This is a genomic window from Accumulibacter sp. (assembly GCF_036625275.1).
Taxonomy (GTDB): Bacteria; Pseudomonadota; Gammaproteobacteria; order Burkholderiales; family Rhodocyclaceae; genus Accumulibacter.
In genome coordinates this window covers 1-46,149 of record NZ_JAZKUD010000029.1, presented here as the reverse complement: position 1 = coordinate 46,149, position 46,149 = coordinate 1, and the positions used below count along the sequence as shown (strand labels likewise).

General features: G+C 62.6%; 35 protein-coding genes and 1 pseudogene. 20 read left to right on the top strand and 16 right to left on the bottom strand.

From position 1 onward, the window contains the following. Positions 1-351 (top strand): winged helix-turn-helix domain-containing protein (locus tag V5B39_RS11280; protein WP_332342990.1); only part of this gene is annotated, 351 nt, incomplete at its 5' end. A gap of 114 nt (positions 352-465) precedes the next feature. Here the strand turns inward: V5B39_RS11280 and V5B39_RS11275 are convergent. After that, positions 466-774 carry an OsmC family protein gene (locus V5B39_RS11275; protein ID WP_332342989.1) on the bottom strand — a complete coding sequence of 103 codons (309 nt, stop codon included), beginning with the start codon at positions 772-774 and terminating at the stop codon, positions 466-468. 288 nt (positions 775-1,062) lie between these two features. Between V5B39_RS11275 and V5B39_RS11270 the strand changes: the two genes are divergently transcribed. Further along, the gene (locus V5B39_RS11270) at positions 1,063-2,346 is read left to right on the top strand and encodes an SPFH domain-containing protein (protein ID WP_332342988.1); all 1,284 of its coding nucleotides are present in this window, start codon (positions 1,063-1,065) and stop codon (positions 2,344-2,346) included. After that, entirely contained in the window at positions 2,343-3,782 is a 1,440-nt protein-coding gene (locus V5B39_RS11265; RefSeq protein ID WP_332342987.1) for a hypothetical protein, read from the top strand. Before V5B39_RS11270 ends, V5B39_RS11265 begins: the two co-directional genes overlap by 4 nt. Before the next feature lie 46 nt (positions 3,783-3,828). Here the strand turns inward: V5B39_RS11265 and V5B39_RS11260 are convergent, their stop codons facing one another. Continuing rightward, a complete protein-coding gene (locus V5B39_RS11260) occupies positions 3,829-4,554 on the bottom strand; it encodes an SDR family NAD(P)-dependent oxidoreductase (RefSeq protein ID WP_332342986.1) in 726 nt (241 codons plus the stop codon). A 36-nt stretch (positions 4,555-4,590) separates the two neighbouring features. Here V5B39_RS11260 and V5B39_RS11255 point away from each other — a divergent pair, with 36 nt between their 5' ends. Continuing rightward, positions 4,591-5,391, top strand: a complete 801-nt coding sequence (locus V5B39_RS11255; protein WP_332342985.1) for a helical backbone metal receptor — start codon at positions 4,591-4,593, stop codon at positions 5,389-5,391. A gap of 35 nt (positions 5,392-5,426) precedes the next feature. Here V5B39_RS11255 and glpK read toward each other — a convergent pair whose 3' ends face one another. From glpK to scpA, 6 genes are all read right to left on the bottom strand, one after another. Further along, entirely contained in the window at positions 5,427-6,938 is a 1,512-nt protein-coding gene (gene glpK, locus V5B39_RS11250) for a glycerol kinase GlpK (RefSeq protein ID WP_332342984.1), read from the bottom strand. Positions 6,939-7,151: 213 nt separating this feature from the next. Continuing rightward, positions 7,152-7,793: a glutathione S-transferase family protein gene (locus tag V5B39_RS11245; protein WP_332342983.1), complete on the bottom strand. Its 642-nt coding sequence runs from the start codon at positions 7,791-7,793 to the stop codon at positions 7,152-7,154. Between the two features lie 134 nt (positions 7,794-7,927). Continuing rightward, positions 7,928-9,916: an acetyl-CoA carboxylase biotin carboxylase subunit gene (gene accC / locus V5B39_RS11240; protein ID WP_332342982.1), complete on the bottom strand. Its 1,989-nt coding sequence runs from the start codon at positions 9,914-9,916 to the stop codon at positions 7,928-7,930. Positions 9,917-9,935: 19 nt separating this feature from the next. Next, positions 9,936-11,468 (bottom strand): acyl-CoA carboxylase subunit beta, encoded by a 1,533-nt coding sequence (locus V5B39_RS11235; protein WP_332342981.1) that lies wholly within the window; start codon positions 11,466-11,468, stop codon positions 9,936-9,938. A gap of 72 nt (positions 11,469-11,540) precedes the next feature. Further along, positions 11,541-12,539: a methylmalonyl Co-A mutase-associated GTPase MeaB gene (meaB, locus tag V5B39_RS11230; RefSeq protein ID WP_332342980.1), complete on the bottom strand. Its 999-nt coding sequence runs from the start codon at positions 12,537-12,539 to the stop codon at positions 11,541-11,543. A 27-nt stretch (positions 12,540-12,566) separates the two neighbouring features. Beyond that, a complete protein-coding gene (scpA, locus tag V5B39_RS11225; RefSeq protein ID WP_332342979.1) occupies positions 12,567-14,741 on the bottom strand; it encodes a methylmalonyl-CoA mutase in 2,175 nt (724 codons plus the stop codon). A 194-nt stretch (positions 14,742-14,935) separates the two neighbouring features. Here scpA and V5B39_RS11220 point away from each other — a divergent pair, with 194 nt between their 5' ends. Together V5B39_RS11220 and V5B39_RS11215 are read left to right on the top strand one after the other, a co-directional pair. Then, positions 14,936-15,607, top strand: coding sequence for a GntR family transcriptional regulator (locus V5B39_RS11220; RefSeq protein ID WP_332342978.1), 672 nt, complete (start codon positions 14,936-14,938; stop codon positions 15,605-15,607). Next, positions 15,604-16,383: an enoyl-CoA hydratase/isomerase family protein gene (locus V5B39_RS11215; protein WP_332342977.1), complete on the top strand. Its 780-nt coding sequence runs from the start codon at positions 15,604-15,606 to the stop codon at positions 16,381-16,383. The genes V5B39_RS11220 and V5B39_RS11215 overlap by 4 nt, the downstream gene beginning before the upstream one ends. A 44-nt stretch (positions 16,384-16,427) precedes the next feature. Here the strand turns inward: V5B39_RS11215 and V5B39_RS11210 are convergent, their stop codons facing one another. The 3 genes from V5B39_RS11210 to mutM all read right to left on the bottom strand — a co-directional run bounded on the left by V5B39_RS11210 (position 16,428) and on the right by mutM (position 20,177). Beyond that, positions 16,428-17,237, bottom strand: a complete 810-nt coding sequence (locus tag V5B39_RS11210) for a sulfite exporter TauE/SafE family protein (protein ID WP_332342976.1) — start codon at positions 17,235-17,237, stop codon at positions 16,428-16,430. Between the two features lie 81 nt (positions 17,238-17,318). Continuing rightward, positions 17,319-19,274, bottom strand: a complete 1,956-nt coding sequence (locus tag V5B39_RS11205; protein WP_332342975.1) for a dynamin family protein — start codon at positions 19,272-19,274, stop codon at positions 17,319-17,321. A gap of 75 nt (positions 19,275-19,349) precedes the next feature. Continuing rightward, complete coding sequence (gene mutM / locus V5B39_RS11200; RefSeq protein ID WP_332342974.1) at positions 19,350-20,177, bottom strand: bifunctional DNA-formamidopyrimidine glycosylase/DNA-(apurinic or apyrimidinic site) lyase; 828 nt, start codon at positions 20,175-20,177, stop codon at positions 19,350-19,352. Positions 20,178-20,268: 91 nt separating this feature from the next. Between mutM and V5B39_RS11195 the strand changes: the two genes are divergently transcribed. The 3 genes from V5B39_RS11195 to ispE are packed head-to-tail and all read left to right on the top strand — an operon-like array spanning position 20,269 to position 23,545. Beyond that, a complete protein-coding gene (locus V5B39_RS11195; RefSeq protein ID WP_332342973.1) occupies positions 20,269-22,023 on the top strand; it encodes a tetratricopeptide repeat protein in 1,755 nt (584 codons plus the stop codon). Positions 22,024-22,082: 59 nt separating this feature from the next. Further along, entirely contained in the window at positions 22,083-22,673 is a 591-nt protein-coding gene (gene lolB / locus V5B39_RS11190; RefSeq protein ID WP_332342972.1) for a lipoprotein insertase outer membrane protein LolB, read from the top strand. Then, a complete protein-coding gene (gene ispE, locus V5B39_RS11185; protein WP_332342971.1) occupies positions 22,670-23,545 on the top strand; it encodes a 4-(cytidine 5'-diphospho)-2-C-methyl-D-erythritol kinase in 876 nt (291 codons plus the stop codon). The genes lolB and ispE overlap by 4 nt, the downstream gene beginning before the upstream one ends. Before the next feature lie 141 nt (positions 23,546-23,686). On the opposite strand, the gene V5B39_RS11180 is transcribed toward ispE, so the two are convergent. Continuing rightward, positions 23,687-24,247: a TetR/AcrR family transcriptional regulator gene (locus V5B39_RS11180; RefSeq protein ID WP_332342970.1), complete on the bottom strand. Its 561-nt coding sequence runs from the start codon at positions 24,245-24,247 to the stop codon at positions 23,687-23,689. 32 nt (positions 24,248-24,279) lie between these two features. After that, complete coding sequence (locus tag V5B39_RS11175; RefSeq protein ID WP_332342969.1) at positions 24,280-26,304, bottom strand: NADPH-dependent 2,4-dienoyl-CoA reductase; 2,025 nt, start codon at positions 26,302-26,304, stop codon at positions 24,280-24,282. 438 nt (positions 26,305-26,742) lie between these two features. Here V5B39_RS11175 and thpR point away from each other — a divergent pair, with 438 nt between their 5' ends. Beyond that, the gene (gene thpR / locus V5B39_RS11170; protein WP_332342968.1) at positions 26,743-27,354 is read left to right on the top strand and encodes an RNA 2',3'-cyclic phosphodiesterase; all 612 of its coding nucleotides are present in this window, start codon (positions 26,743-26,745) and stop codon (positions 27,352-27,354) included. 124 nt (positions 27,355-27,478) lie between these two features. Next, positions 27,479-28,393, top strand: a complete 915-nt coding sequence (locus tag V5B39_RS11165) for a DMT family transporter (RefSeq protein WP_332342967.1) — start codon at positions 27,479-27,481, stop codon at positions 28,391-28,393. A 20-nt stretch (positions 28,394-28,413) separates the two neighbouring features. On the opposite strand, the gene V5B39_RS11160 is transcribed toward V5B39_RS11165, so the two are convergent. Both V5B39_RS11160 and V5B39_RS11155 read right to left on the bottom strand, forming a co-directional pair. Then, a complete protein-coding gene (locus V5B39_RS11160) occupies positions 28,414-30,078 on the bottom strand; it encodes a GMC family oxidoreductase (RefSeq protein ID WP_332342966.1) in 1,665 nt (554 codons plus the stop codon). Continuing rightward, complete coding sequence (locus V5B39_RS11155; RefSeq protein ID WP_332342965.1) at positions 30,078-30,590, bottom strand: gluconate 2-dehydrogenase subunit 3 family protein; 513 nt, start codon at positions 30,588-30,590, stop codon at positions 30,078-30,080. The genes V5B39_RS11160 and V5B39_RS11155 overlap by 1 nt, the downstream gene beginning before the upstream one ends. Positions 30,591-30,761: 171 nt before the next feature. On the opposite strand from V5B39_RS11155, the gene V5B39_RS11150 reads away from it, so the two are divergent. Further along, positions 30,762-31,523, top strand: a complete 762-nt coding sequence (locus tag V5B39_RS11150; protein ID WP_332342964.1) for a PEP-CTERM sorting domain-containing protein — start codon at positions 30,762-30,764, stop codon at positions 31,521-31,523. A 98-nt stretch (positions 31,524-31,621) separates the two neighbouring features. Here V5B39_RS11150 and V5B39_RS11145 read toward each other — a convergent pair whose 3' ends face one another. Beyond that, entirely contained in the window at positions 31,622-32,449 is an 828-nt protein-coding gene (locus V5B39_RS11145; RefSeq protein ID WP_332342963.1) for a PEP-CTERM sorting domain-containing protein, read from the bottom strand. A 500-nt stretch (positions 32,450-32,949) separates the two neighbouring features. Here V5B39_RS11145 and V5B39_RS11140 point away from each other — a divergent pair, with 500 nt between their 5' ends. The 8 genes and pseudogenes from V5B39_RS11140 to V5B39_RS11105 all read left to right on the top strand — a co-directional run. Beyond that, complete coding sequence (locus tag V5B39_RS11140; RefSeq protein WP_332342991.1) at positions 32,950-35,655, top strand: MFS transporter; 2,706 nt, start codon at positions 32,950-32,952, stop codon at positions 35,653-35,655. Positions 35,656-35,863: 208 nt separating this feature from the next. Then, complete coding sequence (locus V5B39_RS11135; protein ID WP_332342962.1) at positions 35,864-37,510, top strand: MFS transporter; 1,647 nt, start codon at positions 35,864-35,866, stop codon at positions 37,508-37,510. 40 nt (positions 37,511-37,550) lie between these two features. Next, entirely contained in the window at positions 37,551-41,357 is a 3,807-nt protein-coding gene (locus V5B39_RS11130; RefSeq protein ID WP_332342961.1) for a nitrate reductase subunit alpha, read from the top strand. Then, positions 41,354-42,886 carry a nitrate reductase subunit beta gene (gene narH, locus V5B39_RS11125; RefSeq protein ID WP_332342960.1) on the top strand — a complete coding sequence of 511 codons (1,533 nt, stop codon included), beginning with the start codon at positions 41,354-41,356 and terminating at the stop codon, positions 42,884-42,886. The genes V5B39_RS11130 and narH overlap by 4 nt, the downstream gene beginning before the upstream one ends. A gap of 3 nt (positions 42,887-42,889) precedes the next feature. Next, positions 42,890-43,579, top strand: a complete 690-nt coding sequence (narJ, locus tag V5B39_RS11120; RefSeq protein WP_332342959.1) for a nitrate reductase molybdenum cofactor assembly chaperone — start codon at positions 42,890-42,892, stop codon at positions 43,577-43,579. Next, positions 43,576-44,310, top strand: a complete 735-nt coding sequence (narI, locus tag V5B39_RS11115; RefSeq protein ID WP_332342958.1) for a respiratory nitrate reductase subunit gamma — start codon at positions 43,576-43,578, stop codon at positions 44,308-44,310. The genes narJ and narI overlap by 4 nt, the downstream gene beginning before the upstream one ends. A 12-nt stretch (positions 44,311-44,322) precedes the next feature. Next, positions 44,323-45,123: a peptidylprolyl isomerase gene (locus V5B39_RS11110; RefSeq protein WP_332342957.1), complete on the top strand. Its 801-nt coding sequence runs from the start codon at positions 44,323-44,325 to the stop codon at positions 45,121-45,123. Positions 45,124-45,260: 137 nt separating this feature from the next. Further along, positions 45,261-46,025: pseudogene (locus V5B39_RS11105) on the top strand (cytochrome D1 domain-containing protein); the annotation flags it as partial. Between the last annotated feature and the right edge of the window lie 124 nt (positions 46,026-46,149).

Genomic DNA, 46,149 nt, shown 5'->3' with positions numbered 1-46,149 from the left:
GCGCGCGTTCGCGCGCAACTACGACGCCGACACGCTCCCGGTTCCAGCAAGAGCGTCATCGAGTTCGGCAAGGTCCGGATCGATTTCAGCCGCCGTGTGGTCGAGCGTGCAGGTGCGCCGCTGCACCTGACTCCGGTCGAGTACCGATTGCTGGCATACCTCACGAGCAACGCTGATTGTGTGCTGACACATCGGCAATTGCTGAAGAACGTCTGGGGGCCGGCACACGCTGAAGACAGTCACTATGTGCGGGTTTATATGGCGCACTTGCGCAAGAAGATAGAAGACGATCCCTCGCAGCCAAAACACCTTCTCACCGAGGCAGGCGTTGGATATCGCTTCGTGATCTAGCTTCTCGACTCCTTGCCGGGCGACGACCGGCAGGCGCCTCGGCTAACGGTCATGACTTTCATGATCAGGGGTGCCTGGAAAAGTCATGACCGTTGGCTTAATTGATGACATGCCCTAATCCGGGTCGTGTACAGCGGGCGCCAGTTCGAGTTCCGGCTGGCATTCGATGTTGGTTTTAACCCAATTAGCAATGAAGCAGAGGTCATGGACGCGCTGGTGCATGGCGCGATGTTCATCCGCTGTCGGCAGACGAGTGCCGGAGAAGGTGACTTTGGGGCGCAGCACCACCTTGGTCACGGAGATCCGGTTCTCGTCATGCCTTCTCATGACGCCGTATACGTGGTCCACGTAACCATCGACGCCGTACTTCCGTTCCGATGCGATGATGAAGAACCACCGCAATAGACCGCCGATCACGGCCAACGAACTGACCCTGTTTGCGGGGTAACCCCGTTTTCGTGTCGCGGCGAGCGGGAAGTCCGGCGTGGCCGGATCGGGAGGTTTTGTTCACACCGCTGAGCGAACCGGAACGAGCGCGAAAACAGGCCGCCGGTGCATGACCGAACTGCCCACGCGCCGCCTTTGCACCCTCCACGGCCTTTCGACGACGATGGACGCCATGCCGAAACCGGGCGCGGATCGATCTTCCCGCACCCATGGCGGGGCAGTGGCCCCTTTGATCGAAGATCGCCTGTGAGGAGAAATCACATCATGTCACCACGGATCAAGGAAATCGTCGAATCCATTCGCCACACCTTGGGTTGCGCGGCGGCCCGCGTGGCCCCCGGCGCCGCCCACTGCCGCAGCGCCCTCCAGCATCGTGGCGTCGGTCTGATGGTGCTGGCCATGCTCGCCGCCAGCGGCTACACGTTCTACGCCCATCCTCCGTTGCAGAGCATCGGGCGTGGCGAAATCGGCCTGCGCGTGAACCAGTTTACCGGCGGCTCGACCGAGGTGCGTGCAGGCGCGGTGCTGGTCATTCCGCATCTGCACGAGCTGCGCCGATTCTCGCTGCGAGACCAGGTCTACCGTCCGACCGGCGGCATCAGTGCCGGCGGCCCGGCGGCTTTTCAGTCGGTGGAAGGCCTCTCGCTCGGGGTGGACATTTCGATACGCTACTCGCTTGACCCGCAGCAGATTTCGGCGATGGCCAGAACCCTGCCCAGGGACATCAACGGAGAAATCGTCGAGCCGGTCGTCCAGGGCGTGCTCTACAAGACCCTTGCTCGTTACACGGTGCGCGAGATCTTCTCCAGCAAACGTCAGGAGATCCAGCAAGCCATCGAAGCCGAGTTGAAACCCCGCCTGGCCGCCGACGGGATCACGCTGGAATCGGTCACCATGGGCAAGGTAGACCTGCCCCCCGATTACAAGGCCGGCATGGAAAACCTGCTCGCCGAAGAACTGGCGACCGAGAAGATGCGCTACACCCTGGAACTCAAGGATAAACAGGTGAAACAGAGCGAACTCGAAGCGCAAGCCGAGAAGGTCCGCCGGGAGAAAGCCGCCGAGGCGGCGGGCGAAGAGCAAATCATCGCCGCCCGGGCGCAGGCGGAAGCGATGAAGCATGTGCTGCCGTTCAAGCAGAAGCAGATCGAGCAGCGCGGGCTCGAAGCCGAGGCCGAGAAACTGGCGCGCATCAAGGGGGCCGAAGCGAGCGCCCAGGCGCGTCGCATCGAGGCCGCCGGCGAGGCCGATTCGCGCCAGAAACTGGCCGATGCCGAAGCTTATCGGCAGGAGCGCATCGGCAGGATCGCCAGCGAGCAACTGGCACGTGATGGTGCGTTGATCTCGAAGAATCCCTTGCTGATCCAGAAGACACTGGCCGACAAGCTCTCCGACAAGATCTCGGTCATCATTGCGCCGCCTCCTACTGACGGCGGCTTCATCGGTGCCACCCTGCTCGGCAGCGGCAGGAACGGGCGTTCCCAGGCAGCGAGCCAGGCGGCGTCAGACGCCCAAAGCGCTGAAGAAAGCGGCGAGGGCGGACAATGAGCCTGCTCGCCACCGCACTCACCGTCGTTGCCATCGTCACCCAGGACCAGGCCGCCCTGCGCGCCGCGCCCAGGGAATCGGCCGTCCAGCAGGCCGTCCTGTGGCAGGGCGACTCCCTCGAAATCCGTGCCACCAGGGGCGATTACCTGCAGGTCTATGATCATCGTCGGGAGCGCACCGGTTACATCCGCGCGAGCCAGGTTCGCCAGCAGGCACTGCAACCGGAAAATGCTCCCGAACTACTGGCCGTGGTCCGCTTCCTGCACGACACGCCGGGGGCGGAAGCGCTGGGAATCGGCTATGCCGCCGCCTATCTCAAGGCGGCGCCAACCGAAGCGATCAACGGCGAGGTTTTCGACGCGCTCGGGACTTTCGCCGAACGCCTGGCCAAACGCGCCACCGTTCGCCAGGGAAAAACTCCCGATACCACCGTCGGCGCGCATCTCGAAGTCGCCGCGGCCTATGGTGTGCGGATGGTCAGCTTCGAGCGCGAAGAACAGGTTCAGATCTGCTACAACGGCGATGCTTTCCGACGCGTTCTCGCGTTGCCGGCGAGTGACCAGCAGAAGGCCCTGGCGGCACTGGCACTGACCCGTCACGATTGCGTTGCACCGGCGCTGACCCCAACGGAACGCTTGGCGGTCGACCAATGGCGTGCCGAAGTGCTCGATCGGGTCGAGACCACGCGCCTGCCGGAAGTCCTCAAGAACCGCCTGCACCTGCGCCGGGCCGGCGTATGGGCCAGTCTCGCCTGGCAGCGAGCGAGGCGCTCGGGAACGGGTGCCGGGCCGGTCACTGCGGCGGGCAAGCGTGCAGTCGACGAACTCGCGGCGATCAACCAGAGCGAGCTGACCGAGACGGATGCGGCCACTTACAGCGATGCCGCGATTCGCGTCGGCGCTTCGCGCTGGGCGGCCGAGCCGGCAGGCGCCGTGCTTGCGGCGACGGCCCCCGGCAGTCTCGGGATCGCCACCAGTCCCGGCCAGCCTGGGGAAACTTGCGTGCATCTCGTCGATTCCCGGCACGATGCCAAGCATTCCCTGCTCACGCGTTGTACCTACGGCATCGTCTGGACCGCGTCGGCCGCCGCGCACCCGCAGGGAACGGCTCTGGCGCTGGCCGTTCAGCCACTCGATGGCTGGCGAGAAATGTGGGTTTTTCGTCAGGAAGCGACCGCTTGGAAGGTCGATGTCGTTCCGCCAGCGACGGTGCAACCGACCCTCGGCTACGTCGAATTCGCCGGCTGGGTGCCCGGCAGCGGACAGATGCTCACCGCTCGCGAGGCGAAAGTGGATGGCCGCTACAAGCTCAGTTTCGAGCTGCTCAACCCGGCCACCCTCGAGGTCGATCGTTGGGCCGACAAACCGGCCTCGCTGTCTGCCTTCCAGCGCTGGCAGGCGCCGGCATGGAAAGCACGGACGGTGAGCATTCGCTGATGACTGGTGAAGCGCCGATGGCGCCGTCCAGTGGGTTTGCTCACGCTCACCACTCGATCGCTTGGCCATCGCGGAAGAAACCGCCGCTCGGGCCGTCGTCCGGCAGCAGTGCCGCCCAGACGATTCCTTGGGCGCCTTCCTCGGCACTACGGGTGGCGTTTTCGCCCCCCATGCCGGTACGGCACCAGCCCGGGCAGACCGAGTTGATCTTGATCGGAGTGCCTTCCAGCTCCTTGGCGGTGAGACGGGTCAGCGCGTTCAGCGCCGCTTTCGACATCCGGTAGCCCGGCCAGTAGCCACCCATCTGGGCCAGTTGTCCCATGCCGGACGAGACGTTGACGATCCGTCCCCAGCGATTCTCGCGCATCAGGGGAACGATGACCTGAATCAGGCGCAGCGGTGCGAGCGCGTTGCAGGCGTGCGTCGCCGCCACCAGATCCGGATCGACCACCATCACGCTGGCTGCCTGTGGAACCAGAAAATCCGGCGCTTCGAGAAAAACGCCGGCATTGTTCACCAGGATGTCGGCGCGGCCGAACTCGCGGCGCAGGCGGGCGCCCAGAGCAGCGACGGCGCTGGCATCGGTGACATCGGCCACATGCGGCATCACTTCGTGCCCGCTCACGCGCAGTTGTCGGGCGGCATCCTCGATCGCTTCGGCGCCGCGCCCGACCATCAGCACCATGCACCCGGCGGCGGCCAGATCGCGTGCCACGGCGAGGCCGATGCCTCGCGCGGCACCGGTCACGACGGCAAGTTTCTGAGCTAGCATGCTTGTCTCCTGTTGTTTGAACGTGGAGCCTTCATCATGCAATGGTCTGACGCGCTCGGCAAGCCGCACGCTCGCTTTCCCGGCATCCCGCGCATCGTTTCGCTGGTGCCCAGCCTGACCGAGTTGCTGGTCGACCTCGGCCTCTCCAAACGGCTGGTCGGCCGCACCGGTTTCTGCATCCATCCACGGCAGGTCGTCCGGCGGGTGCCGAAGCTCGGTGGCACCAAGGGTTTCGACATTGACAAACTGCGCGTGCTGCAGCCGACGCATGTACTGGTCAACATCGACGAAAACCGTCGCGAAGAAGTCGAAGCCCTGTCTGGCTTCGTTCCGCACCTGATCGTCACCCATCCGCTGGCCGCCCGCGACAACCTCGAACTGTATCGCATGCTGGGCGGGATTTTCGGGCGAGAGAAAGAGGCTGATGCCTTGTGTGCCGACTTCGAGCACGCATGGGCAGCGCTCGGCGCGCTGGCCAACGGGCTAACGCGGCAGCGGGTGCTCTACCTGATCTGGCGCGAACCCTGGCTCAGTGTCGCCCGCAACACCTACATCTCGCGGATGCTGGCTGCCGCCGGCTGGGATACGCTGCCTCTGGCAAGCCTGGTTCGCTATCCGGAAATCGATCTGCCGGAGTTGGCGCGGGAAGCCGAGATCGTTTTTCTTTCCAGCGAGCCCTACCCCTTTCGTGCTAAGCATCTGCACTCATTGACAGAATACCTGCCGGGCACTCGCGTGGCGTTGATCGACGGCGAAATGATCTCCTGGTACGGCAGCCGCGCGATCCGGGGACTCGCTTATCTGCGCGAGCTGCGCGCCAGCTTCGCTGAGCACTGATGAATCTTCAGTGCACACCAGTACGTCATGAGCGCTCATTCGTCATCCAGCGCCCAGCCCTTGCAGCGCTCGACTGCCTGACGCCATCGCCGGAACAGGCGTTGACGCTCGGCCTCGTCGATTTGCGGCGTATAACGGTTGTCGAGCTGCCACTTCTCGGCCAGTTCCAGGCGACTGCTCCAGAATCCGGTGGCCAGCCCGGCCAGATAGGCAGCACCCAGGGCGGTGGTCTCGACGATCCGCGGCACCTCCACCGGTACCCCGAGAATGTCGGCCTGGAATTGCATCAGCAGGCGGTTGACCGAGGCGCCGCCATCGCAGCGCAATTCCTTCAGGGTGATTCCGGAATCGCGCTGCATTGCCTCGATCACGTCGCGCGTCTGGTAGGCCATGCTCTCGAGCACGGCCCGCACGAGGTGGCCCTGGGTGGTGCCGCGGGTGATGCCGATCAGCAGGCCGCGGGCATAGGGGTCCCAGTGCGGCGCGCCCAGGCCGACCAGAGCCGGTACGAAATAGACGCCTTCGTTGTCCGGCACCGACCGCGCCAGCGCCTCGACTTCGGTCGCCGACCGGATGATCCCGAGACCGTCGCGCAGCCACTGCACGGCCGCACCGGTGATGAAGATGGCGCCTTCCAGGGCATATTCGACGGGCTCGTCGCCGATCCCCCAGGCGATGGTGGTCAGCAGTTTCTCCTTGCTGAAGACCCGCTGGGTACCGGTGTTCATCAGTATGAACGAGCCGGTGCCGTAGGTGTTCTTGGCGAGACCCGCACCGTGGCAGGCTTGCCCGAACAAGGCCGCCTGCTGGTCGCCGGCGACGCCGGCGACGGGGATGCCATGCGTTCCGAAGAACATCTCCGGGTCGGTCGACCCGAAGATGCACGCAGACGGCCTGACTGTGGGGAGGATCGCCTTGGGAATGTCGAGCAGTTCGAGAATCTCTTCGTCCCAGCACAATTCCTGAATGTTGTACAGCAGCGTGCGCGAAGCGTTCGAGTAGTCGGTGGCATGCGCCTTGCCGCCGGTCAACTGCCAGACCAGCCAGCAATCGATGGTACCAAACGCGATTTCGCCGCGCCCGGCGCGTTCGCGCAGACCGTCGACCTGGTCCAGCAGCCACTTCACCTTGGTTCCGGAAAAATACGGGTCGATCACCAAGCCGGTCCTGCTGCGGATCATTTCCTCCAGGCCCCGTGCTTTCAGCTCGTCGCAATGGCGAGCCGTTCGACGATCCTGCCAGACGATGGCCCGGGCCACCGGTTTGCCGGTGGCCCGATCCCAGAGCACGGTCGTTTCCCGCTGGTTGGTGATCCCGATGGCGTGCAAATCGCTGGCCCGGACACGTGCGCTGCGCAGGGCTTCGCCGATGATCCTGACCGTCACCTGCCAGATTTCCTCGGCGTCGTGCTCGACCCAGCCCGGTCTGGGATAGTACTGGGTGAACTCCGAATAGGCCCGACCCTTGATCTGACCGTCGTGGTCGAAAATCAGCACCGTCGAGCCGGTGGTGCCCTGGTCGATCGATAGAACGTAACCTGCACTCATGGTTCGAGAGTCTAGGCAAGAGTTGACAGCCAGGTCAAGCGCCAGGGTGTGAATGTTGAATCGCCCTGCGACCCCGGCGGGCGGATCAAGGTCCGCAGCAGAAGTTCCGGCACCTTGCGCCCGGCGCAGCATTCAGTGCCCGTGCCGGTGCTGGCAGGGAAATTTTGGGGCCGTGGGTGCTCGGTTTGCATGACGAAGGACGATGATCTTCACTCATTCGTCGATCGGTACGGCCTTGAAAGCCGGGCTGGCTTCGAGCCTGTCGACCAGCCTGGCGAGTGCGGGATAAGCCCCTGTTGGCCACTCGTGCGGCAGTACGTAACGAACGAAGCCGATCCCGGCAACCGTGGTGATGTCGGCCTGCGTCAGGCGTCCGCCGACCAGGAAATCAGAGTCAAGTCGTTCTTCGAGGATGTCAAAAGCCTGTCGCATCTGGCCGCGCAGGCGCGTTGTCCACTCGGACCATTGCAACTCGCCCGGGCGTTTGCGCTCGTATTCGATGGCCACTGCTTTCTCGGTGGCGACGATCGCCAGAGCCATCAGTTGCTGTATCTGTCGCCGCTCCGGCCCGCTGCGCGGAGTGAGCGCGGTGATACCACGCTCTGCCGCCAGCTCGTCAAGATAGTCGAGGATATACGCGCTCTCATAAAGTTTCTCCCCGCCTGGGAGCGTCAGCATCGGCACCTTGAACAGGGGATTGAGTGGCCGCATTGCATCCATGTGCCGGAACACGGACAGAGACAGATGCTCAAAGGGAATCCCGTAGTGGTGCATCGTGACTGCGACGCGACGCACAAAGGGCGAGTCGTAAAGACCGAGCAATTGGTGCCGGCCACCTTCCGTCAAATTTGTCATTTTGTAGATCCCTCATCAAAAAGGAGCATGGCCCAGCGCAGCCCATCGCGATCGGCAGCGCGATTTCGGATGCAGGAAGCCCGCCTGGCGGCGGGCTTTGATGGCTTGGAACGGCTTTTTCAGCGACCGCAGGCCTACTCGAACTCGATGATCACCTGATCGACCGACAGGCTCTCGCCGGGAGCAGCGACGACCTTCTTGACCTTGCAATCGAGTTCGGCCTTGAGGACGTTTTCCATCTTCATCGCCTCGATGACCGCGAGTTTTTCGCCGGCGCTGACCTGTTGTCCGGCGGTCACCGACACTTCACGCAGCAGGCCGGGCATCGGCGAGAGCAGGAACTTCGAGAGATCCGGCGGCAGCTTCTTGGGCATCAACGCCAGCATGCGGGCGGCGTTGGCGGTCATCACCGTGACCTTGACCTGCTTGCCGAAATGCACGACGCGATACAAGAGACCGATACGCTCGAGTTGCAGGCAAATCGGTGTGCCGTTGCAGGTGCCGCGAAAGACGAGTTCGCCGAACTTCCAGTCGGAAACGAGATCGTAGCGATCGGCTCCGTGCGTCACCGAGTAGCCACCGGGGATCGGTGTGACGACCACCGGGTAATCCTTGCCCTCCATCTGGACGACCCACTCACTGCCAACTTTGCGCTGGTGGCCCGGCATCTGGCCGCTGACCTGCACGGCACGATCGATGTAGCGTCGGCGGCCGAAGGCTGCCAGTGCGGCGAGCAAGCCCGGATCGTCGTGCACCACGTCGGCGGCAACGAAGCCTTCGGGATACTCTTCGGCGAGGAAAGCGGTGGTGAACACCCCCGACAGGAAGCGTGGATTCTGCATCAGCGCTGCCTGGAAGGGAATATTGGAATCGATGCCGCGAATCACGAAAGCATTCAGCGCATCGCGCATCCTGGCGATGGCCTGGTCTCGCGTAGCACCGTGGCAGATCAGCTTGGCGATCATCGAGTCGTAGTACATCGAGATCTCGCCGCCTTCGAAGACGCCGGTGTCGACGCGGACCTGTCCATCGATCGTCTCCGGCGGACGATACTTGACCAAGCGGCCGACCGAGGGCAGGAAGCCGCGGAACGGATCTTCGGCGTTGATCCGGCACTCGATCGCCCAGCCGTCGGGTTTGATGTCGTCCTGCGTGAAGGGCAGCTTCTCGCCGGCAGCCACCCGGATCATCAGTTCGACGAGATCGACGCCGGTGATCATTTCGGTCACCGGATGTTCGACCTGCAAACGCGTGTTCATTTCGAGGAAGTAGAACGACTTGTCCGAGCCGACGACGAACTCGACGGTGCCCGCACTCTGATAGTTGACGGCCTTGGCGAGCGCCACCGCCTGTTCGCCCATCGCCTTGCGGATGCGGTCGTCGATGAATGGCGAGGGAGCTTCCTCGAGAACCTTCTGGTGCCGCCGCTGAATCGAACATTCGCGCTCGAGCAGGTATACGGTGTTGCCGAAGGAGTCGGCGATTACCTGAATCTCGATGTGGTGCGGGCCTTCGACGAATTTCTCGATGAACACGCGATCGTCGCCGAAGCTGTTGCGGGCCTCGTTGCGACAGGCCTCGAAGCCCTCGAAAGCCTCCTGGTCGTTGAAGGCGACGCGCAGTCCCTTGCCGCCACCACCGGCAGAAGCCTTGATCATCACCGGGTAGCCGATTCCCTTGGCGATTTCGACAGCCTGCGCCGCGTCGACGATCTCGGCGTTGTAGCCGGGGATGGTGTTGACTCTGGCTTCCATCGCCAGCTTCTTGGAAGCGATCTTGTCGCCCATCGCCGCCACCGAATAGTGCTTCGGGCCGATGAAAATGATGCCGTTATCCTCGAGGCGGCGTGAGAACTCTTCGTTCTCGGAAAGAAAGCCGTAACCGGGGTGGACCGCCTCGGCACCGGTCGCCTGGCAGGCGGCGATGATCTTGTCGATCACCAGATACGATTCCTTCGAGGCGGCGGGGCCGATACATACCGCTTCATCGGCCATCAGGACATGCATCGAGTCCTTATCGGCCTCGGAATGGACCGCGACCGTCTTGATGCCCATTTTCTTGGCGGTCTTCATCACCCGGCAGGCGATCTCGCCGCGGTTGGCGATCAGTATTTTCTTGAACATCTCTATTTCTCCCCGTCGATCAAAGCGGAATGTTGCCGTGCTTGCGCCACGGGTTTTCCAACTGTTTGTTGCGCAACATGGCCAGAGAGCGGCAGATGCGCTTGCGGGTCTCGTTGGGCATGATCACATCGTCGATGAAGCCGCGTGCGCCGGCGACAAAGGGGTTGGCGAACTTGGCCTTGTACTCGGCTTCGCGCGCCGCCAGCTTGGCCGGGTCGCCCTTCTCTTCGCGAAAAATGATCTCGACCGCACCTTTCGGTCCCATGACCGCGATTTCGGCCGAGGGCCAGGCGAAGTTGACGTCACCGCGCAGATGCTTCGACGCCATCACGTCATAGGCCCCGCCGTAGGCCTTGCGGGTGATCACGGTGATCTTCGGCACCGTACATTCGGCGTAGGCGTAGAGCAGCTTGGCGCCATGCTTGATGATCCCGCCGTATTCCTGGGCGGTGCCAGGCATGAAACCGGGGACGTCAACGAAAGTCACTACCGGGATGTTGAAGGCATCGCAGTAACGGACGAAGCGTGCCGCCTTGATCGAACTCTTGATGTCGAGGCAGCCGGCGAGAACCAGCGGCTGGTTGGCGACGATACCGACGGTAGAGCCATCCATACGCGCGAAACCAATGACGATGTTCTTGGCGTATTCGCGCTGCAGCTCAAAGAAATCGCCATCGTCGGCGATCTTGATGATCAGTTCCTTGATGTTATACGGCTTGTTGGGGTTGTCGGGAACCAGTGTGTCGAGCGAGAAGTCGAGGCGGTCGGCCGGGTCCTGCGACGGCAGACGGGGTGGCTTCTCGCGGTTGTTCGACGGCAGGAAACTGATGAACCGGCGAAGCATCATCAAGGCTTCGACATCGTTTTCGAAAGCGAGGTCGGCGACGCCGGATTTGGTCGTATGCGTGATTGCGCCGCCAAGTTCCTCGGAAGTGACATCCTCGTGCGTGACCGTCTTGACCACTTCAGGGCCCGTGACGAACATGTACGACGAATCCTTGACCATGAAGATGAAATCGGTCATCGACGGGCTATACACCGCGCCCCCCGCGCACGGTCCCATGATCAGCGAGATTTGCGGCACGACGCCCGAGGCGAGGACGTTGCGCTGGAAAACGTCGGCGTAACCGGCGAGCGAAGCGACTCCTTCCTGGATGCGCGCACCTCCCGAGTCGTTGAGGCCGATCACCGGCGCTCCGACCTTGATCGCGTGGTCCATGACCTTGCAGATCTTTTCGGCATGCGCTTCCGAGAGAGAACCGCCGAAAACGGTGAAATCCTGCGAGAAGACGAACATCAGGCGGCCGTTGATCGTGCCGCAGCCGATCACCACCCCGTCGCCGGGGACCGACTGCGCGGCCATGCCGAAGTCGTTGCAGCGGTGCTCCTTGAACATGTCCCACTCTTCGAACGAGCCACTATCGAGCAGAAGCTCGATGCGTTCGCGGGCAGCCAGTTTGCCCTTGCTGTGCTGGCTGTCGATACGCTTCTGGCCACCACCCAGACAGGCCGCCGCGCGCTTTTCTGCAAGCTGGCGAATGATGTCGTGCATATGCTCTACTCCCTAACGGTCGCGTCAATCAGAACTACTCAAACAAATCGGAGGATCTCGGTATTTTTGCAATCAGTGCTTTAGATACGCCAGCAGACGTGACGCTGCTGCGCCGGGCGTCGTGCGCCCTTCGGCGACGTCGCCCAACAATTCCGGCAGCGCCGAGCGCACTGCCGGATGGGAACGGAAATGGCGGCGCAGGCCGGAATCGATCAGGCTCCACATCCAGTCGACGGCCTGCCGGCGGCGTTTTTCTTCGAATTCACCGGTCGCGGTCAGGGTGCTCTGGTAGCGCTCGACCTCGGCCCAGAATTCGGCGATACCGCGTTTTGCGAGCGCGCTGACGGTCAGCACCGGTGGCCGCCAGTTGGGGCTGGTGCTGCGCAGCATGGTCAGCGCTGCTCGCATCTGCCCACGCGCGAAGGCGGCAGCACGTTCATCGATGTCGGCCTTGTTGAAGACGATCAGGTCGGCGATCTCGACGATTCCTTTCTTGATCGCCTGCAGGTCGTCGCCGGCATTGGGCAATTGCAACAGCACGAAAACATCGACCATGCCGGCGACCGTCGTCTCGGATTGTCCGACGCCGACGGTTTCGACGATGATGACATCAAAACCGGCGGCTTCACAAACCAGTATGGCTTCACGCGTCTTGTCGGCGACTCCCCCCAGCGACCCCGAGGAAGGGCTGGGCCGGATGAACGCTTCGTCACGCTGGCAGAGCAACTCCATGCGCGTCTTGTCACCGAGGATCGAGCCGCCTGAGACCGACGACGAAGGGTCCACGGCGAGAACGGCAACACGCTTGCCGGCTTCGATCAGGTGGACGCCCAGCGATTCGATGAACGTGGATTTGCCGGCACCCGGTGAACCCGAGATGCCGACCCGAATCGTTCGTCCGGTGTGTGGCAGCAGCGCCGCCAACACCTGCCGCGCACGCCGATGATGATCGTGATGGGTTGACTCGACGAGAGTGATGGTTTTGGCCAGCGCCCGTCGGCGACCGGCAAGGACGCCATCGACGAGGTGCTGGTCGGCAGCCGTGAGATTGCCGGCGGACGTGCTGGTCATATCCATCCCCTTTGCTGGACGCGCCGTTCAGGCAGCCACTTGCGCACGGGCCTTCCGGATTTCCGCGAGAACGGTCATCGCCGAGTCCTCGATGCGGGTGCCGGGACCGAAGATGGCCTTGGCTCCCGCGGCAAACAGGAAGTCATAATCCTGCGGCGGGATCACGCCGCCGGCGAAGACAATGATGTCGTCGGCGCCCTGATCCTTGAGGGCCTGCACCAGCGCCGGCAACAGCGTTTTGTGCCCGGCGGCGAGCGAGGAGACGCCGACGGCGTGCACGTCGTTCTCGATCGCCAGACGGGCGGCTTCTTCCGGGGTCTGGAAGAGCGGGCCGACGTCGATGTCGAAGCCGAGGTCGGCAAAAGCGGTGGCGACCACCTTGGCCCCCCGGTCGTGGCCGTCCTGGCCGAGTTTGGCGATCATGATCCGCGGCCGCCGGCCTTCTTCTTCGTTGAAGCTGGCGATCTCGGCCTTGAGCGTTTCCCAACTGGCCATTCCCTCGACGACTGCGCCATAGACCCCCGAAACGGTCTGTTGCGTGGCGCGGAAACGGCCAAAAACTTTTTCCATGGCGTCCGAAACTTCGCCAACCGTGGCCCGCAAACGCATCGCCTTGACTGCGAAGTCGAGCAGGTTGCCTTCGCCGGTTTCGGCGCAACGCGTCAGATCGGCGAGCGCGGCGTTGACCTGGTCGGAATCACGGCTGGCACGAACCGACTTCAGGCGCGCGATCTGCGCGTCGCGGACGGCGTTGTTGTCAATGTCGCGAATGTCGATCATGTCTTCCTTGGCGAGCTTGTACTTGTTCACGCCGACGATCACGTCCTTGCCGGAATCGATGCGTGCCTGCTTGTCGGCCGCGCAGCCCTCGATCTTCATCTTCGCCCAGCCGGATTCGACGGCATGCGTCATGCCGCCCATGCTTTCGACCTCTTCGATGATCTTCCAGGCTTCGTCGACCAGATCCTGCGTCAGCTTTTCCATCATGTACGAACCGGCCCAGGGATCGATGACGTTGGTGATATGCGTTTCTTCCTGGATGACCAGTTGCGTATTGCGTGCAATGCGCGACGAGAATTCGGTCGGCAGTGCGATCGCCTCATCGAGGGCATTGGTGTGCAGCGACTGGGTGCCGCCGAAGACGGCGGCCATCGCCTCGATGGTGGTGCGCACGACGTTGTTGTAGGGGTCCTGTTCGGTCAGCGACCAGCCCGAAGTCTGGCAGTGGGTACGCAACATCATCGATTTCGGACTCTTCGGCGAAAACTCCTGCATGATCTTCCACCACAGCAGGCGGGCGGCGCGCAGCTTGGCCACTTCGAGATAGAAGTTCATCCCGATGGCGAAAAAGAACGACAGGCGGCCGGCAAAGAAGTCGACGTCGAGGCCGGAGGCGATTGCCGTCTTGACGTACTCGCGGCCGTCAGCCAGCGTGAATGCGAGTTCGAGCGCCTGCGTGGCGCCGGCTTCCTGCATGTGATAACCAGAAATCGAGATCGAGTTGAATTTCGGCATGTGGTTTGCGGTGTAGCCGATGATGTCGGCGATGATCTTCATCGACGGCTTCGGCGGGTAGATGTAGGTGTTGCGAACCATGAACTCCTTGAGGATGTCGTTCTGGATCGTCCCCGAGAGTTTGTCCTGCGGTACGCCCTGTTCTTCGGCGGCAACGATGTAACCGGCGAGGATCGGCAACACGGCGCCGTTCATGGTCATTGATACCGAGATCTTTTCGAGCGGGATGCCGTCGAACAGGATCTTCATGTCTTCGACCGAATCGATCGCCACGCCGGCCTTGCCGACATCGCCGGTGACGCGTGGATGATCGGAGTCGTAACCGCGGTGTGTGGCCAGGTCGAAAGCCACCGAGACTCCCTGACCACCGGCAGCCAGTGCCTTGCGGTAGAAAGCGTTCGACGCTTCGGCGGTGGAGAAGCCGGCGTACTGGCGAATCGTCCACGGACGAACGGCATACATCGTTGCCTGCGGGCCGCGCACGAAGGGAGCCAGACCGGGCAGCGTGTCGGTGTACTCCAGACCTTCGACATCAGCCTTGGTATACAGCGGCTTGACGACGATTCCTTCGGGCGTCACCCAGTTCAGTGCGTCAACATTCCCACCGGGCGCCGACTTGGTGGCAGCCTTCTTCCAGGCATCGAGATTTGCAGAATCGCTTTTTGCAGCATTGTTCGCGTTGGACATGACGGAACCTTTCGAGAAATCTGTGGATTGAGGGGGGCACTTCCGCTGAGGAGGCACGAGCCATGAGGCTCAGGGGAGTCGCACTGCGCAGGTCATTTTAATGCTTGACACCCCGTTCCACGAATAATACTGTATCCATAATTATGAAAGCAAGGTCCCTTGGGGGACCTGAACAAGGCCGCGAAAAAAGATCGATGGTTGCGAGTCGTATAGCCCAGACCGCCCTCTACCAGGAAGTTGCCGAAAGGCTGAGGCAGCGCATTTTTGCGCACGAACTGCCGCCGGGAACGCGCATCGACGAGCAGTTGTTGACCGTCGATTACGGCATCAGTCGCACCCCTTTGCGCGAAGCGCTGAAGGTCCTCGCTGCCGAAGGATTGGTGACACTGAAGCCGCGCCGCGGCTGTTACGTGACCGAGATCTCCGAGCAGGATCTGGACGAGATTTTTCCCTTGATGGCGATGCTCGAAGGACGTTGCGCACTCGAAGCGACGAAGCGCGTACAGCCCGAGCAGATCGCCAGACTCGAAACGATCCACCGACAACTCGAACGCTTTGCGGCCAGCACTCAGATCGAACGTTTTTTCTTGGTGAATCAGGAGTTTCACGCCCGTATCCAGGAATTGTCCGGCAACCGCTGGCTACAGCAGGTGATCCAGGATCTGCGCAAGGTGCTCAAGCTGACACGCCTTTTTTCGCTGAGCATCGAAGGTCGTCTGCAGCAGTCACTGGCGGAACACACCGCCATTCTTGAAGCGATCAAGGCCGGTGACGCAACACGTGCGCAGACCCTGATGCACGACCACATCCTGTCCGGACGGCAGGCTCTGGTCAGAAGTTCCGCTCATCAGGAACTGGTGGCGTGACTGGCCGCATTCTCTGCACGCGCGAGGCTGCCGTCGCAACCGTCACGCTGGCCAATCCGGGCAAGCGGAATGCGCTCGACCTGGCGATGTGGCGAACCCTGGCCGCCGTGGTCAGCGAGCTGTCTGACGACGAGCAGGTGCGCTGTGTCGTTCTGCGTGGCGACGGAGAACAGGCTTTCGCAGCAGGTGGCGACATCGATGAGTTCCGGAGCCAGCGCGATACCCTGGAACGTGCAATGGCCTATCATGAACAGGCAGGTGCCGCCCTGCAGGCGGTTTTCGACTGCCGCCAGCCAACGATCGCGCTGGTGCAGGGGGCGTGCATCGGGGGCGGACTGGAGATCGCCGCGCAGTGTGACCTGCGCATTTGTGGCGAGTCGGCGCGCTTCGGCGCACCGATCAACCAGCTCGGATTCTCGATGTATCCCGTCGAGATGGCGAGTCTGCTGCGTCTCGCCGGGTCGGCGACGGTGCTCGAAATTCTGCTCGAAGGGCGCCTTCTCGGATCAGGAGAAGCCCTGTCCAAGGGCCTCGTCACGCGTGTCGTCAGCGATTCCGAGGTCGTTCCGGAAGCCTACGCGAGTGCCCGGCGGATCTGCGAAGGCGCGCCACGGGTCGCCCGCTGGCACAAACAGTGGGTGCGCCGGCTGCAGCACGACCGGCCGCTTAGCGAGCAGGAGCTGCGCGCTTCGTTCGCTTTCCTCGACAGCGAAGATTACCGCGAGGGTTTGTCAGCTTTTCGCGAAAAACGCAAACCGCAGTTCATGGGTCGCTGATCACTTACTCCGTCGACCACCCCGCTGCACCCCCTTTGGGTTGCTCACCCCTTTCCGACGAGAAGTCCCCACAGCATCTTGGCCGCCAGCAGGATCAGGACACCGGCGAAAACACGTTTCAAGGTGGCTACCGGCAGGCGGTGTGCCAGTCTCGCCCCGAGCGGGGCGGTCAGCATGCTCGCCGGCACCAGCCAGATCAGAGCCGGCAGATAGACGTAGCCGAGACTCCATGGTGGCAGCTCGGCGTGCCCCCAGCCGTTGAAAATGTAGCCCAGCGAACCGCCCAGCGCGATCGGAAAACCGACCGCTGCGGAAGTGCCGATGGCATGCTGCACGCGCACGTTGCACCAGGTCAGGAAGGGCACGGTCAGCGCGCCGCCACCGATGGCGACCAGCGCCGAGACCGCACCGATGCCGCTGCCGACGGCAAAGACGCCGCCGGCACCCGGCAACTCGCGTGCCGCTTTCGGCTTCAGGTTGAGGATCATCTGAACGGCCACGCAGCAGACGAATGCCGTAAAAAAAACGGCCAGTGGTTTGGCCGGGACACTCGCGGCGAAGAGCGTGCCCAGCAGCGTCCCGACGAGAATTCCCGGCGTGATCTGGGCGACGATCTTCCACAACACCGCACCATGCTGGTGATGCGCACGCAGACTGGCGAGCGAGGTGAACAGAATCGCTGCCATCGCCGTTCCGAGGGCCAGATGGAGAACTTCCGCAGACGGAAAGCCCGCCTGCGCGGCAAACATCATGGTCAGCGCCGGGACCATCACCAGTCCGCCACCAATGCCGAGCATGCCGGCAAAGAAACCGGTAAACAGACCCAGCGCCACATATGACAGCCACCAGAGCAATTTTGCTCTCCTCATCTGCATCGGCCAGGACTCACCGCCCCGGCCCACGGTCATCGCGATTCGAAACTTCCGGCCACGGTTTCAGGCGGCGCTCAGCATCTCCTCGCGGTTCACCGTCTGCTGCAGGATTTCACGAAAGTTCTCGCTGATCTTGCCAAGGACGGTCAACTGCAGCAGCAGTTTGCTCTCGACATGTTCCAGTTCATCGATCCGCTCTTCGAGCGTATCGGTCGCCTGGTGAATCCGCTTGATGCTCTCCAGCCGGCGCTTGAGCTGAATCTGATGTTCGCGAATTTGAACCTCCAACGGCAACATGATCGCCTTCAGCCAGGTTTCGGCATCGCGGTTGGCATGCTCGAAAGCCTTGCGTACCTGCACCGCCACTTCCTCGAAGAAACGTTGTGTGAGCTGGCTCTTTTCGTGCGTCAGCAACTGGAAAACGGAGTTGATGTGGGTCTGGCACCATTGATCGAGACGGTCGATTTCCTTCTCGTACTTCTGCAGCGAGAAACCGGTCGGCGTACCCAGTTTGAGACCATGTTCAACGGCGAATTTCTTGTAGATGGCCTCCATCATCGTCATGATTTCTGCGACCTCTGCTCTCGAACTGGCGAGATTGCCGCGCGCGACCGTAAAGAAGCGATCAATCGCGTTGGTTAGCGTGCTGGAAAAGGTGGCTGTCACCATCGCATCACGCGTCGAGGTGCTCAACAGACGCAGCGCATCGAGCCCAAGATGCGCAAAAAGCCTGTTGGTCAGTTGTGAAAAGACGCTGCGTACGGCGTAGTAGCGCTGCAGGCCGGATTCAAATTCATCCTTCTCGCCTCGCACCTTGCCCATCATGTACTCGACGACCCCCTTGTTCTTGCCGCGAAGATCCGCCAGCTCGCCAAGCTGTTCGCGCAGGCCGGCGAGACGCGACTCAAGCAGGCTGCGGGTTCGCTGATGGCAATCGGCAAACTCGACCTGGATGCTGTCGCGAACGATCTCCTGCTTGGCCGGGATCAACTCCTCGGACAGGGCGCGCTCAAGCCTCGTCAATTGGCTGCGCTGAAGCAATTCGGGATCCTCATTGATCTTGGCCACCAACGCTTTTTGTGCCGAAACCGGAAAAATCTGATTCTCCGGCAACTCAAGCGCCCACGCGCAGGTGTCGACCTGTCGGGTAATTTCCGCGTCGATTTCTTCCGCTGACTTGAGTTCGTCCCACAAGCTGTCGATCTTGTTGAGTACGACGATGCGGCCCTTCTTGCGGCCGACGGGGGCGCCGATGTATTCGCGCCAGACCATCAGATCGGACTGCGTCACGCCGGTGTCAGCGGCCAGAATGAACAGCACGGCATGCGCGTTGGGCAGCAGGGACAGCGTCAGTTCGGGTTCCGTACCAATCGCGTTGAGACCAGGAGTATCGAGGATGACCAGCCCCTGCTTCAACAGCGGATGCGGAAAATTGATGATCGCATGCCGCCAGCGCGGGATTTCGACATCACCCTGTTCGTCGATGCGCAACGCGGCAAGCTCGCCATCGGCCATGACAAAGCCGAGTTTTTTGGCCGTTGCCAGGTCGACGCGGATGACGTCGCTGACATGGCGAAGTGCCTCCTGCATGGCTTCAGCCGAGCTGGTGTCGATCGGGATCCGTTCCCATTGACCAGGCAAGTGCTTGTATTCGCTGATGCTGCTGTTGGATTCACGGCTCTCGATAGGCAATAGCTCGATCGACGGCGGCTTCGCTCGGTCGTACATCAACTCGGTCGGACACATCGTCGTACGGCCGGCTGTCGAGGGCAGAATGCGGTTGCCGTAGCCAGCAAAAAAAATGGCGTTGATCAACTCCGATTTGCCGCGCGAGAACTCGGCGACAAATGCGACATGCAGGCGATCTTCGCGTAACTTGTCACGCAGTTGGGCAATGCGCCGATCGATCTGCGCGTCGGTCAATTCGTTCTCGACGAGCCAGCCTGCGAATTTCTCAAGAACTCCGGAGATGCGCGCACGCCATTCGCTGTAGGCGGCAAAATGTTGGGCAAGCGTCATGACAGGTTCCAGCACAAGGCACAGGTTTTCACTCTACCACAAGGTCGTGTTCAATCAGCGACATAGACCGACAACTCAACGCTGGCAGCGCGGGCAGTAGAAAGTCGAGCGCCCCGCCTGGCGAATGACTCGTACCGGTCTGGCGCAAGTCGGGCAGGGCTCGCCTGCACGACCATAGACCCCGCAGGAAAGCTGGAAGCAGCCGGCCCCCCCATCGCTATGCACATAGTCGCGCACACTGCTGCCGCCGGCGGCAATGGCGGCCTCCAGCGTCGCACGGATGGCATCGGCCAGTACGCAGTAGCGCTGGCGGCTGATCCGATCACTGCTGCGCAGGGGTGACACGCCGGCATGATGGAGGCTTTCGGCAGCATAGATATTGCCGATGCCAACGACCAGGCGTCCATCCATCAGCAACGGTTTGATCGGCATGCGGCGGTGGCGCGTCGCCGCGTGCAGCCAGTCGCCGTTGAAATCCTCGGAGAGCGGTTCGATGCCTAGACCGGCGAGAGCCGGATGCTTTTCGACACCGCCGCCCTCATGCCAGAGCAGCGCTCCGAAGCGGCGCGGATCGCGCAGACGCAGAACGGTGTGCGCGAAGACCAGATCAAAGTGGTCATGCTGCAGTGCCGGCGTAGCCGGCGGTACCAGGCGCAGACTGCCCGACATGCCGAGGTGAAGGAGCAACCAGCCGCCACCGCGGGTACTCTGACAGTCCAGCAAAAGATATTTGCCACGCCGCAAAATGGCCTCCACACGCAGACCGGCCAGGCGCGCATCGAGCCCGGCCGGAATCTCGTGCCGCAGCCGCGGCGTGCGCACCACCGCGCCAACGATCGATTGTTGGGACAGGCAAGGGAGCAATCCTTGCCTGCTGACTTCAACTTCCGGGAGTTCTGGCATTGCTGCTACCGCGAAAAGTCCATAACATGCGCAGATTATGACGCAAAGTCGCCGTCAGTTCCTGCAACGGTCCAAGGCAGGCAAGGAAACCATGAAATCGATCAAGAATACCCTCCTCTGCACGGCACTGGCGCTTGCCCTCGGTGTGCCTGCCCTGGCCGCCGCCGACCTCCCTTCCGGGAAGAGCAAATCGACGGCGCGCGAGTTAAAGCGCAGTGCGCCGGAGACCCTCGCGCCACGCCCTGACGATCAGGAGTACAAGGAACTCAGCGTGCAGGTGGTCTATCAGGTCCTGCTCGCCGAAGTGGCCCTGAAGCGGGGCAAAGCCGAGTTTGCCAGCCAGGCCTATGCCGACCTGGCCGTGCGCACCCGCGACCCGGCCATCCTGGCAAGAGCGACTGAAGTGGCCGGATACGCCCGTCGTTACGATCTGATCCTCGACCTTGCACGCTTGTGGTTGCAGGTCGAGCCTGCCTCGAAGCGTGCCCAACAGGTGCTGGTCGGCGTCATGATCATGTCCAACCAGTTCGATGGCCTGGCCGCGCAATTGATCCAGATGCTGGAGGCCGACCAGGAAGCGCTGCCGGGCAACCTGTTGGCGCTGAACCGGATGTTTGCCCGCAGCCAGGATCGCCAGGCAGTCCTGCAGTTGATCATCAAGGTCTGCGCGCCCTTCCTGGACCGGCCCGAGGCGCATTACGCCATCGCCGTGGCTGCCAGCGCAGCCGGTGAGCATACCCGCGCACTCGCCGAAACGCGACGTGCGCTCGAGTTGCGCCCGGACTGGGAAGCGGTGGCCCTGCTGGAAGCACAGCTGATCGCCCAGAAATCATCCACCGAGGCCATCACCTCGCTGCAACACTTTGTCGAACGTCATCCGCAAGCACGCGAGGTACAGCTGCACCTGGCGCGCGCGCTGGTCGGTGAGAAGCGTTATGGCGAAGCCAAAGTGCAGTTTGAGCGCTTGTTGATCGCCAACCCGAACAACCCGGATGTGGTTTTCCCGGTAGCCATCCTGGCTCTGCAGGAAAACGACAAAACCCTTGCCGAGACGCAACTCAAGCACTTGGTGACACTCGACATCCCGGACAAAAGCGCAGCCTATTTTTACCTGGGTCAGCTTGCCGAAGAGGGCAAGCGTGCTGACGAAGCGTTGGCCAATTATCGCCAGGTTGGTTCGGGTGAGCACTATCTTCCGGCACAGATTCGCAGCGCCGGCATCCTCAACAATCAGGGCAGGCTCGATGAGGCGAGCCGCCAGCTTCGCGATGCAGCAGCCCGGAACCCGTCGTTACGCGTCCAGTTATCGATTGCCGAGGCCGCCTTGCTGCGCGATGCGAAGCAGACCGAGACGGCACTTGCCCTGCTCGACCAGGAGCTGGGTACACAACCGGAGCAGCCTGAGTTGCTCTATGAGTCGGCGCTGCTGGCCGAGAAACTCGGACGTCTGGAAATCATGGAAAGCCGCCTGCGCAAACTGATTGAACTGCAGCCGGAGAATGCACAGGCCTACAACGCACTCGGGTACTCCTACGCCGATCGCAACATACGGCTGCCTGAAGCCCGGTGGCTGATCGAAAAAGCGCTGCAACTGGCGCCCAATGACCCTTTCATCCTCGACAGCATGGCCTGGGTCCTTTATCGGCAGGGCGATCTCGAAGGCGCACTGGCTCTCCTGCAACGCGCCCTGGATCTGCGCCCCGATCCCGAGATCGCGGCACATGCCGGGGAGGTGCTGTGGATGCTCGGCCGCCAGGATGAGGCCCAGCGAACCCTGCGCGAGGCGCACAAAAAGGACCCGGCAAACGAGGTGCTGAAGGAAGCGATCAGGAGGTTCCTGCCCTGACCGGAAAACGCCCGCAGCTTGGCCTGATCCGAGGCAGCCGTACAGTCCTGATCGTACCCTTGATCGTCGTTGGCGTGCTCGGACTGAGTGCCTGCTCCGCACTGGGGCCAGCGGCCAGCGCACACCCACCGGTCGCCATCGCACGAGACCACCTGCAGGGCTTCGTGCTGACCGGCCGCTTTGCGCTGCGCCAGGAAGGAAAGAACTACCCTGGTCGCCTGCACTGGCGTCATGACGGCGACCGCGACGAGTGGCTGTTGTCCTCGCCGCTCGGGCAAGGCCTGGCCGAGATCGTCAGCGATGCCACCGGCGCACGCCTGACTGGTAGCGATGGCAACTCGCATACGGCAGCGACTGCCGATCAACTGCTGCAGTCGCTCCTGGCCTACCCCCTGCCCTTGAGCAGGCTGCCCGACTGGCTGCGTGGCTGCAATCCTGACGGCGGCGATCTGGCACTGGATACCCTCGGCCGGCCGCTGCGTCTGCGGTACGAGGACTGGCTGCTCCACTATGAGTACGACAGTGACGACCCACAGGCTCTCCCCGGCCGTTTGTTCGTCGAGCGTGAAGGCGGTTTTGAACTGCGCCTGCGCATCGAGGAGTGGCAGATGTTGCCGACTGCGTTGCCTGCCAAGGCCTGCGTTCAATGACTTCCAGCCACCCGGCCTGGGACTGGCAAAGCATTTATCCGGCGCCCGCCAAACTCAACCTCTTTCTGCATGTCGTCGGCCGCCGTGCCGATGGCTATCACCTGTTGCAGACGATGTTCCGCTTTCTCGACCATGGCGACCGGCTGCGTTTCTCGCCACGTGCCGATGGTTTGGTGCGTCTGGCAACGCCACTCGCAGGCGTGGCGCCCGATCAGGAACTGAGCGTTCGTGCCGCCCGCCTGCTCCAGGCTGAAACCCATTGCCCGGCCGGTGTCAACATCCGTATCGAAAAGCACCTGCCACTCGGCGGTGGTCTCGGCGGCGGCAGCTCGGATGCGGCGACGGTCCTGCTGGCGCTCAACCACCTCTGGAAACTGCATTTGCCACGCCGGCACCTGCAGGAAATCGGCCTTACCCTCGGTGCCGACGTGCCGGTCTTCGTTTTCGGACGCAACGCTTTTGCCGAGGGCATCGGTGAAACCCTGCTGGCGGTCGAATTGCCGCCGCGCTGGTATGTGGTCCTCGAACCGCCGCTGCAGGTCCCGACTGCAGCCATTTTTGGCGCACCGGAACTCAAACGCGATTCGCTCGCAATCGACCCGGCGTCATGGCGCCCCGGCTTCGGTGGCAACGACCTCGAAGCCGTGGCCTGTGCCCGCTTTCCGGCGATTGCCGAACATCTCGTGGCCTTGTCAGCGTTTGCCCCCGCGCGCATGAGCGGTTCTGGTGCCTGCATTTTTGCCGAGTTCGCAAGCCGCGAAGAGGCCGAGAACGCCCTACGGCAGTTACCCGGCACGATGCGTGGCTGGCTGGCAACTGGCCTAGACCGGCATCCCTTGTGCGAACTGGCGAGGGGGCAGGGAGATTCCTGAGTCGCATACGGGAATTTCACATTAACGGTCATGACTTTTCCAGGCACCCCCGATCATGAAAGTCATGACCGTTTCCCTCTCCCCCGACTCCTCCCCCGCGAGGGGGAGGGGAGATTCGTGAGTCACTGAGGCGACTTTCCATTAACGACATAACAACAGATCGGCAGCGGCAGCGGCGATCTGGTCGAGCGATAGCGCACCGTCCGGCCGGTACCACTGGCTGCTCCAGTTGAGCATGCCGAAGAGCAACAGGCGCAGCGGTGCTGCCGAACTGCGCAACCTGCCGCTGGTAGCCAGTTCGTCCAGTGTTGCCTGCCATGCCTCCTGGTAGCGGTCAGTGACCGTGGCGATTTCGGCCCTCGCCGCGGCGTCGAGCGCGCGCGATTCGTAGAGCAGCATCGGCACGTGGCAATCGCCTTCGAGAAGGTTCCCGAGATGGATGCGGATCATCACCCGCAGGCGCTGCGCAGGGTCGACAATGTCTTCGCTGGCGGCCTGCAGGCGCCGGTAGCCGGTCTCCAGGCCTGCGATCATCGCCGCCTTGAGCAGTTCCTGCTTGCTGCGGAAATGGTAGAAGGGGCTGCCCGAGCGCATCCCGACGGCCTCGGCGATGTCACGCGTGGTGGTCGCGTCAAAGCCTTTCTCGACGAACAGGCGGGCCGCCGCCTGCAACAGATCTTCGCGGCGGTTCGCCTCCAGCATGCCTTGCCGTTTGCGGCCGGCTGGCATGGCGATCAGAGCGCCGCCGCCAGGCGCGTTCCCTGATCGATGGCGCGTTTGGCGTCGAGTTCGGTGGCAACATCGGCGCCACCGATCAGCGATAGAGGCACATCGGCGGCGCGCAGACCGGCTTCGAGATCGCGGCACGGTTCCTGACCGGCGCAGACGACCACATGGTCCACCGGCAGGCACTGCGGCTGACCATCGACGATGAGGTGCAGGCCGGCATCATCGATGCGCTCGTACGTCACCCCGGAGAGCATTTGTACGCCGCGCTTCTTGAGCAGGGTACGGCGAATCCAGCCGGTGGTCTTGGCCAGCCCGTCGCCGACCTTGGCCCCCTTGCGCTGCAGCAGCCAGACCCGGCGTCGTGTGGCTTCCGGGATCGGTGGCCGGAGTCCGCCGCGGTTGGCGAACTCGGGATCAATCCCCCACTCGCCCTGGAAGCGCTCGAGTTCGTCACGATCGTCGTCGGTGTGGGTCAGGAACTCGGCGACGTCGAAGCCAATGCCGCCGGCACCGATAATCGCCACGCGTTCACCGGCGATGCGCAGACCTTCGATCAGGTCGACATACGAGATGACCTTCTCGTGTTCGATTCCGGGCAACTCAGGCTGCCGCGGCACGATCCCGGTGGCGAGAATGACATGTTCGAAGCCGGCATCGGCCAGCTCGGAGGCTTCGCAGCGCTTGCCGAGTTCCAGGGTGACCCCCGCGTCCTGCAGGCGGTGATCGAAATAGCGCAGCGTCTCGCCGAACTCCTCCTTGCCAGGGATCAGGCGTGCCAGCCTGAACTGCCCGCCAATTTCTGCCGCCGCATCGAACAGGGTGACCCAATGGCCCCGTTCGGCGGCGGTCAGCGCGCAGGCCATTCCCGCTGGCCCGGCGCCGACGACGGCGATCCGCTTCGGCACGGCCGCCTTCTTGATCAACAGTTCGGTTTCCCGACAGGCCCGCGGGTTGACCAGACAGGAAGTCAGCCGGCCGGCGAAGATCTCGTCGAGGCAGGCCTGATTGCAGGCGATACAGGTATTGATCATGTCGGCGCGTCCGGCGCTGGCCTTGTTTACAAAGTCGGCATCGGCGAGGAAGGGGCGTGCCATCGAGACCATGTCGGCGCAGCCGGAGGCGATCACTTCCTCGGCGACATCAGGCATGTTGATGCGGTTGGTGGTGATCAACGGGAGGTTCACCTCGCCCATCAGGCGCTTGGTGACCCAGACGAAGGCAGCGCGCGGGACCATCGTGGCGATCGTCGGGATGCGCGCCTCATGCCAGCCGATCCCGGTGTTGATCAGTGTTGCCCCGGCTGCCTCGATGGCCTTGGCCAGGGTGACGATCTCATCCCAGGTGCTGCCGCCTTCGACCAGGTCGAGCATCGACAAGCGGTAAATGATGATGAAGTTCGGCCCGGTTGCCGCACGCACGCGCCGAACCGATTCGACGGCGAGGCGGATGCGGTTCTCGAAACAGCCGCCCCAGCCGTCCTCGCGAAAGTTGGTCTGCTGGGCAATGAACTGGTTGATCAGATAACCTTCCGACCCCATGATCTCGACACCGTCATAGCCGGCGAGTTGCGCGAGGCTGGCGCAGCGGGCATAGTCCCTGAGCGTCCGCTCGATGTCCTCCTCGCTGAGTTCGCGCGGGCGGATCGGCGAGATCGGCGCCTGTACCGCCGACGGCGCGACGGCACCACGATGATAGGCATAGCGGCCGGTGTGCAGGATCTGCAGGGCGATCTTGCCGCCTGCCTGGTGGACGGCGGCCGTAATCTGCCGGTGCTTTTCGGCTTGCGCCTCGTTTTCGAGTACCGCCGCGCCGGGCATCACCACCCCGTCCTGGTTGGGTGCGATGCCGCCGGTCACGATCAGCCCGACGCCCCCACGCGCGCGCTCGGCATAAAAGGCGGCGAGGCGGGCGAAGCCTTGCGGGGCTTCTTCGAGGCCGGTGTGCATCGAGCCCATCAGGACGCGATTCTTCAGTGTCGTAAAGCCGAGGTCGAGCGGGGCAAGCAGGTGGGGATAAAGGGGAGGGTGCATTCGGACAATCTCCTGGAACGGGTTGGGTATGGTGCAATTGATCAATAATTAAGCAAGCAATCGCTTGTTGGATTATCGTGGATCGGCTATCTGCACGCAAGTGTGGCGTCCGCACAGGGTGTGAATGAAAGTGTCGGTCGAAGTCCCTTGTTCGATGGAGAGGCGTTGTATAGTGGTCCACGAAAGTGGTTCTCGCCAGGCCAGCGCGCTGGGCGTCGGCGAGCAAGAGACCGGCAGCGGTCATGGGCAGCAACCGTACGCACGATGCCCAGATTTGCGACAGCTATTGGTCTGTCCTGGCATTTCCTGTCCGGTTCGAGCACGGCTGATGCGATGGTGTCACAATGACAGCCTGACAGTTGTTGCCAACAGGCAATCACCGTCTTGCGATCCGGCCAGTGCGATGTGAGTGAAACCCGTCGTCGACATAAAAACGTCATGAATGTTACCTCCCCGATACCCGTTGAACCCACCGAAGACCATTCCCGGCTGCCCAGTTCCCGGCTGCTTAATTCCCGGCCACCCTCGTCGGCACAGGATGGTCCCGGATACGCGCGCCTGTTCCTCGCGCTCTGGCCGGCGCACGCGGAAAACTCGGCGCTTCTCGGCTATCAGCAGCAATGGTTGTGGCCGCAGGGATCATCCCCTGTCCCAGCCGAGCGGCTGCACCTGACCCTGCACTTCATCGGTGCCGTCGAGCGCCCGCGCCTCGAAGCCGTGAGCGCCGGACTGCGGGTGGCGGTGACGCCTTTCGAGCTGCCTCTGACCCAGGCTGCGATCTGGCCTCGCGGCCTCGCGGTGCTGCAGACGAGCGCCATACCCGAGGCGCTGAAGGAACTGCATGGCCGCCTTGGCGAAGCACTGCAGGCACTGGCCCTGCCGGTCGAGTCGCGTCCCTTTCGCCCGCATGTGACGCTGGCCCGAGGCGCTGCCGGAACCATCGCCCCCACTGCTGCGCCGGCACTGCTCTGGCAGGTCGGCAGCTACGTGCTGGTCGAATCCTTGCCGGGCGCCGCTGGTGGCTACCGGATCCGGCGCCGTTATCCCTGAGCCATACGGCAGTGGAGTCGAAAAACCCGCAGCACTCGCAGCAGCGCTTTCAAAGCCCGCGAAATCAGGCACAATGGCGCCCTTTTGCAAACGCCGCAGCCGCCTCGCGGCAGGAAGCACTGAAATGTCGCATCGCCGTGCTGCCGCTCTGATGGTGCTGGTCACGCTGCTCTGGAGCATTGCCGGGGTGGTTTCGCGCCATCTCGACGCCGCAGACGGCTTTGAGGTCACGTTCTGGCGCAGCCTGTTCAATGCGCTGGCGCTGAGTGTTGCGCTGACGCGGATGCGCGGACCCGGCCTGTGGCACGAGCTGGCGAACGCCGCGTGGCCAGTGTGGTTCTCGGGCCTCTGCTGGTCGGTGATGTTTACCGCTTTCATGCTGGCGATGACCCTCACCACGGTCGCCAACGTGCTGGTGACGATGGCCATCGGCCCCCTGATCACTGCCCTGTTCACCCGCATCTTTCTGCAGCACCGGCTGCCAGCCCGAACCTGGCTGGCAATCGTGGTGGCCGGCGCAGGCATTGCTTGGATGTTCGGACAGGAGGCGCAAAGTGGCCTATCGCTGGTTGGAACCCTGGTCGCGTTCGCCGTGCCGCTGGCTGCTGCGCTCAACTTCACGACGCTGCAGCATGTCGGTCGTAGCCGGGCCGCCGCTGATGGGGCGGCTCGCCAGAACATGTTGCCGGCAGTACTGATCGGTGCCGTACTGTCGGCCGCCTTGACTCTGCCGATGGCCTATCCCTTCCAGGCCTCGGTCCATGACCTCAGTCTGCTGGCACTGCTCGGAGTCGTGCAACTGGCGATTCCCTGTCTGTTGGTGGTGCGCCTGTCGCGTGAACTGCCGGCGCCGGAGATTGCCCTGCTCGGTCTGCTCGAAGTCGTCTTCGGTGTCACCTGGGCCTGGCTCGGTGCCGGAGAACAGCCGGCAGCAAGCACCCTGACCGGCGGTTCGCTGGTGCTTGGCGCGCTGCTGGTGAACGAGGTCCTGGCCTTGCTGCGGCCAATCGGGAACTTGCCCGCGCGACCAGCCGCCTGATGCCTCCCCACTTTTTTCCCTCACAATTCGCGCTTCGCGAGCAGATCGCGGATATGCGCTCCGGTCCGGATCGCCAGGGCCTCGATGGTCAGCGATGGCGATTCGCCGCCGCCGCTGCTCGGGAACACGCTCGCGTCGACAATGAATAGATTGCGCCAGCGGTGGCTACGGCAGACCTTGTTCACCACCGAATGACGCGCATCGGTCCCCATCCGGCAGGTGCCGAAAACATGCGTGGCGTTGAAGGTATCGTAAGTACCGAATTCCTCGAAGGGCTTTGCGGTCCCGGCCGCCTGCAGGATTTCTCGGCACTTGCCGGCCATGAACACCAGGCGACGCAGCTCGGGCTCGTCAATGCGGCTATGGATGCGCGCCAGCGCCAGGCCATGGGCGTCACGAGCGTGCGGGTCAAGGTCGATATAGGTGCCGTCGTTGGGTAGAAACTCGCCGACGGACGCCACCGAGAGAACCCGGCCAAAGCTATTGCGCATGGCTGCACGATGCGCACGCCCCCAGCCGCTGGCTACCCTGCGTGCATAGTTGATGGGTCCGGCCAAGTCCATTTCCGCCATGCCGACACTGAAGCGCACGCCGCCCGGAGTACCGGAAATGGCATCCGGAGCGTTGAAATCCCAGCAAATGCCATCCGACGGCACGCCGCGGTGGCTGCCCAGGGCATCCGGATGCAAGGCGCTGCTGGCCCAGGCCAGGGTTTCCATGAAATTGCGGCCCACCTGACCGGACTCGTTGGCCAGACCTTGCGGCGCATGGGCATTGGCGCTGGCCAGCAGCAAGCGAGGCGTCTGCACTGCCCCGCAGGCAAGCGCCAGCACGCGCGGCCGCAGCGAGTGCTCGGCACCGTCGGCGTCGACCCAACTGACCCTGTCAACGCGATCACCATCCCCAGGCACGATGGCCGTGACATGAGATCGCGCCAGCACCGTACAGCGTCCGCTGGCCTGCGCCTGGGCGATGAAGGTGACATCGGCGCTGCCCTTGTCGGCGCGTGGGCAACCGCGGGCACATTGACCGCAGTAGTTGCAGCCGGGCCGGCCCTGCCAGGGTTCGGAAAGGATGGCCAGAGGATTTGGCGACCAGCTCATGCCCAGCCTGGCACAGGCGCTGCCGATGCGCTGGCTGGCGTAGCTATGCGCGTGGGGTGGCAGTGGATAGCCCCGGCTGCGCGGGCGATGGCGATCATGCAATGGGCCAGCCACGCCGATCAGATGCTCCGCCTCGACGTAGAAACGTTCCAGTTCGTCGTAGGCCATCGGCCAGTCGGCGCCGACACCGAAGCGGCTGGCCATGCGCATCGCCGCCGGATGGAGGCGGTGCGCTTCGCCGACGAAATGCAGGGTGCTGCCCCCCACGCCCCGGACATGCTGGTATTTCAATGCCCGCCGAGTGTCGCCGGCAGCCTGGCCGAGATTATGGTTCCACGACCGCAGCTCCGCCCATTGCGGGTTCAGGGCCTGCATCTGCGCGAAGGTGTACGCGTGTTGGTATTCCTTTCCTTCCGGAAAGGCGTGCTGCTCCCAGTCCGGCAGGTGCAGGCGGTTTTCACGAACCGGGTCATACCAGGGTCCGGATTCCAGTACCAGAACGCGTACGCCGCGGCTGGCCAGCGCCCATGCGCAGGCTGCGCCGCCAGCGCCAGCGCCGATGATGAGCACATCCGCGTGCATCAGTCGCTCCTTGGTGCCGCCGCCTGATCGGGAAAGCCGATCGGCTGCGGCGGTCCGGCGTAGGCCAGTCCGGTCCAGGAACGGGCATCAGCATAGACATGGAACAGGGCATCATCGAGGGTTGCCTGGAAGAAGGTGCGAGGCGTCGAACCTTCCGGGCTGGCGGCAGCGGCCGCAACCATGTCCACCCGCCGTGCTTCTGGCAACGCGGCAAAGGTCGTTCCCCCAGCCTCGCGGGTGCGGGCCGCTAGCCAGGCCATGGCCGCCGCAGTCAGGCGGGCGTAGGCAGGTTCACGAGCAATCGCGGCCGCAATCCGTTCGCTGACTCCGAGCGCCACTGCGCCCGGAAAATCCGCCTCGGCGGGCAACAGCGTATCCAGCCAGGCGCGCAGCGCATCTTCCTGCCTCGATACCGGTTCCGGCGGATGCTCGCGGCGCGGCCACCAGGCAAAGATCGACAGCAGCAGCGAAGTCCCGGTCAGCGTCAACACCTGACGTCGAGTGAATGGCATGGCATCTCCCTTGGCTCTTGTTCGGAATAAGTGTCGGTTTTTTTTACACCCGCGCCAAAGCAATTTTCCAAGCTGCTGATACGATGACAAAAATATTCTCGGTATGAAATTTGCTTATCGCATGGAGTGTAGAGAGGTTTCATTGTAGATCGACCCTGAAGGAGGGATTCCATGAATACCTTAGCATCATGCCACTCGCTCACGAGAAGATCGGCGGGCCTGGCCGCCATTCTGGCCCTTGGCCTGGTGGCCGCGCAACCTGCCGCTGCGGGGGTGGCCGGTGGCTGGACACGCAGTTCGACCGTAACGGACAGTGTCGTCAATAACAGCGACGGCACCTGGACCTACCATTACACGGTGAACAATACCAGTCTGCGTAACGAAGGTCCCGACCGTGAGCCCTATATTGTCGACTGGGAGTTGCCTTGGTTCGGTGATGCCGGCATCACGAACATCGCGTCACCGACCGGCTGGAATTACAGCATCGAGACCATCGGCGTGGCGAACGCCAGCACCGGATGGGAAGGCGTCGCTGCGTGGCAGACCCCGGGCGACCCCTTCTTCGCAGGCGCTGGCAGCCCGTTTACGACCGTCACCGAGGTGCTGCACTGGTACAGCAACTGCTGGGTCGATGTCGGCACATCCGCACGCATCGCCAGCGCGGCCGCAATCGTGTCCTGCGAATCGCCCTTGCAGGATGCCATCATGCCGGAGGGCTTGCTTCCCGGCTTCAGCTTCGTTGCAGACTTTGATGCGGTTGCCGCACCCTACCAGGCGTCGTGGGCGTTCCTGCCGGTGCGCACTGGCGACCCCGCCTTCCCCTTGGGCGGGATTCCGAATTCGCCGAGAGTGAGTCTGGTTCCCGAGCCGGGCGCGCTGGGCCTGCTCGGTGCCGGTTTGCTCGCTTTGCTGTTGGGTCGCCGCCGCCGCTGAACGCCAGCGCACATCACGCCGAGGCACGTGCATGAAACGTGCTTCGGCGGGGTGTTTTTCCGGCGGCTTCCTGCTGACTGCCGCCAAGAACTGAAGGGCTAGGTCGACCGGCGCCGCCGGAATGCCAGTAGCCCGGCCAGACCGGCACCGACCAGGGCGCTGGTCAGCGGCTCGGGCACGGCCTGCGGCTCGGCGTAGATGAAGTCATCCATGACCACTGCATCGTCCAGGCCGGTATAGGTGCCGTCAATGCCGTGCGCGCCCGATACGATGCGCACCCGCGAAACTCTCTCGCCGGCGTTGAACGAGACGCCCAGGAATGAGAATGATCCCTGGCTGTTGCGCCCGTCTGCAGTCGGGAAGACCCCTTCCACCGGGAACAACCCCAGCGACGCACCGCTGGTGTCGAAAAACTCCAGCGACGCGCTTCCCGTGTAATCCACATCGGCGAAGACGACGCCCATGCCGCGCACCGTCGCCGCCAGCCCTGGGCTCCCGGGTACGGAAAAAGTCACATCGGTGATATTGCTCCCCATGCTGGCGAACAACCTTGCCGGGCTGAACGCATCGAACTCGGCAGGACCAAAGCCTGCTTCGTCGGAAAACTCGGATGCGCTCACACGAAAACCGGTCCCCGGCGTGGTGAATGTGGCCCCGCGAATCCGGCCTGCTGGCTGAATGCCGGTGGTGCCATTGAAGAAATCTCCTGGAAACGCGTTCGGCGAACTGAATCCCGGTGGCACCGCATCCCAGTTGATCTCCCGCCGGCCTGTCGTACAGGGTCCCGGCGCGCAGGCTCCGGGGGGATTGAGCACACCCAGGTCGCTCCGGAATGAATCGATGACCGCGTTGAAAGCGACATCTCCCGCGCCGCCGGTGGTCACTGCTGAGTGGATGACCGGTACCGCCTCTGCGAGAGGCGCCATCGAAATTGCAATCCCGGTCAGCAAGATTTTTGTCCTCGTCATATACAGTCCTCCGTGTACCGTTATTTTTTGACAATCGGGATGTGAAGCACGCGACACCCCCGTATCTCCACCACCGATGCGCCGATGGTTGGACGGGGGATAAGCAAGCACATAGCATGCCAAAATTGATTATTTAAATCAAACCAGATAGTTATGAATTCATGAACCAATTTCTGTCGTGCACAGTGTAAAAATTTCCGACGTTATTGTGAAAGTCGCGTCAGCGACTCACGAATCTCCTCTTTCCCAACATGCGCGAGACGATACCTGCGTTGCTGACACGACTTTCACACGAATCTTGATCCAAATCATGTCTGCCCGTGCCAGTCTTGCCGTAACCTCAAACCATTGACCTGCGGGTGCGCTCATCCTGAGCTTATGACCCTGCGCCACGGGGGGGCCGTGGCCCAATCTTCTTCGCATGACAAACAGAGGAAACAAAAGTGACACCGCCTGAGATGAGCAAGTCGGGATACAGCCGCGAGCAGATTTCCGTATTGACGATGAATACACTGGCCTTCGCGGTGAATTTCGCCGTCTGGGTGATGTTTTCCGTCATCGGCATCAAGATCAAGGCCGAACTCAATCTCAACGAAACCGAGTTCGGCTTGCTGGTGGCGACTCCGATTCTCACCGGCTCGCTGATCCGCCTGCCGCTGGGTTTGCTGACCGACCGTTACGGCGGACGGATCATCTTTATGATTCAGATGGTTGTGGTTGCAATTCCCACCTGGCTCTTGTCCTACGCCACCGAGTACTGGCAATACTTGGTGCTGGGTCTGTTCGTCGGCATGGCCGGTGGCTCGTTCGCGGTGGGTATCGCGTACACCTCGGCATGGTTCAGCAAGGAGCGGCAAGGCACGGCGATGGGCATCTTCGGCGCCGGCAATGCCGGTTCGTCGCTCACCAAATTCATCGCTCCGATGCTGATCGCGGCTTCGGCGACCGGTTCGTGGCGGAACGTTCCCAAGGTGTACTCCATCGCCCTGCTGGTGATGGCGGTCCTGTTCTGGTTCTTCACCTACGAAGATCCGCTGCACCGGAAGGGCGCGCAGAAGGACCAGCGTCGCCCCACACTCGGTGAACAGCTCATGCCCCTGCTCGACCTGCGGGTCTGGCGTTTCGGACTGGCCTATTACTTCGTCTTCGGCGCCTTCGTAGCACTCGCGCTGTGGCTGCCCAAGTACTACGTCGGCGAATATGGGTTGCCGCTGGCGACGGCTGCGTTCCTGACGATCCTGTTCGACCTGCCCTCCGGGGCGATCCGCGCCCTCGGCGGTTGGGCATCCGACAAAGTGGGGGGTAACCAAGTCACCTGGTGGGTGCTCTGGATCAGCCTGGTGTCCCTGGTCATCCTCAGCTATCCACCGACGACCATGGTCATTCACGGCATCAAGGGCGATGTCGCTTTCAGCATCGAAGTGGGGATCGTGCTGTTCACGATCCTGATCTTCGTTCTTGGTCTGGCCCAGGGCTTCGGGAAGGCCAGCGTTTACCGCAGCCTAGCCGACCACTATCCAAAGAGCATGGGAGTGGTCGGCGGCATCGTCGGCGTCATCGGAGGTCTGGGCGGTTTCACCCTGCCGATCATGTTCGGTGTCGCCGCCGACGTGGTCGGGGTGCGCAGCAGTTGCTTCATGCTCCTGGTCGGCGTCGTGGTGGTCACCATGATCTGGATCTGGCGGGCCGAAAGCAGCGAAAGGGAAGAGATCCTCTTCCGGCACGCCGCCGCGCGCGCCGAATTGCAGAACGCGGAGCTGCTGGAACATGCGCGCCGGCGACGGCATCTCCTGGTCGACTGGCGCCCCGACGACGAGACCTTCTGGGCGGCAAGCGGCCGGCGCATCGCCAATCGCAATCTCCTGTTTTCCATGCCTGCCCTGCTGCTGGCGTTTGCGGTGTGGGTCGTGTGGAGCGTGATCGTCGTCGAACTGCCGCATATCGGCTACCAGTTCAGCACCAACCAGTTGTTCTGGCTGGCGGCGCTGCCGGGATTGTCGGGGGCCTTCTTTCGCGTACTCTATTCATTCGTGGTACCGATCTTCGGCGGCCGCAACTGGACGGTTTACAGCACCGCCTTGCTGATCCTGCCGACTCTCTGGATCGGTTACGCAGTGCAGGACCCCGGAACCAATTATGCGGTGTTTGCAGTGATTGCCTTGCTCTGCGGTCTGGGGGCGGGTAATTTCTCGTCGAGCATGGCCAACATCAGCTTCTTCTACCCGAAACGCCTGCAAGGCACGGCGCTGGGACTGAATGCCGGCATCGGCAACCTGGGTGTCGGACTGGCGCAACTGATCGCACCCATCGCGGTCTACGGAGGCGCCTTGCTGATCCTTGGCGGCAGCGCCCAGACGCACGTAGACCAGGGCGTTACGACCCCGATCTGGGTCCAGAATGCCGGCTTCATCTGGGTGCCGTTCATTGTCCTCAGCACCCTCGCTGCCTGGTTCGGCATGGACAACATCGCCAGCGTGCGCGCCGGCTTCGCCGATCAGGTGGCGATCTTCAAGCACAAGCATCAATGGCTGATGAGCTGGCTCTATACCGGCACCTTCGGCTCGTTCATCGGCCTCGCTGCCGGTTTCCCGATGCTGGTCAATACCCAGTTCCCGGCGTCCGATGCCTTCAAGCTGGCCTTCATCGGCCCGGTTCTGGCAGCGCTCGTTCGCCCCATTGGCGGATGGCTGGCCGATCGCATAGGCGGTGCCTCGATCACCGTGTGGTGCTTCGTCGTCATGGCCTTGGCCCCGCTGGGTGCGGTCGGGTTCCTGCCTGGCGCAAGTGGCGAAGGCAACGTGCAGGGCTTCGTGCTGATGTTCCTGATCCTGTTCGTCGCCGCCGGCATCGGCAATGGCACGACCATCCGGATGATCCCGATCATTTTCCGCACTTTATGCGAACGGCAGGTGATTAACCGCAATGACCAGGCTGCGCTCGAACAGGCGCAGCGCGAGGGGAGTACCGAGGGCGCCGCAGCAGTCGGTTTCAGTTCGGCGGTGGCGGCGTTCGGCGGCTTCTTCATTCCGATCGCGTGCGGTACTTCCATCAAACTGATGGGTGGTCCACAAGGGGCGCTGATTTTCTTCAGCCTGTTCTACGTGAGCTGCGTCGCGGTCACCTGGTGGTGGTACGCACGCCAGGACGCGGAGGTCGCATGTTAGCGCAGCGAGCGAGGGGGTCCCTCAGCCGCCGAGCCGGCGACAGCCCGGCGGCAAAATGGCTCGCCGGTTCTCTTGACGCACATCAAAGAGCAAGCCTGCTTCGCCCAGTACCTTTTCTCCCGATACCGCGCCGCCTGATTCGTGCTGCATGACAGTCAACGGAGCGGTAAGACTGCACGCATCGTCCCACTTCATTTACGGAGCCCTTATGCAAAGCACCCATCCCGCCGCGCCCGTGCGCACGAGTTCGGCCGACGTCATCGACTGGCGACCCGAGGACGACGCATTCTGGGAGAGCACCGGCAAGAAGATCGCCTACCGTAACCTCTGGATTTCGGTGCCGGCACTACTCTGCGGTTTCGCCGTCTGGGGCATGTGGGGGATCATCACCGTACAGATGCTCAACCTCGGGTTCCCGTTCACCCAGGCCGAGCTGTTCACACTGACCGCGATTGCGGGCATTGCCGGGGCGACGATGCGCATCCCCGCGTCGTTCCTGATCCGCCTGGCCGGCGGGCGCAACACCATCTTTCTGACTACGGCGATGCTCCTGTCGCCGGCGATCGGCACCGGCATTGCCCTGCAGCACAAGGACTGGCCGTTGTGGGCGTTTCAGTTGATGGCACTGTGGTCGGGCGTCGGCGGTGGCAACTTCGCGAGTTCGATGTCGAACATCAGCACCTTTTTCCCGAAGCGGCTGCAGGGTACCGCGCTGGGCCTCAACGCCGGGCTTGGCAACTTCGGTGTGACGACGATGCAGATCGTCATCCCGCTGGCGATGACCGTGGGTCTGTTTGGTACCTTCGGTGGTGAGCCGATGACGCTGCTGAAGGACAGCGGCTGGATCCTTGGCAAGATCACCGCCGGCACACCGACCTGGATCCAGAACGCCGGCTTCGCCTGGGTGCTCTCGCTCGTTCCGCTGTCGGCGCTGTGCTGGTTCGGCATGAACAACCTGAAGACGGTTTCCCCTGACACGGGAACCCCGATTGTTGCCTTCGCCAAGATCACCTACCTGTACTCGCTGGCCTTCGTGCCGGCGATCGCCATCCTGTACCTGTATCTGCCCGCACCGACCGGCCTGGGTCTGATCAACATGTGGGTGGCCGTTCCGCTCGACGTGATCAGTGCCCTGCTGGTGATGCGGCTGGCGGCCTTCGGCACGATGAAGGAGAACGTCGCCAAGCAGTTTGCGATCTTCCGCGACAAACACACCTGGTCGATGACGCTGCTGTACATCGTGACCTTCGGCTCGTTCATCGGTTTCTCGATGGCGCTGCCGCTGTCGATCACGGTGATCTTCGGGATCAGCCACGTCCCCGATGCCAACGGCGTGCTGCAGCACACCTTGAAGAATCCGAATGCGCCGTCGGCGTTCACCTATGCCTGGATCGGCCCCTTCGTCGGTGCAGCGATCCGGCCGGTCGGCGGCTGGATTTCCGACAAGCTGGGCGGCTCGATCGTCACCCAGGTCATCTCCGCGGCCATGGTCGTCGCCTCGATCGCAGTGGGCTACGTGATGATGCAGGCCTACGCATCGGCCACGCCGGAACAGTACTTCCCGGCATTTCTCGGCCTGTTCATCGTCCTCTTCGCCGCCAGCGGCATCGGCAACGGTTCGACTTTCCGCACCATCGGGGTGATCTTCGACCGTCAGCAGGCTGGCCCCGTCCTCGGCTGGACCTCGGCCATCGCCGCCTATGGCGCGTTCATCGCGCCGGTGGTGATCGGTCAGCAGATCAAGGCCGGTACGCCGGAGATTGCCATGTACGGTTTCGCTGCCTTTTACGCCTTGTGTCTGGTGCTCAACTGGTGGTTCTACCTGCGTGCGAATGCGTACGTGAAGAATCCCTGACCGCCCAGAGACCCCCCGCCCAAGTTCCCGAGGAATTCGCATGAGCCACTTTCTAGATCGACTGAGCTACTTTTCCGCACCGAAAGAAGCCTTTTCCAATGACCATGGGATGGTCACGGGTGAGGACCGCACCTGGGAAGACGCCTACCGCAATCGCTGGGCGCACGACAAGATCGTTCGCTCGACACACGGCGTCAATTGCACGGGTTCGTGCTCGTGGAAAATCTACGTCAAGGGCGGCATCGTCACCTGGGAAACCCAGCAGACCGACTATCCGCGCACACGCTGGGACATGCCCAACCACGAGCCACGCGGCTGTGCGCGCGGCGCGAGCTATAGCTGGTACCTGTACAGCGCCAATCGCGTCAAACACCCGATGGTTCGCGGGCGCCTGCTCAAGAGCTGGCGTGCAGCACGCCTGGCACATGATCCCGTGGCGGCCTGGGCATCGATCGTCGAATCCGACGACAAGCGCCGCGACTACCAGAGCGTGCGTGGTCTCGGCGGCTTCGTCCGTTCGAGCTGGGACGAGGTCAACGAAATCGTTGCCGCGGCCAACGTCTACACGATCAAGAAATACGGCCCCGACCGGGTGATCGGATTCTCGCCGATTCCCGCCATGTCGATGGTCAGCTATGCCGCCGGCAGCCGCTATCTGAGCCTGATCGGCGGGGTATGCATGAGCTTCTACGACTGGTACTGCGACCTGCCGCCGTCCAGCCCGCAGATCTGGGGCGAGCAGACCGACGTTCCCGAATCCGCCGACTGGTACAACTCCACCTTCATCATCGCCTGGGGTTCGAACGTACCGCAAACACGCACGCCCGACGCTCACTTCTTTACCGAGGTGCGCTACAAGGGCGCCAAGACCGTCGCCGTCACGCCCGACTATTCCGAAGTCGCCAAGCTTGCCGATCTGTGGATGCACCCCAAACAGGGCACTGACGCCGCGGTGGCGATGGCGATGGGGCATGTGATCCTGAAGGAATTCTATTTCGACAAGCGCAGCGAGTACTTCGACGACTACGCTCGCCGCTATACCGACCTGCCGCTGCTGGTGATGCTCAAGGAGCATGCCGGCGCCGGCGACGAGCCGCTGCTGGTGCCGGATCGGTACGTGCGCGCCTCCGACTTCGACGGAAAATTCGGTCAGGACAACAATCCCGAGTGGAAAACCGTGGCCATCGACGAAACCGACGAGGTGGTCTTGCCGAACGGTTCGATCGGTTTCCGCTGGGGTGCTGAAGGACGTTCCGATCAAGGCAAGTGGAACCTCGAAGCCCGCGAGGCCGTCGCCGCCGGCAAGGTCAGGCTCAAGCTGTCGCTGCTCGAAGGCGCCGCATCGGCGATACAGACGGCGCGGGTCGGTTTCCCGTATTTCGGGGGCATCGAGAGCGAACACTTCCCGAACAATGCGCAGAGCGACGTGCTGGTGCGTACGGTGCCGGTACGGCGCCTCACGCTGGCTGGCGATGCGGGTCCGCGCGAAGTGCTGGTGGCGACGGTATTCGACCTGCAGGTCGCCCACTATGGCGTTGCACGTGGCTTGTCCGGCGAACAGGCAGCGTCGAGCTTCGATGACAACACGCCCTACACGCCGGCATGGCAGGAAAGCATCACCGGCGTGCCGCGCGATCAGATCATCACCGTCGCCCGCCAGTTCGCGGACAACGCCGACAAGACGCACGGCAAGTCGATGGTCATCATCGGCGCGGCGATGAACCACTGGTACCACAGCGACATGAACTACCGCGGGGTCATCAACATGCTGATGATGTGTGGCTGCATCGGCCAGAGCGGCGGCGGCTGGGCACACTACGTCGGTCAGGAGAAACTTCGTCCGCAGACCGGCTGGACGGCACTGGCCTTTGCGCTCGACTGGATTCGTCCGCCCCGCCAGATGAATTCGACCAGCTTCTTCTACGCGCATACCGATCAGTGGCGCTACGAGAAGCTCGACCTCGCAGAAGTGCTCTCGCCCCTGGCCGACAGGACCCGATACGCCGGCAGCATGATCGACTACAACGTGCGCGCCGAACGCATGGGCTGGCTGCCCTCGGCGCCGCAATTGCAGACGAATCCCATGCAGGTCGTGCGCGACGCGCAGGCGGCGGGCTTGGAACCTCGGGAGTATGTGGGCAAGGCGCTCAAGGATGGGTCGCTGAAAATGAGCTGTACCGATCCCGATCACCCCAACAACTGGCCGCGCAACCTCTTCGTCTGGCGCTCGAACCTGCTTGGCTCGTCGGGCAAGGGGCATGAGTATTTCCTCAAGCACCTGCTGGGCACCAGCAACGGCGTGCAGGGCAAGGATCTGGGAACTGAGCAGGCCAAACCGAGCGAAGTCGTATGGCACGAAAAAGGGCCGGAAGGCAAGCTCGACCTCCTGGTGACGCTCGATTTTCGCATGAGCACCACCTGCCTCTACTCCGACATCGTCCTGCCGACGGCCACCTGGTACGAGAAGAACGACCTCAACACCAGCGACATGCACCCCTTCATCCATCCGCTTTCGGCCGCGGTCGACCCGGCCTGGCAGTCGCGCAGCGACTGGGAGATCTACAAGGGCTTCGCCAGGAAGTTCAGCGAAGTGTGTGTCGGCCATCTCGGAGTCGAACGGGAAGTCGTGCTCACCCCGATGATGCACGACACCGCCGGAGAACTGGCGCAGCCGCTGGATGTCAAGGACTGGAAACGCGGCGAGACCGACCTGATTCCCGGCAAGACCGCGCCGCAGGTGCAGGTCGTCGAACGCGACTATCCGAACGTCTATAAGCGCTTTACTGCCCTCGGTCCACTGATGGGCAAGCTCGGCAATGGCGGCAAGGGAATCGGCTGGAACACGCAGGATGAGGTCAAGCAACTCGGCGAACTCAGCGGCCTGGTTCAGTCCGAAGGCGCTTCCTGCGGCCTGCCGAACATCGACACGGATATCGACGCCTGCGAAGTCATTCTGCAGCTCGCACCGGAAACCAACGGTCATGTGGCGGTCAAGGCCTGGAAAGCGCTCGGCAAGCAGACCGGACTCGATCATACGCATCTCGCACTGTACCGCGAGGACGAGAAAATTCGCTATCGCGACATCCAGGCGCAACCGCGCAAGATCATCAGCTCTCCGACCTGGAGTGGCATCGAGAGCGAGACGGTTTCGTACAACGCCGGCTACACCAATGTGCACGAGCTGATCCCCTGGCGCACGCTGAGCGGGCGCCAGCAGTTCTACCTCGATCACCCCTGGATGATCGCTTTCGGTGAAGGCTTCTCGAGCTATCGCCCACCGGTCGATCTGAAGACCACCGCCGGCATTCATGGCCGTCGGCGCAATGGCAACCCGGAGATCCTGCTCAACTTCATTACACCGCACCAGAAGTGGGGGATTCACTCGACCTACACCGACAATCTGATGATGCTGACGCTCAGCCGTGGCGGGCCGATCATCTGGTTGAGCGAGGACGACGCGCGAACGGCCGGCATCGTCGATAACGACTGGGTCGAACTGTTCAACGTCAATGGCGCCATCGCCGCGCGGGCGGTGGTCAGTCAGCGGGTCAATCCGGGCATGGTGATGATGTATCACGCCCAGGAAAAGATCGTGAACACCCCCGGCGCCGAGATCACCGGCGTACGTGGCGGCATTCACAATTCGGTGACGCGCATCGTACTCAAACCGACGCACATGATCGGTGGTTACGCGCAGTTCTCGTACGGCTTCAACTATTACGGGACCATCGGCACCAACCGTGACGAGTTCGTCGTGGTGCGCAAAATGAACAAGATCGACTGGCTCGACACGCCGGTTGGCAGCGAACGTATCGCGCTCGTACAGGCACAAGGAGAAAACGCATGAAAGTCCGCGCACAGATCGGCATGGTGCTCAACCTCGACAAGTGCATCGGTTGTCACACCTGTTCTGTCACCTGCAAGAACGTCTGGACCAGTCGCCCGGGAATGGAGTACGCCTGGTTCAACAACGTCGAAACCAAGCCCGGCATCGGCTACCCCAAGGAATGGGAAAACCAGGACAAGTGGAACGGCGGCTGGATACGCAAGGCGAATGGCTCGATCGAGCCGCGCCAGGGAGGCAAGTGGAAGCTCTTGATGAGGATCTTCGCCAACCCCAACCTGCCGGAGATCGACGACTACTACGAGCCCTTCACTTTCGACTACGACCACCTGCAAAGTGCGCCGGAGATGAAGGCCAGCCCGACGGCGCGGCCGCGCAGCCTGATCACCGGCATGCAGATGGACAAGATCGTCTGGGGACCGAACTGGGAAGAAATCCTCGGCGGCGAATTCAGCAAGCGCAGCGCCGACCAGAACTTCGACGGTTTCGAGGCCGCACAGAAAGCGATGGCCGGCGAGTTCGAGAACACCTTCATGATGTATCTGCCGCGGCTTTGCGAGCATTGCCTGAACCCGGCGTGTGTGGCGAGTTGCCCGTCGGGTTCGATCTACAAGCGCGAGGAGGACGGCATCGTCCTGATTGACCAGGACAAGTGCCGCGGCTGGCGGATGTGCGTCAGCGGCTGCCCGTACAAGAAGATCTACTACAACTGGAAGAGTGGCAAGGCCGAAAAGTGCATCTTCTGCTATCCCCGTATCGAATCCGGACAGCCGACGGTCTGTTCGGAAACCTGTGTCGGCCGTATCCGCTATCTGGGCGTCCTGCTGTATGACGCCGACCGGATCGAGGAAGCTGCCGCAGTCGAACACGATCGCAACCTCTACCCGGCGCAACTGCAGCTCTTCCTCGACCCGGACGATCCCCAGGTCATCGAGCAGGCGCGCCGCGATGGCATTCCCGATGCCTGGATGGACGCTGCACGCAAGAGTCCGGTCTACAAGATGGCCATCGACTGGAAGGTCGCCCTGCCGCTGCATCCCGAATACCGCACGCTGCCGATGGTCTGGTACGTGCCGCCGCTGTCGCCAATCACCGCTGCCGCCAACGCCGGTCAATTGGGGAGCAACGGCGAGATCCCCGACGTCAAGCAACTGCGCATCCCGGTCAAGTACCTGGCCAACCTGCTGACCGCCGGCGATACCACGCCAGTGGTGCGGGCGCTCGAACGGATGCTGGCGATGCGTGCGTATCAGCGCGCAAAACATGTCGAAGGCCGCACCGACCTCGACGTTCTCAAGCAGGTCCAGATGACCCAGGCCGAAGTCGAAGAGATGTATCAGGTGATGGCCATCGCCAACTACGAAGACCGCTTCGTGATCCCGACCAGCCACCGCGAGTATGCCGAGAACACTTTCAACGTGCGCGGTGGCTGTGGCTTCTCGTTCGGTAACGGCTGCTCCGAAGGAATCGGCGAGATGAGCCTGTTCGGTAGCGAGAAGAAGCGAACGATTCCCATCAAGGCGGAGGTCTGAGCGATGTTTTCGCCGAAAATCCCGGCCATGGCGATCACCCTGCGGGTTCTGGCGCGGTTGCTGAGCTATCCTGATGCCGACCTGCGCCAGCACCTGAACGTCATGCGCCACGCACTGCATGATGAACGGGCGCTCGCGCCGGCGCGCCTGGCGGAACTCGACGCCCTGATCGCCAGCATCGATCGCCAGACTGACCTCGATGCCGAAGCTGATTATGTGCAACTCTTCGACAGCGGGCGCCGCACCTCGCTGCACCTCTTTGAACATGTGCACGGCGATTCGCGCGAGCGCGGCCCGGCGATGATCGATCTGGCGCAGACCTTTGAGCAAGCCGGCCTGTACCTGACGGAAGGAACGTTGCCCGATTACTTGCCGGCGGTGCTCGAGTACGCATCGACACAACCGCCACGCGAAGCGCGCGCCTTCCTCAACGAGATGGAAGAGATCCTGAACGTCATCTTCAATGCCCTGCTCAAGCGCCACAGCCGCTACGCCAGTGCCCTGGGCGCCCTGCTCGAACTGGCGGGCGGCAAGGCAAGACCGGTCAGCCTTCCCGACGACGAGCCGATCGACGATACCTGGGCCGAGCCCGCCGCCTTCGACGGTTGCGCCGCACGCGGCCAGCAACGAACCCACACGGCACAGCCGATCCATTTCGTCCGCCCCACCTCCACCCAAGGAGCGCGCACATGAACACCCTGCAAGCCTACGCCCACAACTTCTTCTTCAACGTCTATCCGTACCTGTGCCTGGCGGTCTTCCTGATGGGCAGCCTGGCGCGCTTCGACCGCGACCAGTACACCTGGAAGAGCGATTCATCGCAACTGCTGCGCACCGGAACGCTGCGCTGGGGCAGCAACCTCTTCCACGTCGGCATCCTGTTCCTGCTGATGGGCCATACCGTCGGCCTGCTGACGCCGCATTGGCTGTACGAGCCGTTCATTTCACCGGAGCGCAAGCAGGTAGTGGCGGTGGTGGCCGGCGGCATCGCCGGCGTGATCTGCTTCATCGGGCTGACCCTGCTCGTGCATCGGCGCCTGTCCGATCCACGCATCCGCCTCACCAGCCATCGCACTGACCTCGCGATCCTGATCATCCTGTGGGTGCAACTGACCATCGGGCTGATCACGCTGCCCTACTCTTTCGGGCACGAGGACGCCAGCGTGATGCTCGCGCTGTCCGACTGGGCGCAGCGCATCGTCACCTTCCGCCCCGACGCCGCCGGTCTCGTGGCGCTGGCCTGGCCGTACAAGATCCACCTGGTGCTGGGAATGACGATTTTCCTGCTGCTGCCGTTCAGCCGGCTGGTGCATGTGTGGAGCGGTTTTGCGTCGATTGCCTATGCGTTCCGCCCGTATCAGTTGGTGCGATCCCGCCGGCTCAATCTGCCAAGCGGCCACAACACGCCACCAGCCCGCAATTAGAGGAGAGTGGAGATGGCTACTGCCACGACCCTGGCTACTGCCACGACCCCTTTCGAGGTTGCCGACACGGTCGCCGCCATCGCGCGCGTCAACGGGGTGGCACTGCATGCAGGCGATGAATCGCTCGACGCAGCAACCCTGCGCCAGCGCGCCTGCACCGAGCTGTTGCGACAGGCAGCGCAGGCAGCAGGACTGCTGGAGTCAGACGATCAGGCTACTCCTGACGGGGTGCTCAGTGAAGCCGCCGCGAATGCCATTGAAGCGCTGCTCGAAAGCACCCTGAAGGTGCCGGACCCGTCCGAAGACGAGTGTCGCCGCCACTACGCAGCGCACCAGAGCGCTTACCGGACCGGCGAACGGGTTCGTCTTCGCCATATCCTTTTTGCCGTGACGCCGGGCGTGCAGGTTCCTGCCCTGCGCCAGCGTGCAGAAGCGGCACTGCTCGACGTCCGCAGCCGCAATGATCAGGACGTTGACCGTTTCAGCGAAGCGGCACGGACCCTCTCCAACTGTCCGAGCGCTGCTGAGGGAGGCGATCTCGGGTGGCTGAGCGCGGCCGATTGCGCTCCGGAAGTTGCCCGCGAAGTGTTTGGCCATGTCGAAGTGGGCGTCCTGCCTCGACTGGTTCGCAGCCGCTTCGGCCTGCACGTGATCGAGGTGGTCGAACGGATGCCAGGTGTCACACAGCCCTTTGCCACGGTACGCGCAACGGTGGCCCAGTCATTGCGTCAACACAGCTACGTGACCGTGTTGCGCCAGTACCTGCAGGTACTGGCCGGGGCAGCCGTGCTGGTCGGGGTTGGCCTGGATTAGCGACTTGATTTTTATCAAGGACAGCGCGCACCAGAAATCTGAGACTATTGACTTTCGACAACTATCTAGAAGGGGAGAAAATGCGAACAATTCGATCCATGGCCGGACTCTTTGCCGTCACCGCCTTGACCTTGACCATGAGCAGCGCATTTGCCGAGGAAGGCAAGAAGAGCGTGACCCCGGCCGAAGTCAAATACCAGGCAGCCGGCTCGCCGCTGGCCAGCGAGCCGATGCACCAGAGCATCGATCCCAAGGCGCCAGCGATGACCAAAGCCGAATTCGACAAGGCGAGGCAGATCTACTTCGAGCGCTGCGCCGGTTGCCACGGCGTTCTGCGCAAGGGTGCCACCGGCAAGGCATTGACGCCGGACAAGACACTGGCCAGTGGTACCGACTACCTGAAAGTGTTCATCAAGTATGGTTCGCCGGCCGGCATGCCGAACTGGGGGACCTCGGGTGAACTCAGCGACGACGAAGTCGACCTGATGGCGCGCTACATCCAGCAGGAGCCGCCGACTCCGCCCGAATTCTCGATGGCCGACATGAAGAAGACCTGGAAGGTCATCGTGCCGCCCGAGAAGCGTCCGACGAAGAAGATGAACAACTACAACCTCGACAACATCTTCTCGACGACACTGCGTGATTCCGGAGAAGTGGCCCTGATCGACGGCGACACCAAGAAGATCATCAACATTGTCAAGACCGGCTACGCCGTGCACATTTCGCGTATGTCGGCTTCCGGCCGCTACCTCTACGTCATTGGCCGCGATGCACGCCTCAACCTCATCGATCTCTGGATGGAGAAACCGGACAATGTTGCCGAGCTCAAGATTGGTCTCGAGGCCCGCTCGGTAGATACGTCCAAATTCAAGGGCTTTGAAGACAAGCTGGCGATTGCCGGGTAAGTATTCGGTGAACCCGTGGGCCAAGTCTGACCTTGACGATCGGCGCTAGCGACACAGAATTGAGCGGAAGTTCCTGTGCAGGGGATGGAGCCAGATATCCTTGATCGGCAGGATAGGCTTG

Coding starts and splice junctions, on each gene's coding strand:
- V5B39_RS11195 (WP_332342973.1), top strand. CDS start 20,269: ATGAAATCGATCAAGAATACCCTCCTCTGCACGGCACTGGCGCTTGCC.
- V5B39_RS11160 (WP_332342966.1), bottom strand. CDS start 30,078: ATGCACGCGGATGTGCTCATCATCGGCGCTGGCGCTGGCGGCGCAGCC.
- V5B39_RS11205 (WP_332342975.1), bottom strand. CDS start 19,274: ATGACGCTTGCCCAACATTTTGCCGCCTACAGCGAATGGCGTGCGCGC.
- V5B39_RS11130 (WP_332342961.1), top strand. CDS start 37,551: ATGAGCCACTTTCTAGATCGACTGAGCTACTTTTCCGCACCGAAAGAA.
- ispE (WP_332342971.1), top strand. CDS start 22,670: ATGACTTCCAGCCACCCGGCCTGGGACTGGCAAAGCATTTATCCGGCG.
- V5B39_RS11220 (WP_332342978.1), top strand. CDS start 14,936: ATGGTTGCGAGTCGTATAGCCCAGACCGCCCTCTACCAGGAAGTTGCC.
- narH (WP_332342960.1), top strand. CDS start 41,354: ATGAAAGTCCGCGCACAGATCGGCATGGTGCTCAACCTCGACAAGTGC.
- narI (WP_332342958.1), top strand. CDS start 43,576: ATGAACACCCTGCAAGCCTACGCCCACAACTTCTTCTTCAACGTCTAT.
- accC (WP_332342982.1), bottom strand. CDS start 9,916: ATGTTCAAGAAAATACTGATCGCCAACCGCGGCGAGATCGCCTGCCGG.
- V5B39_RS11255 (WP_332342985.1), top strand. CDS start 4,591: ATGCAATGGTCTGACGCGCTCGGCAAGCCGCACGCTCGCTTTCCCGGC.
- V5B39_RS11150 (WP_332342964.1), top strand. CDS start 30,762: ATGAATACCTTAGCATCATGCCACTCGCTCACGAGAAGATCGGCGGGC.
- V5B39_RS11155 (WP_332342965.1), bottom strand. CDS start 30,590: ATGCCATTCACTCGACGTCAGGTGTTGACGCTGACCGGGACTTCGCTG.
- glpK (WP_332342984.1), bottom strand. CDS start 6,938: ATGAGTGCAGGTTACGTTCTATCGATCGACCAGGGCACCACCGGCTCG.
- V5B39_RS11260 (WP_332342986.1), bottom strand. CDS start 4,554: ATGCTAGCTCAGAAACTTGCCGTCGTGACCGGTGCCGCGCGAGGCATC.
- thpR (WP_332342968.1), top strand. CDS start 26,743: ATGAATGTTACCTCCCCGATACCCGTTGAACCCACCGAAGACCATTCC.
- V5B39_RS11165 (WP_332342967.1), top strand. CDS start 27,479: ATGTCGCATCGCCGTGCTGCCGCTCTGATGGTGCTGGTCACGCTGCTC.
- V5B39_RS11245 (WP_332342983.1), bottom strand. CDS start 7,793: ATGACAAATTTGACGGAAGGTGGCCGGCACCAATTGCTCGGTCTTTAC.
- V5B39_RS11175 (WP_332342969.1), bottom strand. CDS start 26,304: ATGCACCCTCCCCTTTATCCCCACCTGCTTGCCCCGCTCGACCTCGGC.
- mutM (WP_332342974.1), bottom strand. CDS start 20,177: ATGCCAGAACTCCCGGAAGTTGAAGTCAGCAGGCAAGGATTGCTCCCT.
- V5B39_RS11110 (WP_332342957.1), top strand. CDS start 44,323: ATGGCTACTGCCACGACCCTGGCTACTGCCACGACCCCTTTCGAGGTT.
- V5B39_RS11270 (WP_332342988.1), top strand. CDS start 1,063: ATGTCACCACGGATCAAGGAAATCGTCGAATCCATTCGCCACACCTTG.
- V5B39_RS11265 (WP_332342987.1), top strand. CDS start 2,343: ATGAGCCTGCTCGCCACCGCACTCACCGTCGTTGCCATCGTCACCCAG.
- V5B39_RS11135 (WP_332342962.1), top strand. CDS start 35,864: ATGCAAAGCACCCATCCCGCCGCGCCCGTGCGCACGAGTTCGGCCGAC.
- V5B39_RS11180 (WP_332342970.1), bottom strand. CDS start 24,247: ATGCTGGAGGCGAACCGCCGCGAAGATCTGTTGCAGGCGGCGGCCCGC.
- meaB (WP_332342980.1), bottom strand. CDS start 12,539: ATGACCAGCACGTCCGCCGGCAATCTCACGGCTGCCGACCAGCACCTC.
- scpA (WP_332342979.1), bottom strand. CDS start 14,741: ATGTCCAACGCGAACAATGCTGCAAAAAGCGATTCTGCAAATCTCGAT.
- V5B39_RS11140 (WP_332342991.1), top strand. CDS start 32,950: ATGAGCAAGTCGGGATACAGCCGCGAGCAGATTTCCGTATTGACGATG.
- V5B39_RS11235 (WP_332342981.1), bottom strand. CDS start 11,468: ATGCACGACATCATTCGCCAGCTTGCAGAAAAGCGCGCGGCGGCCTGT.
- V5B39_RS11145 (WP_332342963.1), bottom strand. CDS start 32,449: ATGGCGCCTCTCGCAGAGGCGGTACCGGTCATCCACTCAGCAGTGACC.
- narJ (WP_332342959.1), top strand. CDS start 42,890: ATGTTTTCGCCGAAAATCCCGGCCATGGCGATCACCCTGCGGGTTCTG.